The organism is Luteimonas sp. 3794 (assembly GCF_031456825.1).
Classification (GTDB): Bacteria; Pseudomonadota; Gammaproteobacteria; order Xanthomonadales; family Xanthomonadaceae; genus Luteimonas.
Map to the genome: position 1 here is coordinate 57672 of NZ_JAVDVJ010000006.1, position 57671 is coordinate 115342.

Sequence of the window (57671 nt, forward strand, 5' to 3'; positions counted from 1 at the left end):
TACGGTGGAATCGGGCTCGGCAGCCTGTTGTTGCCCGGCGGTATCGGCCGCGCGATCGCGGCGGAAGAGTTGACCAGTACGCTCGATCCGGCGCTCAAGAAGCGGCTCGCCGATGTCGCCCTGCAAGCGTCGCGCGATGGCGGTGGCAGCTATTGCGATGTGCGCATAGGCCGTTATCTGCGCCAGTACGTGATGACCCGCGAGACGCGGGTGGAAAACGTGGTCAACGAGGAATCGACCGGCGTCGGCATCCGCGTGATCGCCAACGGTGCCTGGGGCTTCGCGGCCACGCGTGCGCTCGATCCCGACGGGATTGCCGAGGCCACACGGCAGGCGCTGGCGATCGCGAAAGCCAATGCACGCATCCAGACCGAGCCAGTGCAACTGGCCCCGGTGCGCGGCGTCGGCGACGTGTCATGGGCCACACCGGTGCGCCGCAACGGCATGGCGGTGCCGCTGGAGGAGAAGGTCTCGCTGCTGATGGAGGTCAATGCGGCGGCGACTGCGGAAGGCGCGGACTTCGTGAGTTCGCGGCTGTTCCTGGTCAACGAGCAGAAGTACTTCGCCAGCACCGACGGCTCCTACATCGACCAGGACGTGCACCGGATCTGGGCGCCGTTCACCGTCACCGCCGTCGACAAGGCCAGCGGCAAGTTCCGCACCCGCGATGGCCTGTCGGCGCCGATGGGTCTGTGCTATGAATACCTGTCGCCCGATCCCGCGCAGCGCTTCGAACTGCCGGGCGGCGTGACCGCCTACGGGCAGGCCTACGACATGCGCGCAGATGCCGCGGCCGCGGCGCGGCAAGCACGCGAGAAGCTCTCGGCGCCTTCGGTGCGGCCGGGCCGCTACGACCTCGTGCTCGATCCGTCGAACCTGTTTTTGACCATTCACGAGAACGTTGGCCATCCGCTGGAACTCGACCGCGTGCTCGGCTACGAGGCCAACTACGCCGGCACCAGCTTCGCCACGCTCGACAAGCGCGACGAGGGCTATCGCTGGGGCAGCGACATCGTCAACTTCTTTGCCGACAAGACCCAGCCGGGCAGCCTCGGCGCGGTTGGTTACGACGACGAGGGCGTGCAGTGCAAGCGCTGGGATCTGGTCAAGGACGGCATCCTGGTCGACTACCAGACCACGCGCGACCAGGCGCACATCCTCGGCAAGACCGAGTCGGATGGTTGCAGCTACGCGGATGCGTGGTCGAGCGTGCAGTTCCAGCGCATGCCCAACGTCTCGCTGGCGCCGGGTAAGGCGCCGCTGACCGTGCGCGAGATGATCGGCAACGTGGAGCGCGGCCTGTACATCCACGGCCGCGGCTCGTACTCGATCGACCAGCAGCGCTACAACGCGCAGTTCGGCGGGCAGCTGTATTACGAAATCAAGAACGGCGAGATCGCCGGCATGGTCGAGGACGCCGCTTACCAGATCCGCACGCCGGAGTTCTGGAACGCGTGCTCGGCGATCTGCGATGAACGCGACTTCCGTCTCGGCGGCTCGTTCTTCGACGGCAAGGGCCAGCCGAGCCAGGTCTCGGCGGTGTCGCATGGCTCGGCCACCACGCGCTTCGACGGCATCAACATCATCAATACGGCGCGGAATATTTGAGGCGTGCAACGCGCTTCGTAGGATGGGTAGAGCGGAGCGAAACCCATGCTGCTAGCAGAAGTCCGCATTGATGCGGTCGTCTGCCCTCACCCCAACCCCTCTCCCCGAGGGAGAGGGGCTCAGTCCGTGCGTGGGTTAGGCTTTTCGTTACTTCCACGACGCGCTGAGCGCATCGCATGAGCCGGCACCTCTCCCTCCGGGAGAGGTCGATGCGCGCCGCGCGTCGGGTGAGGGCCGGCAGTGAGGCAGTGCAACGCCTCTGCGCGGACCTAAAGCGTCCATTTCCAACGCATCGGCCGCGCACACCCACCCGGCGACCCGCGTCACACGCGCCTGTGCCGAAAGTCACTGGACGCTGCGCACGCATCGCGTCAAGAATCGGGGTGGCCCCGCAGGACGCGAAGCCGCCTTCAACCCCGTCCGTGGCGAGTGCCGCTGCGGACCCGTTTACCGGAGAGCTCCCTTGCATAGACGCGACTTCCTCGCCCTCGCTGGTGTCGGCGCGGGCGGCCTGATGCTGCCTGCCGTCTTCGGCCGGGTCATCGCCGCCGAGCAGCTGGTGTCCACGCTCGACATCGGTTTCAAGAAGCGGCTCGCCGATGCCGGCCTCAATGCCGCGACGTCCGCAGGCGCCACGTACTGCGATGTCCGCGTCGGCCGCTACCTGCGCCAGTTCGTGATGACGCGCGAGGACAAGGTGCAGAACGTCGTCAGCACCGAGTCGATCGGCGTCGGCGTGCGCGTGATCGCGGGCGGGGCCTGGGGCTTCGCGGCGACCAACACACTGACCGAGCAGGGCGTGGCCGAGGCTGCGCGCCAGGCGACGGCGATCGCGACGGCGAACGCGAAGGTACAGACCGCGCCCGTGCAGCTGGCGCCGGTCAAGGGCGTCGGCGAAGCCTCGTGGCGCACGCCGATCACCAAGAACGGCATGGAAGTGCCGGTGGCCGAGAAGGTGGAACTGCTGCTCGGCGTCAACGCCGCGGCGATGGGCGCGGGCGCGAGCTTCGTGAACTCCACGCTGTTTCTGGTCAACGAGCAGAAGTACTTCGCCAGCACCGACGGGTCCTACATCGACCAGGACGTGCACCGCATCTGGGCGCCGATGACGGTCACCGCGATCGACAAGGCCAGCGGCAAGTTCCGCACCCGCAGCGGGCTGTCCTCGCCGATGGGCATGGGCTACGAATATCTGGACGGCGCGGCGTCGGGCAAGATCGTCTCGCCCAATGGCGTGACCAACTACAGCAAGTCCTACGACATGCGCGAGGACGCGATCGCCGCGGCCCGCCAGGCGCAGGAGAAGCTCAAGGCGCCGTCGGTCAAGCCCGGTCGCTACGACCTGGTGCTCGACCCCTCGCACACCTGGCTCACGATCCACGAGGCGATCGGCCATCCGCTCGAACTCGACCGCGTGCTCGGTTACGAGGCCAACTACGCCGGCACCAGCTTCGCCACGCTCGACAAACGCGAGCAGCGCTTCCAGTACGGCAGCGACATCGTCACCGTGTTCGCCGACAAGACCCAGGAAGGCAGCCTCGGCGCCGTGGGCTATGACGACGAAGGCGTGGCGACCAAGCGCTGGAACATGATCACCGACGGCAAGCTGGTCGATTACCAGGCGATCCGCGACCAGGCCCACATCCTCGGCAAGACCGAATCCGACGGTTGCTGCTATGCCGATTCGTGGTCGAGCGTGCAGTTCCAGCGCATGCCCAACGTCTCGCTGGCGCCGGGCAAGGCCCGCTTGAGCGTCGCGGACATGATCAAGGATGTCGAGAACGGCATCTACATCATCGGCGACGGCTCGTTCTCGATCGACCAGCAGCGCTACAACGCCCAATTCGGCGGTCAGCTGTTCTACGAGATCAAGGACGGTGCGATCACCGGCATGGTCGAGGATGTGGCCTACCAGATCCGCACGCCGGAATTCTGGAACGCCTGCACCGCGATCTGCGACGAGAGCGACTACCGCCTCGGCGGTTCGTTCTTCGACGGCAAGGGCCAGCCGAGCCAGGTCTCGGCGGTCTCGCACGGTTCGTCCACCGCCCGCTTCGACGGCATCAACGTGATCAACACCGCGCGTTCGCTCGGCTAAGGAGACTCCAACATGACCATCTTCACCGAAGCCCAGGCGCGCGAGATCCTCGAAAAGACCGTCGCCCTGTCCACCGCCGACGAATGCACGGCCACGCTGGCCGGCTCCGTCGACGGCAACATCCGCTTCGCGCTCAACAACGTGTCGACCAGCGGCATCGTAAGCAATGCCGAACTCGCGGTGCAGGTCGCGTTCGGCAAACGCGTCGGCACCGCCAGCATCAATGCCTTCGACGAGGCCGCGCTGCGCAGCGTGGTCAAGCGCGCCGAGGACCTCGCGCGTCTTGCGCCGGAGAACCCCGAATTTCTGCCGGCGATCGGCAAGCAGGAGTACCGACCCAGCCCGACCTTCAGCGAATCGACGGCGGCGATCACGCCGGAATTCCGCGCCCAGGTCGCGGCCGGTTCGATCACCCCGTGCCGCGCCGAGAACCTCATCGCGGCGGGCTTCCTCGACGACGGCAAGAACTTCGTCGCCTTCGCCAACAGCAACGGCAACTTCGGTTACCAGCAGGCGACGAACTTCAACTACACCTGCACCGTGCGCACCGAAGACGGCCGCGGCTCGGGCTGGGTGGGGCGCAACCTCAAGGATGCCAGCGCGTTCAATGCCGAGCGCGACGTGCGCGTGGCGATGCGCAAGGCCAGCGATTCGGCCGAGGCCAAGGCGCTGGAGCCGGGCAAGTACACGGTGATCCTGGAGCCGGCGGCTGCCGCGGGCCTGATCAGTTTCATGATGCGGTTCTTCGACGCGCGCACTGCCGACGAAGGTCGCAGCTTCCTGTCCAAGCGCGGCGGCGGCAACAAGCTCGGCGAGCAGGTCTACGACCCGCGCGTGAACATCGTCGCCGACCCGTGGCACCCGGAAGCGGCGGTGATGCCGTGGGACGGCGAGGGTCTGCCGCGCGAGAAGATGCCGATCATCGAGAACGGCAAGATCGCCAACCTCGACTACTCGCGCTTCTGGGCGCAGCAGCAGGGCAAGCGCGCGGTCGGTCGCCCGGGCAACCTGCTGATGTCGGGCGGCGAGGGCACGACCGCCGATCTGATCCGCGGCACCGATCGCGGCATCCTGGTCACGCGCACCTGGTACATCCGCATGGTCGATCCGCAGACCGTGCTGCTGACCGGCTTGACCCGCGACGGCACGTTCTACATCGAGAACGGCGAGATCAAGCACCCGGTCAAGAATTTCCGCTTCAACGAGTCGCCGGTGATCATGCTCAACAACATCGACGAGCTGGGCCGTCCGGTGCGCGTGGGCGGCGACGAGTCGTCGATGGTGATGATGTTGCCGCCGATGCGGCTCAGGGATTTCACGTTCACGTCGTTGTCGGATGCGGTCTGAGGCATTCGGTTCGCGGTTATCCACGCGTCGCGGTGAGCCTCTGCTCGCCGTGACGGCTTCACGATCGTCTGCAGACCCGAAGGGCGTCGCCCATGGATGGGCGGCGTTTTCCGACCGAGGCAGGATGCCGAGTCGGAAAATCCCGGTGCACGCGACGCCGCGGGCTGCGGACTTGTCGGGGAAGCGCTTTTCTTTGGTTCCGTTTCTTTTACTCGCATCTTCGATGCTCGCCCCTTCGGGGCCGGCTTCGCCGTTCGCACTGCGTGCGTTGGCGCTTACCAAAAGAAATGAACTCGGCCGCTTCAGCGGACGAAAGCGTTTGATCTACGCCTGCGCGTTCGACTTCGGCAAGAGAAGCAACGTCAAACGCTTCCACTCGCCTTGCGGCGAGCGGGTTCATTTCTTTTGCTGGCCCAAAAGAAACGGAACTAAAGAAAAGGGCCAGCCCCGACGAAGCTCACTCGGCGAGTCACTCGTTTCGGGATTTTTCGACTCGCCATCCCTGGCTCGGTCGAAAAACGCCGCACGTCCATGTGCGGCGCCCTCCGGGTCTGCGCTCTGCATTGACCATTTATTGCAAAGCCAGAGCCAGAGCCAGAGCCAGAGCCGAAGCCTCGCTGGGTGCGCGCCGTACGGGCGGTATTGCGCAATTGCAGAGACGTGCGCGCAATGAACCGCCGCCAATCCCTGCAATTGCTGCTCGCCAGCGCCGCGACGCTCGCGCTGCCTCGTGTCGCAGCCCAGTCGGCCCGCTACGATTTCTGGTTCACGCGGCTGCGCTACGAATCAGGCAACTGGGATGTGGACCAGCGGATGCCGTCGAACGTCATCACGTCGCTGATCGACTACACCAGCCTGCGGGTCGATCCGGAGGAGCGGGTCATCGCGCTGTCGGATCCCAAGATGCTGGCATCGCCATTCTGCTATCTCGCCGGCCACAAGCTGGTCGAGTTCAGTCCCGCTGAGCGGCGTAATTTCGAGCGCTACGTGCGCGGTGGCGGGTTCGTGTTCGTCGATGACTGCAACCACGACATCGACGGACTGTTCGCCAAATCGTTCGAGGCGCAGATGGCCGCGATTTTCGGCGCTTCTGCGTTGCGGAAGCTGCCGAACAATCATGCGCTCTACCGCAGTTTCTTCCAGTTCCCCGATGGCCCGCCCGCAACGAGCTTCGAGCTCAACGGCTGGGGCGACGATCTGGTGCACGACTACCTCAAGGGCATCACGATCGATGGGCGCCTGGCCGTGCTCTACAGCAACAAGGATTACGGCTGCGAATGGGACTACGACTGGCGCAACAAGCGCTTTCTGGCCGAGGACAATACGAAGTTCGCGGTCAACATCGTCATGTATGCGTTGAGCGCATGACCACCAGCCTGCCCGTAGGCGCGCGCTCGCGCGCGATGGTGCTCTACCGGGACAGCCTGATCGCGCGCGAGCGCGCTCCTACAGGAACTTCTGCATGATCCACACCGCCCCCACCGAAGCCGACCTGCAATCCCGCCTCGCCGAACTGGACGCATTGCGCGCTGCAATCGGGCGCGCGGTCGTCGGCCAGGCCGATGTCGTCGAACAACTGCTGGTCGCGCTGCTCGCGGGCGGTCACGTGTTGCTCGAAGGCGTGCCGGGCCTCGGCAAGACCTTGCTGGTGCGCACGCTGGGGCAGGCGCTCGATCTCGGCTTCCGGCGCGTGCAGTTCACGCCCGACCTGATGCCGAGCGATCTGCTCGGCACCGAACTGCTCGAGGAAGATCACGGCACCGGTAAGCGCCACTTCCGCTTCCAGGAAGGGCCGGTATTCACCCAGTTGCTGCTCGCCGACGAACTCAACCGAACACCGCCCAAAACCCAGGCCGCCTTGCTGGAGGCGATGGCCGAGCACACCGTCAGCCATGCCGGCGTGACCCGCGCGTTGCCGAAGCCGTTCTTCGTGCTGGCGACGCAGAACCCGATCGAACAGGCCGGCACCTATCCCCTGCCCGAAGCGCAGCTCGATCGCTTCCTGCTGCACGTCGCGCTCGGCTATCCCGATGCCGACGAGGAGCAGGCGATTCTCGCGCGCACCACCGGCACGGCCGAAGCCGAGGTCCCGCGGGTGATGGGCGCCGAGGCGGTGCTCGCGCTGCAGGCGCTGGTGCGTCAGGTACACGTCAGCGAGGACCTGCTGGCGTGGATCACCGCGCTGGTGCGTGCGACGCGGCCGGGCGAGGGCGCGCCGGAAGTGGTGCGCGAGTACGTGCGCTGGGGCGCGGGTCCGCGCGCCGGGCAGTCGCTGGTGCTCGCGGCGAAGGCGCGTGCGCTGCTGCAGGGCCGGCTCGCGGCGACGCGCGAGGATGTTGCGGCGTTGCTGGCGCCGGTGCTGCGCCATCGTCTGGTGCTGTCGTTCGCGGCTGAAGCCGCGCAGATCGATGCCGACGCGGTGATCGCCGGCCTGCTGCGCGCGCTGCCTGCACCGGAGCGCTGATCGACCCGATGGCCGCCGAAATCTCCGCTGCGGTGCCGGCGACGGGCGACGCCTCCGCCGATGCCTTGACGCCTGCGCTGCGCGGCCTGCTCGCGACGCTGCGGCTACGTCCGCGCCGCGCGCTCGGCCGCCAGGGGCTGGGGCATCACGCCAGCCGCAACCGCGGCAGCGGCCAGGAGTTCGCGCAGTACCGCGCTTACGAGTCCGGCGACGAACCGCGGCAGATCGACTGGAAGCTCTACGCACGCAGCGACCGCTTCTTCGTCCGCGAGGCCGAGCGCGAGAGCCCCGTGCTCGCCTGGCTGTTACTCGATACCACCGCCTCGATGGCGCAGGCCGATGAGTCCAGGCCGCAGTTCTCCCGCTTCGATGCGGCGCGGCAGCTCGCGGTCTGCGTGTTCGAAATCGCCCAGCGCCAGGGCGACGCCTGCGGACTGGTGCTGTGTGGCGGCGCCGGGCTGTCACTGGTGACGCCCGGCAGCGGACCGCGTCAGCGCGACCGCCTGCGTCATGCGCTGGCGACTGCCACGGCCATCGGCGAATGGCCGAAAGCGGAAGTGCTCGCGCCGGCCTGGGGGCGTATTGCACGCGGCGATCTGGTCATCGCGCTTGGTGACTGTTTCGACGAGGCGGCGGTCGCCCAGCTGGTGCGTCTGGCGCATGCAGGCCGCGAGGTCGTCGCCCTGCAGGTGCTGACGGCGGACGAGCGCGATTTCCCGTTCGCCGACGGCCGTCGCTTCGTCGAACCCGAAGCCGGCGAGTCCCTGCTCGGTGATGGTCCCGCGCTGCGCGCCGATTACCTCGCGCGCTTGGCAGCGGCGCAGCGCACGTTGTCAGCGAGGTTTGCGGCTGCCGGTATCCGCCATGCGACGCATGTGATCGACCAGTCGCCGGGGCAGGCGCTGCAGCAACTGTTCGGCGACCGCGCACGATGAGTTTCGGCCTGCTTGCCCCCGTCGCGCTCGCGGCGCTCGCTGCCTGGCTGTTGCCGCTGCTGCTGCATCTGGCGCGGCGCGATGCGACCCGGCCCACGCCGTTCGCTGCGCTGCGCTGGTTGCGCGAGAAACCCAGGCCGCGCCGACGCCTGCGCTTCGACGACTGGCCGCTGCTGCTGGTGCGGCTGTTGCTGCTTGCCTTGGTCGCGCTGTGGCTGGCCTGGCCGGTCCTGCACGGGGCGACGGCGCCGGCCCGCTGGACCGTCGTTGTGCCTGGCGTCGTCGACGATGCGATTACGGTGGTTGCGGGGGACGAGGCGCCGCCGCGTTGGCTCGCGCCCGGCTTTCCGACGATCGATGGGCCCAGTGCACCCGCGCTCGGCACGGCAAGCGTCTCCAGCCTGCTGCGCGAACTCGACATGACGCTGCCGATGGGCACCACGCTGGCCGTGATCGCGCCCGAGGTGATCGATGGTGCCGATGGCGGGCCGGTGGCGCTGTCGCGTGCGGTCGACTGGCGGATCGCGCCGTCGCGTGTCGAGGATGCCGCGTCCGGTCCGGCGCCAGCGCCGCGGATCGACGTACTGGGCATCGAGGCGGACGATCCCGCGCTGCGCGTCCTGCGCGCCGTCGCACGCGCGTGGCGACCCGACGATGCGGATGCGTTTGCGGTCGTCGGACCAGAGGCGACGCCGCGCGCCGACGCGCTTGTGGCCTGGTGGCACGAGGGTGCACCCGACGCCGACCTGCAGCAGCACGTAGCCGGCGGCGTGCTGCTGCTCGGCCCTGCCGCCGCGCGCGATCCGAATGCGGAGTGGCAGCCCATCTGGCGCGACGCGGATGGCGAGGTACTGGCGGAACGTGCCGCCTGCGCTGCCGCGACCTGCATCCGCCTGACCCGGGCGCTCGATCCGGCGCATCTGCCCGCCGTGCTGGATCCCGAGTTTCCGTCACGACTGCGCGCGCTGGTCCGGCCGTCGCCTGCGCCCGGACGCATTACCGCAGAGGCCTTCAAGCCGACGACGGGCGTCGCTGCCTATCCGCCGACACCACGCGATCTGCGACCGTGGTGGGCATTGCTGGTTGCGCTGGTGTTCGCGCTGGAGCGCTGGATGGCGGCATCGCCGCGACGGAATCGCGCGGCATGAACGTGACCGCACAGCTGCAGCAGCACGTCGTGCGCGTGCGAACGCGAGCACGCGCCATCGTCCTGTTGCTCGCCACGCCGCTTGCCGCCGGCCTCGCGCTGCTTGCGTGGCGGATCGCGGGACTGGCGCCGGCGGTCGCCCTCGCTGTGCTCGCGTGTGGATGCGCAGTGCTCATCGCCATGCGCCGCGCGCGCGGCTTCGATCACAGCTGGCTGGCGCGCGCGCTGGATGCAGGACGCGTGGACATGGACGACAGCGCAGCGCTGCTGTTCGCGCCGCCTACGACGTTGCCGCCATTGCAGCAGTTGCAGCGCGAACGCCTGCAGGCGCGCATCCAGGCCGATCCGTCGATGCCGGCGCCGACGCCCTGGCCGGCGCGTGCACTTGCGGCTGCATGGGTCGGCGGTGCGCTGCTCGTCGCCGCGGCGTTGTGGTGGCCGGAATCCGCGCCGCGCACGGCGGCGTCGGCGACGACGCGCGCATCCGGCGCCGCCGTCGACGCGACGCCCGTACTGCAGTCGCAGACACTGGAGATCACCGCGCCGGCTTATACCGGCCAGGCGCCACGCACGCAGGCCGAACTCGATGCGCAGGCGCCGGCCGGTGCGACCCTGCGCTGGACCCTGCGCTTCGCGCCGCAGCCGCGCGAGCTTGCCTTGCAGTTGCACGATGGCCGCGAGATCGCGTTCGTGCGCGAGGACGAGGCCTGGGTGGCCACGCTGCCCCTGGAACAGTCTTGGCTGTACCGCATCGCCGTCGATGGCGACACCGACCGCGTGCTTGCGCGCGCCCAGCCGTGGCGGCTGGACGCCGTGCCCGATCGACCACCGGAGATCCGTGTGCGCACGCCGGAGGCGACCCTGTCGACCTACGCGCGCGGCCAGCGCAGCTGGCCGCTGGTCTTCGAGGCCAGCGACGACCACGGCGTCGCCGCCGATGCGCGGCTGCGCATCACCGTCACCCGCGGCAGCGGCGAGGGCATCACCTTCGAGGACCGTGTGCTGACCTTGCGCGGGCGCGGCGACGCGCGGCTGACGACGTTCGCGACGACGCTTGATCCGGTCGCGCTCGGCATCGAGGAGGGCGGCGATCTCGTCGCCCAGCTTGAGGTGCGCGACACCCGCGCGCCGACGCCGCAGACCGCGCGCAGCGCCAGCCTGATCCTGCGCTGGCCACCGCCGGCGCCGGTCGATGCGGATGGCCTCGAAGGCCTGGCCCGCGACGTGTTGCCGGCGTATTTCCGCAGCCAGCGGCAGATCATCATCGATGCCGAAGCGCTGCTGGCCGAGCGTTCGCGCATCGAGCCGTCGGCTTTCGAGGCGCGCTCGGACGCGCTCGGCGTCGACCAGCGCATCCTGCGTCTGCGCTACGGCCAGTTCCTCGGCGAGGAATCGGAAGGCGGCGCGCGGCCACCGCCGACCGCGGACGCCGAGCCGTCGCCACCGCCGCGCAAGCCGTTGCCGATCGACGATTTCGGCCAGTCGGATGTCCCGGCTGCGGGTCATGCAGACGGCGAAAACCATGATGACCACGATCACGACGCGCCGGGCCACGACCCCGATCACGCACCCGGCGCGCATCACGACCATGACCACGATCACGGCCCGCAGGACGCCACCACCTTCGGTCGCGCCGAGGATGTGCTCTCGACCTTCGGTCATACCCACGATCTGCCCGAGGCCGCGACGCTGCTCGACCCCGCGACCCGTGAGGTGCTGCGCGCGGCGCTGGGCGAGATGTGGCAGTCGGAACTGCAACTGCGCCAGCACGCACCGCGCGCGGCGCTGCCGTATGCGAACCGCGCGCTTGAGCTGATCAAGCAGGTGCAGCAGGCCGACCGTATCTATCTGGCGCGGGTCGGCAGCCGCCTGCCACCGGTCGATTTCAGCCGGCGCCTCGGCGGCGAGCGCGCAGGCATCGCACCGCGTCTTGCGTCCGCGGCCGAGGCAGGCGATACCGATGTGCCTGCTGTCGCCTGGAGCGCACTGGCCTGGAACGACACGGCCGATCTCGCCGCACTGGTCGCCTGGGCGCAGGATCATCCGCGCCAGGTCGACGATCCGCTGGCGTTGCTGTCCGCGGTCGACGCCCTGCAACGCGATCCTGCCTGCGGTGCTTGTCGGCAGGCGCTGCGCGGCCAGTTGTGGCGGGTCTTGCAGCGGCCGCTGGCTGCGCCGGCCCGGCGACTTGCGATCGACCCGATCGGCGCGCGCTATCTCGACGCCCTGCAGGAGGACGCGCCATGACGCCCGAACACGGGCTCGGCGCCGTGCTGGTCGCGGCGGCGCTGCTGTCGATCGCCCGGCTGGCGGCCGCGCACCTGCGCGCGCCGCGTGGTCAGCGGCCGGCCGCATGGCGCACCCTCGCGCTGGCCGTGCTGACCGCGGCTTCGGCACTTCTGCTCTACCGGATGCTGCTGCCGCCCATGTCCGCTGGGCCCGACACCCTGGTGGTGCTGACCGCCGATGCGGACGGGCTGCCGGTGCCGGTATCGCAGCAGGTGATCGCACTGCCGGAAGCTGATCGGGTGCCGCTCGGCGCGACGCGGATGCCGGACCTCGCGACGGCCTTGCGCCGGCATCCGGACGTCCGTGCCCTGGTCGTCATCGGCGCCGGCCTGCAGCCGCGCGACCGCGACGCGGTCGGCGGTCGCGCACTGGTCTTCGTGCCGGCGGCGCTGCCGCCCGGGCTCGCCGAACTCCAGCCACCGGCACAGATCGCGCCGGGTGCACGCTTCACCGTCCGCGGTCGCGTGACAGGTTTCGAGGAGGCTCAGGTGGCCTTGTTCGACCCGGCCGGCCGCATCGTCGATACCGGCGCGGTCGACGACGCGGGCCGCTTCCAGCTCACGGGCACTGCGCGCGGCGCCGGCGCCACGCTGTTTGAAGTCGCGATCCAGGACGTGGACGACAGCGCCTTTAGCCGCGTGACGGTGCCGGTCGTCGTCGACGAGGCCGCGCCCGTCCGTGTGCTGCTGCTCGCGGGCGCACCCAACCCGGATGTCCGCGCACTGCGCCGCTGGTCCGAGGATGCCGGCAGCACGCTGCGCTGGCGCATCGCCTTCGGTGGTGGGGCGACGGCAGGCGATGCGCCGGCGCTCGATGCAGCGAGCCTGGCCGAACAGGATCTGGTGCTGCTCGAGGCCCGCGCCTGGGAGGGCCTCGGCGCGAGCGCACGCGCTGCGCTGCTGGCCGCCGTGCGCGACGGGCTCGGCATGCTGGTGCATGCGCCCGAGTCGCCATCGAATGCGCTGCGTGGCTGGCTGCGCAGCGCGGGCCTCGCGGTCGAGACCGGGCGCGGGCGCGAGTGGCGCGTCGACGCCGGCCCCGATGATCTCGCCCGTCTGCGCGCCTGGTCCGGGCCGGGCAGCGACGATGCGCCCTTCGATCCGCAGCTGGCCGGCGAAGCGCCGCCGTCGCTGGGCTATCTGCCGCTGACGGGCGGCCTGCCGTCGGCGGGACCGGGGGCGGGCGACATGATGCGCTGGCAGGCGCTGGGGCAGGGGCGCCTGGGCATCGTCACGCTGGCCGACAGCTGGCAACTGCCACTGGCCGGCCGCGCCGATCTGCACAGCGAGCTGTGGAGTACGTGGGCCGGCACGCTGGCGCGTCCGGGCGCAGCGGACGTGGCCGGATTCCGCGGCGAGGCGCGGGTCGGCGAACGTGTCGCGCTGTGTGGGCTGGACGCGGGCACGCGCGTCCTGACGCCTGACGGCCAGGCGATCGCGCCGCTGCCTGATCCGGCGGCGAACGGCTGCGCCGGCCTGTGGCCACGTGTATCGGGCTGGCACCGTATCGAGGATGGCGGCGCGCTGTTCGTGCGCGGCGCCGAGGAAGCGCCCGGCCTGCGGATGACTGCCCTGCAGGGCGCGACCCGGCAGCTGGCGCGCGATGGCGCTGAGACGCGCGCGCCTGCGCCGCCGGCGATCCGGCCGATCGTCTGGTTCCTCGCGTGGCTGCTGGTCACCGCGATGCTGTGGGCGCTGCATCGCACGCGGCGCGGACGCGGGCCGCAGGCTGCCGGTGTCTAGCATTCTGCGGCGGCATTTCACGCCTCTGTTCACGACACCGTGAATAGGGAGTGGGTCACCCTGTGCGGCCCGCCGGTCCTCGGCCCGTCTCCGGATCATGTCCCTTGCGAGTCCGCGTCCTGCTGTCCCTGAGTCTCCTGCTCGCCGCCTGCAGCGAAGAACCCGAGGCGCAGTCGCCGCCACGGCCGGTCATCGTCCAGCCGATCGAAAGCGCATCCGACGCGCGCGCATTGCGCTACCCCGGGCGCGTCGAAGCCGCCGAAGGCACCGAGCTCGCATTCCAGGCCGACGGCCGCATCACCCGCTTCCTGGTCAGCGACGGCGAGCGCGTCGAACGTGGCCAGGTGCTGGCCGAACTCGACGACACCGACTATCGCCTGCAACTGCGCGAGGCTGAAGTAGCGCTGCGTACCCTGGAGGCGGATGTCACCCGTCGCCGCGGCCTGCGCGACGAAGGCATCCTCGCCCCGGCCGCGGTCGAACAGGCCGAGGCGCAACTGGCGAGCGCCCGCGCAAACCGCGATGCGGCTGCGCGACAGGTCGGCTTTACCCGTCTGCGGGCGCCCTACGAGGGCGTCGTCGTCCGCCGGCTGGCGGCGACCGGCGTCGTGGTGCCGGCCGGCGAGCCGGTGGTGCGGATGCAGGACGCCGACCTCATCGAGGTCATCGTCGATATTCCCGAACGCGACGCCGCGCGATTGCCGTTCGGCCCCGAACTCGTCGCCCGTGGCCGTGTGCTCGCGCTGGATGATCTGCAGCCGATGACGCTCGTGTACCGCGAACACGCCACCGCGCCCGACGCGCAGTCGCGCGCCTATCGCCTCGCGCTGCGCGGCACGCCGCCGCCGGGCGTCAATGTGCTGCCGGGCATGGCGGTGCAGGTCGCGATCGATGATCCCGCGCCATCGACGCTCGCGGCGGGCCAGCACCGGGTACCGGCCAGTGCCGTGCTGAGTACGCCCGATGGGCAGGCGGTGGTGTGGACCGTCGACGACGACGGCGCGGCGCAGCCGGTGCCGGTGCGCGTGCACGCGATCGAGGGCACGCATGCGCGTATCGAAGGGGAGCTGCCGCCATCGGCGCAGGTGGTCGTCGCCGGCGCGCGCCTGCTCCAGGCCGGCCAGGTCGTCGAACCGCGCACTCGGCGCTGACGCGGCATGGATATCGCGCGTTATGCCATCCGCAATCCGGTCAATGTCTGGCTGCTGATCCTCGCCTGCCTGCTCGGCGGCGTGTTCGCCTACTTCAATCTCGAACGGCTGGAAGACCCGGAGTTCACGATCAAGGAAGCGGTCGTGACCACGATCTATCCCGGCGCCAGCGCCGAGCAGGTCGAGCTGGAAGTCAGCGACGTGCTCGAAAGCGCGGTGCAGCAGCTAAACCAGCTCAAGCAGGTCCGCACGACCTCGCGCCCTGGCTACTCCGAACTGCGCGTGGAAATCCTGGAGCGCTATTCCAGCGAGGAGATCCCGCAGATCTGGGACGAGCTGCGCCGCAAGATCAACGACACCGCGGCCAGCCTGCCGCCCGGTGCGCAGGCGCCGGTGGTCAACGACGATTTCGGTGATGTCTTTGGTCTGTACTACGCGATGACCGGCGACGGCCTCACCCGCACCGAGCTGCACGAGGCGGCCAAGACGCTGCGCCGCGGCCTGCTGCCGGTGGAGGGCGTGGGCAAGGTGGAGATCGCCGGTGCGATCGAGGAACGCTTCGTCGTCGAGATTCCGCAGGCGCGGCTGGCCGCGCTGCGGATCGCGCCCGAGGAAATCGCCGGTGCACTGGCGGATGCGGAAACCGAGCTGCATGCGGGTGGCCTGCGCAGCGAAGATCTGTACCTGCGCGTCGCGCCGGGTGGCGCCTTCGATTCGCTGGAGGCGCTGCGCACGCTGCCGGTGGGGCGCGGCGATGCGCGGGTCACGCTCGGCGACATCGCCCAGATCCGCCGCGAGTTCGCCGAGCGCCCGGCGCAGATCATCCGCCACGATGGCCGCGAGGCGCTGACGATCGGCGTCGCCGGCCTGCCGTCGGTGAACATCGTCGACGTGGGTAAAGCTGTCGACGCGGCGCTGGCGCAGCTCGAACCGACCTTGCCGCTCGGCGTCGAGCTGCATCCGATCTACCAGCAGGCCGATGTCGTCGATGAAGCAGTCACCAGCTTCGCAATCAACGTGGCGATGTCGCTGGCGATCGTGATCGGCGTGCTGTGCCTGGTGATGGGCTGGCGCGCCGGCGTGATCATCGGCAGCGTGTTGCTGCTGACCGTCGGCGGCACGCTGCTGGCGATGTACCTGCTGGGTCTGCAGCTCGAGCGCGTGTCGCTGGCCGCGCTGGTGATCGCGATGGGCATGCTGGTCGACAACGCCGTGGTGATCTGCGACGGCATGCAGGTGCGGCTGCGCCAGGGACGCTCGGCGATGCGCGCGGCCCGCGAGTCGGTGCGTTTGACCCAATGGTCGCTGCTCGGCGCAACGATCATCGGCATTCTCGCCTTCGCCGGCATCGGCCTGTCCCAGGACACCACCGGCGAATTCCTGTTCTCGCTGTTCTCGGTGATCCTGATCTCGCTGCTGCTCAGCTGGGTGCTGGCGATCACCGTCGTGCCGCTGCTGGGGTACTGGTGGCTGGCATCGAAGGACGCGCGCGAGCGCGACGACGAGGACACCGGGGACGACGCGGGCGACACTCCCTATCAAGGCAGGTTCTACGACCGCTTCCGCGGCCTGCTCGACGGCCGGCTCGGCCGGGCAGGCCTCACGGTGACCCTGGCGACGGTGCTGACCATCGGCTGCGTGATCGGTTTCGGCTTCCTGCCGCAATCGTTCTTTCCACCGGCATCCACGCCGATGGCCTTCGTCGACATCAATACGCGCCAGGGCAGCGACATCCGCGCGACCGACGCCGCGGTGCGCGAGGTCGAGGATTACCTCGCCGAAGAGTTCCCGGACGTGCGCAGCCGGGTCTCGTTCGTGGGGCAGGGTGCGTCGCGCTTCATGCTGACCTACGCCCCGGCGATGCCCGACAGTGCGTTCGCGCAAGTCATCCTGCTGGTCGACGATGCCGACGTGCTCGAGGACATGCTCACGCGCCTCAACCGCGAGGCCGGCGGGCGCTTTCCGGAGTTGCGTGTGCATGCGGCGCGGCTGATGTTCGGCGGTGCGTCCGAGGCGCGCGTCGAAGCGCGTTTCAGCGGGCCCTCCGGCGACACCCTGCGCGAGATCGCGGCGCGCGCCGAGGCGATCTTCCGCGAATCGCCGATGCTCGAGAACGTGCACCACGACTGGGGCGAGCGCGAACTGGTGCTGCGGCCGCGGCTGGACCTGCAGCGCATGGCCGAGGCCGGCCTCGGCCGCCAGGACATCGCCCAGGCGTTGACGATGGCCACCGAAGGCGTGCCGCTCGCGGTGGTGCGCGAGGGCGATGCCCAGCGCCAGGTGCTGCTGCGCGCGCCGGACGACGAGCGCCCCGCACCGGAAGGCCTGCTCGACCGCCTGGCCTGGAGTGCGGGCGCGAGTGCCTACGTGCCGATCGGCCAGGTGGCCGATCGCGTCGACGTGGTCCAGGAGGACGCCGCGATCCAGCGCCGAGACCGCGTGCGCACGATCGCGGTGCAGGCCGAGCCGGTGGTCGGGGTGGAGGCGAGCGACGCCCACGCCGGGATCCGCGAAGCGATCGAGACGATGCCGCTGCCGCCCGGCTACACGCTGACCTGGGGCGGGGAGTTCGAAAGCTCCGGCGATGCGCAGACCGCATTGATGCGGACGCTGCTGCTGCCGTATCTGGGCATGATCCTGGTGACCGTGCTGCTGTTCGCGCGCGTGCGCCAGCCGGTGGTGATCTGGCTGGTGGTGCCGATGTCGATCTGCGGCGTGACGATCGGGCTCGCGATCTCCGGCCAGCCGTTCGGCTTCGTCGCGCTGCTCGGGCTGTTGAGCCTGACCGGTCTGCTGCTGAAAAACGCGATCGTGCTGGTCGAGGAGATCGACCGGCAGATCGCGGAAGGCGGCAACGGCCGTGCTGCGATCGTCGAAGCGACGACGAGCCGTCTGGTGCCGGTGACGATGGCGGCCGGCACCACGGTGCTGGGCATGGTGCCGCTGTTGTTCGACGATCTGTTCGCCTCGCTCGCGGTGACCATCATGGGCGGCCTGGCGTTCGCCACGGTGCTGACCCTGGTCGTCGTGCCGTGCCTGTATCTGCTGATCTTCAAGGTGCCGCGCGACGACGATCGCAAGGCCGCGGAGGGGCACGCATGACGTTCTCCAGAATCGCCGCGCTCGCCGCCGCGCTCGCGCTCGCCGCGTGCAGCACGCCGCCGGTGCGCGAGCGGCCGCCGTTGCCGGCGGCCTACTACACGCCCGCAGGCGACGCCGCGCGGCCGGCGGATCCGGTGGCGCTCGCCGACTGGTGGCAGCAGTTCGACGATCCGCTGCTGGCCGAACTCGTCGAGACCGCGCTGGTCCGCAACCTCGACCAGCAGGCCGCGCTGGCCGAGCTGCGCATCGCGCGCGCGCAGCTGCGCCAGTCGCGCGCGGCGCTGCTGCCGCGGCTCGATCTGGGCGGACAGGCCAGCCGCCAGATCATCAATACCGACGCGCTGGCCGACACGCCGCTCGCTGACGAATTCGATGTCGGCGGCGACGTCAACTTCGACACCTGGCAACTGGCGCTGCAGGCCGAGTGGGAAGTGGACCTGTTCGGCGCGAACCGGTTGCGCCGCGAAGGCGCCAGTCGCCAGGTGCAGTCGGCCGAAGCGCAGCTGGTCGCGGTGCGGCTCGCGGTCGCGTCCAATCTCGCACAGGGATACGTGCAGGCGCGCGCCTTGCTCGCCCAGCGCGCACTGCTCGACGAGGGCGTACGCATCGCGCGCGAGGCCGAACGCGTCGCGGACGGGCGTTTCCGGCTCGGTGAGGTCACGCGTCTGGATATCGAAGCCGCAGGCGCCCAGCGCGCTGGACTGGAAGCGCAGCGTGGCGACATCGACGCAGGACTTGCCGAGGCTGCGTTCGCGCTCGACACGCTGATCGACCGGCCGCCCGGCACCGTGCTGCAGCGCCTCGGAAATGCGGGGCGCCTGCCCATGGCCGACACGGACATTCCGCGCGGCCAGCCGCTGGACCTGCTGCGCCGGCGACCTGACGTCATCGCCGCCGTGGCAGGTCTGGATGCTGCCGAGCTCGCGGCACTGGCCAGCCGCCGCGACCTGTTCCCGAAGCTCGGCATCAGCGCCGCACTCGGGCGCAGCGGTCTGGGCATCGGCGATCTGTCGGGCGCGTCGGACCTGCGTTCGATCGCGGCTCAGCTCGGCTTTCCGTGGCTGGATTTCGGCGCCAGTCGCGCAGCGATCGATCTCGCCGACGCGCAGGCCGATGCCGGCTTCGTCCAGGTGCGCCAGGCCTTGGCGACCGCGCTGCAGGACGTGGAAACCGCCACCGCCCAACTCGCCGCACGCCGCGCGCAACGTGCGGCGCGCGCGGAAGCGCTGGCGCGGGCGCAGCGCACCCAGGCCATGGCGCGGCGTACCTATGACGTGGGTCTGGCGAACCTTGCCGACCTGCTCGATGCCGAGCGCGCGCTGCTCGATGCGCGTCAGCAGTCGCTCGACACCGACCGCGCATTCGCGCTCGCGCAGATCGCGCTCTATACCGCGCTCGGCGGTGGCTGGTCGGTGCCGCGCGATGCAGTGCCTGGTGACGCCGTGCGCTCGACCGTGGACGCGGTGCCGGACCGGGTCCGCGAAGCATCCACGCCGCGCGACGACTGAGCCCGGGCGTTACGTCCGGACTTGGTAGCCGCTTCGAGATTCCGACCGGACGCGTGGCCTTGTGATCTGCAGCGCAGGCAACGAACAGGGCTGACGCTGCCGCCGCGGATCGCTTAGGCTCCCCGCACAAAACGGAGGAGCAACGATGGCGCATACGGGGCGCTGCCACTGCGGCAGCCTGGCGAACGAACTGGATGGCGACATCGCCAAGACCTGCGACTGCAATTGTTCGCAGTGCCCTCGGCGCGGCGGCGATGGAGCGCGCCTGTGACGCGCGTGCGCCTGCATATGGTCGGCGCGATCGTGCTTGCGGGTGCGCTGGCGACGGCTTGCTCGGACCCCAGCGCTTCTGCAAACGGCATGGTCCATAGCGCCCGGGGTGGTGCGCAGACCGACAACGCCGATGGCGCCCTGCTGGCCTACGAACACAGCGTCGGTGTGCAGCTGGACGGTGCGATGATCGTGCCGCGGTTGCAGGCGATCCAGGCCGCGTGCAGCGAAGCGCGCTTCGGGACGTGCGTATTGATCGAAGCGCAGCAGTCGGCCGGCGAGCGCCCGTCGGCGCGCGCGGTGCTGCGCATGGCGCCGGCGGGCATCGAACCGATGATCGCGCTGGCGGGTGAGGGCGGCGAGGCCGGCGAGCGCAGTACGCGCGCCGAGGATCTGGCAGTCGTCGTGCGCGACAACACCACCGAGCAGGACCGGCTGACCAAGGAGATGGCGCGGCTGCAGGCGTTCGAAGCCCGGCCGGATCTGTCGGTGGCCGACATGATCGCGTTGTCGGAGCGCATCGCCGCGACCGAGGCGCAGATTGAAGCGGCGCGTCGCGATGGTGCGCAGCATCGTCGGCGCATCGAGACACAGTTGTTGACCGTGGAGTTGCGTGCGCGCAATGGTGAGCAGGGTCGCAGCGAGATCGGCGCAGCCTTCCGTGAATTCGGTAGCACGCTCGCCACCGGCACTGCATGGACGATCCGCGTGAGCGCATTCCTGTTGCCTTTGGCAATCGTGTGTATCGCGCTTTTCGCACTGCTGCGCGCGTGGTGGCGGCGTCGTCGACGCGGCTGATGGTCTTGAATGCGCGTCGGTTGCCCGGCGCGGTGGGGTCCTGCAGACTCGGGACGCCGCAGTTCATGCCGGCATTCCGGGCGCGCAGCGCAACTGCGGACACCGCGCCGGTTCCCGACGCAGGCCTCGCCTGCGTCATCCACGCAAGGAGGACGCCATGGTCACCCGTCGCGATGCCCTGAAACTCTCACTCGGTGCCGGCCTGTCGCTGGCATTGCCCGGCACGCTGTTTGCTGCCACGCCTGCGCCGATGCTGACCCGCCCGATACCGTCGAGCGGGCAGCGTATTCCCGTCGTCGGTCTCGGCAGTTCGGCCACGTTCTCGGCGACCGCGCGCGACGATGCGTCCGCGCTCAATGCAGTGCTGCGCACCTTGATCGACGAGGGCGGCGCCGTGTTCGATACCGCGCCCAGCTATGGCGCGTCGGAAGAAGTCGCCGGCAAGGCGGTGCAGGATCTCGGCATTGCTGATCGCGTGTTCTGGGCGACCAAGGTCAATGTGGCCGGCCGCGAGGCGGATGCGAAGGCCGATCCAGCTTCGGCGCGCGCGCAGATCGAAGCCTCGTTCTCGCGTCTGGGACGCGACACGATCGATCTGATCCAGGTCCACAACCTGGGTGACATTACGACGCAACTGGGCATTCTCAAGGAACTGAAAGCCGAGAAGCGCGTGCGCTACATCGGCGTCACCTCGACCAGCAAGCCGGCGTATCCGAAGCTGATCGAGACGATGCGCAACGAGCCGCTGGATTTCATCGGCGTCGACTACGCCGTCGACAACCGCGATGTCGAAGAGACGATCCTGCCGCTGGCTGCCGAGCGTGGCATCGGCGTGCTGGTCTACGCGCCGTTCGGGCGCACGCGGCTGTGGCAGCGCGTCGGCGAGCGGGCGTTGCCCGACTGGGCTGCCGAGTTCGATGCGGCGACGTGGGGCCAGTTCTTCCTCAAGTTCGTGCTGTCGCATCCGGCGGTCACATGCGCGACGCCGGCAACGAGCCGGGCGTCGAACCTGATCGACAATCTCGGCGCGGGCCGTGGTCGCCTGCCGGATCGCGCGCAGCGCGAACGCATGGTCAAGCTGATCGAAGACTTGCCGGCGGCGAGCTGAATCCAGCGAGCCCGCCGCCGCGACCGGCGTGCGGGCTCAGCCCTCTTCTTCGGTCTCGAACTCGACGACGGCGTCGAGATCGAACGCCAGCGCTTCGATCGCTTCGCGCACCTTGCGCTCCGTCGAAGGATTGCCGACCTCGACCTCGATCTCGTGCATCTTCGGTCCGGCGACATCGCTGAGACCGGCGGAGCTGGAGTCGGCATCGTCCATGTGCGGCATCAGGTCATCGATCTCCTCGACGTGCTCGATGCCCTCCACGCTCGACAGAAGATTGATCACCGCGCGGGCGGTATCGTCGCTGCCGGTGAGGCGGATGCGGAGCATGGGCATGTCGTTTCCTTGTGGGACGGGGATGGCGTGCAGGCTAGGCAGCGATACGGAAAGCCGACGTGACGACACGCCCTGAAATGCGTGATGCGTGCATCCGCGGCATGAATGCGGCGTCGCCCGTGTGGCGCCTCGCATGTCTCGATGTGACCGAGCGGACACGCACGCGATGCCTGCTGCGCTCATTGGCCCGGGGGGGCGCCGGACCACGCACCTCAACCAGGGCGCAGTCGCTCGAAGGTCAGGATGGCCTCGTCGTGGTAGCGCGTCACGCCGGTTTCGACATAGCCAAGCCTGCGGGCCAGCCGCCGCGAGGGCGCGTTGTCCGGATTGATGATGCAGACGCTGCGCCCGCCGAAGGGCTGTGCGTCGAACCAGGCGTGCATCGCCTGAGTGGCTTCGGTGGCGATGCCGCGGCCGTGGGCTTCTTTGGCGAACAGCCAGGCGCCTTCGGGCGATGCGGAGAACGCATCGCCAAGCCCGCGGCGGAAATCCGCGAACCCCACGCTGCCGATATTGCGGCCGGTCTCACGCTCGATCACCGCGAAGATGCCGAAGCCGAACGCGGTCCAGTGGCCGATGTAGCGCAGCAGCCGGTTCCACACGTCCTCGTCGCTGGGCACGGTCGAGGTGATGTGCCGCATCACCTCGGGGTCGCGGATCATCGCCCCCAGCGCGTCGAAGTCCTCGATCGCGTGCGGGCGCAGCAGTAGTCGTTCGGTGTCGATCCGCATCGTGCTCAGCCGGCTGGCGGGGTGCGCACCGGCACGCTGATGTTGCACAGGTCGATGTGGCCGGCCGGCTGCACGTACCAGTCGTCGCGGCGGTTGCGGCGTGATTCCACCACGGCGTCGAACAGCGGCGTATCGGTGCGCAGCACCTGCAGTGGCGTGCGCTCGGCCGCAGGCACTTCGGAGGCGAGGCGGATGCGACGGATCGGGGTGCGCTGCCTGGGATCTTCGTAGAAGCCCAGCGGCCCGGTGCCGCGCGGCAGCACGCTCAGCAGTTCCATGCCCTGCAGCACGCGGCCGACCGTGGTGATGTTGCGGTCGAGCTGGCGCGGCGACTGGCCGATGACGACGTAGAGCTCGGTGCCGTTGCTTGAATCGGGCGCCATGTCGCGGCCGGCGCCCAGCGTGCCGTAGCAGTGCGCGAGCCACGCGCGGCCGTTGCCGCTGCGGTCGTCGCGCGCGGCGGGGAAGCCGTCGGCGAACCCCACCTGCGCCGCCCAGCCATCGGGGTCGGGCAATGCGTGGAAGGCGAGGCCGGCGGACGCGCGATCGAATTCCGCCGGCAGGCGCGCCCGCGCGCTGCCGATCGGGCGGCCCGGAACACCTTCTTCGGTGATGTCGCCGAACTGCACGACGAAGTTGTCCTGCGAGCGGTACAGGGTGAGCCCGTTCCAGAAGCCGCCGCGGGCGAGGGTGCGGATGTTGGCGACGTGTTCGGGCGCGAACACCGGCGCCAGTTCGATCACCACGCGGCCACCGTCGAGGTCCATGTACAGCAGGTTGGCCGGGTCCGGCGTGCGCCAGTCCGCAGGCGTGGACGTATCGAGTAATTCCTGCGTGGAACGGGTCTCGACGATTGTCGGCGCGCCGGACGTGGCGCAACCCGCCAGCGCGAGCACGCAGGCGGCGAGGGTGGCGGACAAGGCATGGCGCGACAGCTGGCGCATGGATGGGATTCCCCGGAAAGACAGACCCGATTGTGGCCGAGTCGATGGTCTGCGTGACTACCGGCACATCCACTATAGCGAAGTCCGCACTAGTATTTGGCTCAACCTAGCGGAGGTGGCCCATGGCCGACGCCCCTGATGACAGCGAGCTGCAGCTGCGCAAGTTCCAGAAGGAACTGAGCGCGGGCACGGTCTCGCTGGCGTTGCTGGCGGTGCTGGGCAGCGCGGCCGAGCCGATGTACGGCTATCAGATCGCCAAGCGCCTCGAATCGCTCGACGGCGTGCTCAGCGGCAAGCAGAGCGCGCTGTACCCGGTGCTGCGCAACCTCAGTGCCGCCGGCCAGCTCGATAGCCATGTCGAACCGTCCATCGCCGGACCGCCGCGCCGTTATTACCGCATCACCGAGGCAGGGCGGATCACCCTGCAGCAGTGGACCGCCGCCTGGCGGGCCACACGGGATTCCGTCGACGCCGTCCTGGAGGGGATACGCGAATGAATATGCACCGCCCACCGCAAAGCATCCCCGAGTACCTGGAACAGTTGCGCGTCGCGCTCACCGGCGCGGATCCCGCACTCGTGCAGGACGCGCTCTACGACGCCGAGGAATACCTGCGCTCGGAACTCGCCGAACAGGCGGGACGCTCGGAGGCAGAAGTCATCGCATCGGTCGCATCGAGCTACGGCGCGCCGGACGAAGTGGCCGACATCTACCGCGACACCGAGGTCAAGGTGCAGACCGCGCTGCGACCACCGGCGCCGAGGCCGCGCACGTCGCTGATTGGGCGCTTCTTCGGCGTCGCCGCCGATCCGCGTACCTACGCCTCGCTGTTCTATATGGTGCTGTCGCTGGCGACCGGTATCTTCTACTTCACCTGGGTGGTGACCGGGCTGTCGGTGTCGCTGAGCCTGGTCGTCGTGCTGATCGGCATTCCGCTGCTGATCCTGTTCTTCGGCTCGGTGCGGCTGCTGTCGCTGGTCGAAGGGCGGCTGGTCGAAGTGATGCTCGGCGAGCGCATGCCACGTCGGCCGCTGTATTCGGCGCGGGGACGCAACTGGCTGCAGCGCATCGGCGACATGTTCACCGACGCACGCACCTGGAGCACGTTGCTCTACCTGCTGCTGATGCTGCCGCTGGGCATCGTCTACTTCACGATCAATGTGACCCTGCTGTCGCTGTCGCTGAGCATGATTGCCGCGCCGCTGGCCATGTTTCCGGGGCTGCATCTCAACGTCTGGATGTTCGGTGTCGATATCCCGCAACAAGCCCCATTCCTGCTGCCTTTGGTGTCGATGAGTGGCGTGTTGCTGCTGTTCGCCAGCCTGCATCTGTTCCGCGCGGTCGGCCGAATGCATGGCGGGATCGCCAAGCATCTACTGGTGAAGACGGCCCAATACTCGTGAGGTGCGGCAGGCGGGTGCGCGCGGGGCTGTGGGTCTCCCTGACGCTGGCGTGCGGGCTCGCAACGGCCTCGGACCTCCGCTTCGATTTCCCTGCCGTCGCCAGCGCAGATGAGGCCGGAATCGAGAGGGCAGTGGCGGTGCTCTCGGCGCGCGTGCTGTCCGCCGGGGCCGCGGGACAGTTGGACGTGCCAGTGGCCGGTCTGGCGCAGTTGCGCATCGCGGCGCGGCAGGATCGCGAGGCGGTCGACGCTGTCCGCGAGGTGATGGACGACGCGGCTGCAAAGGGGGATGACGAACGTGCGCGGCGTTGGGTGCCCTATCTGATCTATGTGCAGTCTCGTGTAGACCGGAAGGACCGGTTCGACCAGGCCTATGCCGCAGCGTTTGAAGACTATTTCGCGGGACTCGACGATCTGGAGGCGAACCGGACGCAGTCCTGGTTCGGCGGTGATCTGGCGCGCGCGAAAGCCGATCTCCTGGCTGCTGCCTCAAGGCTGGGAAACGCAGGGCCCCTCGCGCTGGATGACGCCCTCGGGCTTGCGCGTCGGCAGGCCTTCGTGGATGTGCTCGCCGCGGCGTCAAGAACCTCGGCGTTGATCACGGCCGACGAGAACGCGCGCTACATCGTCGACGAAGACGTGCTGATCCGCACGCCGGACGGCGTCACGTTGTCCGCGGTGGTCGCGCGGAGCCGCAAGGCGGCCTCGCCATTGCCCGCAGCGATGCAATTCACGATCTACACCGTACCGACCGCCAGTCGCGCAACCGCATTGCAGGCGGCGGCGCGCGGCTATGCGGGCGTGGTCGTGGACGCGCGCGGAAAGCGGTTGAGCACAGACGCGATCCGGCCGTACGAAACCGAGGTCGATGATGCATCGGCAGCCGTCGACTGGATCGCGCGCCAGTCCTGGAACGACGGCCGCGTGGCCATGTACGGCGGCAGTTATTCCGGGTTCGCAGCCTGGGCGGCGACCAAGCGCATGCCGTCGGCGTTGAAGACCATCGTGCCGTATGCGGCCGCAATTCCGGGCTTCGGGCTGCCGATGGAGAACAACGTCTTTCTGAGCGCAAACTATGCGTGGCCGTTCTACGTGGCCGGCAACCGTCTGCTGGATGACGCGATCTATTCCGATCGCGAACGCTGGCAACGCCTGCCCGAAGCCTGGTATGCCAGCGGTCGTCCGTATCGCGAGATTGACCGGGTCGACGGCACGCCGAATCCCTCGCTGCAACGCTGGCTCTCGCATCCGGCTTACGACAGCTACTGGCAGGCAATGGTGCCCTACGGCGGCGACTTTGCTCGCATCGACATTCCGGTGCTGACGATCACCGGCTACTACGACGACGGCCAGATCTCCGCATTGCAGTACTTCAAGGAACACCTGCGGCACCGTCCGGACGCGGCGCACTATCTGCTGATCGGCCCCTACGATCATTTCGGCGCGCAGGCGCCTTTCAAGCCGCGCAACGTAGGCGGTTACGACATCGATCCGGTCGCGCAGTTCGACACACAGGAGATCACCTTCCAGTGGCTGGACCATGTGCTGCACGGCGGGCCGCGTCCGGCGTTGCTGCGCGACAGGGTCAATTACCAGCTGATGGGTGCCGACGCTTGGCACCACGCTTCGTCGCTGGAGGATGCTGCAGAGGCGACGACACTCCATCTGTCTGGTAACGCCTGCGGGCTGTACCACTGCCTCGCGCCCTCGGCGACGCCGACGGCGCCACTGGTGCAGACCGTCGACTTCGCCGACCGCACGACGGAGGGACACGGCTACTACCCGAATCCCGTTGTGCGCGACGGCATCGAAGTGGACAGCGGGTTCGCGTTCGTCAGCGCCCCGTTCGAGCCGCCGACATCGGTGGTCGGCACGTTCGCGGGCGAGTTGAAGGTGCGCATCAACAAGCGCGATTTCGACTTCAGTGTCTCGCTCTACGAGCTGATGCCCGACGGGAAGGTCATGCAGCTGTCGTACTACGTAGGCCGGGCGAGCTATGCCCATGATCCGGCCCGCCGTGAACTGTTGACGCCCGGCGAATGGACCACCGTGCCGTTCGAGCGCACACGCATGACTGGCCGCAAGATGCTGGCAGGCAGCCGGCTGTTGGTGGTAGTGGACGTGCTGAAGGATGCGCGCCATCAGGTCAACATGGGCACGGGTTGGGATGTCAGCGACGAATCCGTCGCCGATGCGAAAGAGCCGCTGGTGATCGAATGGCATCCGGACAGCTCGATCCAAGTGCCGCTGCGGCGCGAGTGACGCCACTCAATCGCGACACGGCGAGCAGGTCGCGAATACAAAGGGCGCGTTCTCTGACGCGCCCTTGTCGTATCGGCAGATAGCGCGGACTCAGCCGGCAGGGGTCTTGCGCTTCGTCGCCCGCTTGCGCGCGGTCTTCGCCGCGGGCTTCGCTTTCGCCGGGCGCGCGCCTTCCGCATGCGATGCGATGAACGCCCGCACCTGCGGATACACCTGGGTACGCCAGCGCCGGCCGCTGAAGATGCCGTAATGGCCGGCGCCCTCGACCGTGAGATGCGCGCGGTCGGCTTCGGAGACGCCGGTGCACAGCGTGTGCGCGGCGCGGGTCTGGCCTTCGCCCGAGATGTCGTCGAGCTCGCCCTCGATCGTGAGCAGCGCGGTGCCGGTGATCTTCGACGGATCCACGCGCTCGCCCGAGACGACCCATTCGCCGCGCGGCAGCAGATGCTGCTGGAACACCACGCGGATCGTGTCGAGGTAGTACTCGGCCGGCATGTCGAGCACGGCGTTGTACTCGTCGTAAAAACGGCGGTGCGACTGCGCGTCGTCGTCGTCGCCCTTGACCAGATCGCGATAGAAATCCCAGTGCGATTCGAGGTGGCGCTCGGGATTCATCGCCATGAAGCCCATGTGCTGCAGGAAGCCCGGATACACCAGACGACCGCGGCCGGGGTAGTTCATCGGCACCGGATGGATCACGTTCTGTTCGAACCATTCGTGCGGCTTTTCGGTCGCGAGGTTGTTGACCGCGGTCGGCGATTCCCGGGTGTCGATCGGGCCGCCCATCATCACCAGCGAACGCGGCGTGGCTTCGCCACGCGCCGCCATCAGCGATACCGCCGCGAGCACCGGCACGGTCGGCTGGCACACGCTGACCACATGCAGCGACTCGGCGCCGATGTGGCGGATGAAGTCCTCGATGTAGGCGATGTAGTCGTCGAGCGAGAACCCACCGGCCTCCGCCGGCACCATGCGCGCGTCGATCCAGTCGGTCACGTAGACCTTGTGGTCGCGCAGCAGCGTGCGCACGGTGTCGCGCAGCAGGGTCGAATGGTGGCCCGACAGCGGTGCGACGACGAGGACCGTCGGCTGGGCCTTGATGACCTCGAGATGCGCCGGGTCATCGGTGTAGCGCTTGAAGCGCAGCAGCTTGCAGAACGGCTTGACCAGCGCGTCGAGCTGCACGACCGGATAGGTGCGCTCGTTGTCGTCGTTGTCGACGGCGTGGATGTCGAACGCCGGCTTCTCGTAGTCCTTGCCGATGCGGTACAGCAGCTCGTTGGCAGCGGAGAGCTGCTCGGAGCCGGGCAGGTTGGACAGCCAGGTGCTGTCGGCGCCGAACACTCGCGCATTGGCATCGGCCAGCAGCGTCCACGGCTTCATCCAGGCGCGGCCCATTTCGTGCAGTTGGTAGAACAGCATCGGCATTCCAGTCAGGTGGTTGCTGCATCGCAGCATATCGTATCGGCCGCGGCGGCCCGAACTGGAGACGCCCGCCGGTTCAGGCCCGCGAAGGCGCGGCGTCAGCCGGTTTCGAGCGTCGTGGCGTGATCGGCCAGCTGCGGCGAGAGCCAGCAGTGCGAGCCGAGTGCGCGGAAGCCGGCGGCAGCGAAGCGTTCACGGTAGAAGCGCGCGGGGCGCTGCTTGAAGCCGTCCTCGTCGCCCTCGGCGCAGTCCTCGCGCGTGAAGCATTCGAGGAACGCGACACCGCCGGTGAGTTCGGCCAGGCCGGGCAGGCCGCGGTCCAGTTCGCGGGTCTCGAGGTAGTGCAGCACATCGCTGCAGATCAGCAGGTCGACGGGCGGGCACGGGCGCAGCATCTCGAAATCTGCGAAGCGCGCGTGGTGCAGATTGCGCGCGCGACCGAAGCGCGACACCGCGTACTCGCTGGCATCGAAGCCGAGGTACTGCGCCTTCGGGCGCAGCTTGAGCAGCGGCGCGCGCCAGACACCTTCGCCGGCGCCGATGTCGAGCACCGTGCGCAGCGGACGTTCGAGATGGTATTCGGCCGTTGCGACCGCGAGTGCGACCTTGCGCGACAGGCGTGCGGGTCCGCCGATGTCGCCGGCGCGATACCAGCGGTCGAAATAGGCGCGGTCGTATTGCTTGGACATCGAGGGGCCGGAGCTGTGCGGGGACGCGCATTCTAGGTGGTGTCGTCGGCTGCGACACAGCGTCGCGGGCCATGCCCCGCATGCGAAACCGAAGCGCGGGCGTGCGATCCTTGCCCCTCAGTCGAGGGAGCCAACGCGATGCAAGCCTATCTGTGGGTCAAGACTTTCCACCTCGTCTTCGTGATGGCATGGGTCGCCGCCGCGTTCTATCTGCCGCGCATTCTCATCAACCTCGTCGAGGCCGGCGAGACCGTCGACGTGCGCGCGCGCCTGGTGCTGATGGGCCGCCGCCTGTACCGCTTCGGTCACGTGATGCTTGGCTTGGCGCTGGGGCTGGGTGTGGTGCTGTGGATGGGCTACACGTTCATCACCGATTTTCCGACGATGGCACCGATGGGCAGCGGCGCAGGCTGGCTGCACGCGAAGCTGGGGCTGGTGCTGCTGCTGATCGTGCATTACGTGATGGCCGGACGCTGGCTCAAGGGCGTCGACAAGGGCCGCTCGCTGCCGTCGACAAAAGCGTTGCGTTGGTTCAACGAGATTCCGGTGCTGCTGCTGGTCGGCGTGGTGTGGCTGGTATTGGCCAAGCCGTTCTGAGTGCAGCGCTGGCGGCGCCGACGACTCAGCTACTGCCGACGCCGGCGTGGAAGCCGGCAACGAACTCGGGGATCGCGCCGCACGCGAGCAGCACAAGTGCTGCGCCCAGCAAAAGATTCCGGTTGTTGCGGCGATAGCCGATGACCAGCAAGGTCAGGCCGACAACGAGCAATCCAATCTGCAGTGCATCCATGCGCGCATCCCGCGGTACGTGACGACCGAGGCGGGCGCGGCCCGCCGAGGTCAAGTCGCGGAAGTGTCGGCGCTATCTGCCGGTGGTTCAAGGTCTCCCTCTGTTCGGACCTGGGGGTCAGAGGGGAACGGGGAACGCCTGGTCATCCAATGAGCTTGATCATCATCCCGGCGAAAGCCGGGATCCAGTGACTCTGGCTGTCACCTTGGAAGCGGACGTTTTTCTGTTGCGCCGGCTTTCGCGCGAACGACATTCGCGGCGGATTCTGCGTCTCAAGGCGCTGGATCCCGGCTTTCGCCGGGATGACGCGGTCGTCTTGTTGCTTGATGACCCTCGGCCCAAACCTGCTTGGATTCCAACAGGAAGCGCTAGCGCTTTGGCCACTCATTCCGGGATGAGGAGGGGAGCTTGGGAGCCACGGGCGCCCGTTCCGGCGAATGCCTCGAGGCAACGCGATTGCCAAAGCGCGGAGGGGGCTGGCGTCAGAGAAAGCGCGAGCCGAGTGGGAGTCGAAACCTCCCGATCCGATCGCGCTGCAATCCAAAATAATGTCCCCACCCAACCCTCCCCCGCAGGCGGGGGAGGGCGCACTATCCTCACTCGTGCGGCGTCACCGATGCATCGATGCGGGCGAAGCTCCGGTCGCCGAAGCCGCCATTTGTGCTGCCATCGGAGATCGAGAACAGCCGTTCGGACAGGCCGTAGTCGCTATTGCCCAGGTTCCGGCCCAGCGACAGTGCGAAATCCCAGGCGGCCGGCGTGGGATAGCTGCCGTCGGTGTTCATGTAGCCGAGCAGGTTGCCCAGGCTCATGTGCGCGCCGTTGTCGACGGCGGCCGCGGTCTGCCCGGCAAGTGCGTTCATCTGGGTTTCGCTGAAGCCCAGCGTCACCGTCTGGCCTTCGGCGACAGGCGCGCCGTCGAGGCCACCGCTCAGCGCAGCGTTGAGCAACTGCACGTTGTTGGCGTCGACCTGGACGTCGAAGCTGTAGACGCGGGCGTCGGCAATCTCGTTGCCGGCCGCATCCCAGCGCTGGCTGATGTTCATCGGCACGTTGCCCGAATACTGCAGATCGACGCTGCGCTCGATGCTGCCGTCGGCGTGCGTGGTCACCACCATGTTGCCGGTGTTCTTTGCGCCGTCCAGCGACAGGTTCACCGGGCCCAACTTGGCGCTGAGATTGGTCTGTGAGCTGTAGTCGAGGCGTTCGACGGTGGCGACGTTGGCCACGCCGCCGCCGTTCGCATCGGGCAGGGTGCCGGTGGCAAGGAAATCGTTGTAGGCGGCCTGGCCGGCCTCGTTCGACAGGTCGAATTCGGCGGTGCGCAGCGTCGCGCCCGACAGACTGTCGTTGCGGCCGAGCATGATGTTGCCGATGCCGAATTCCACACCGACACCGTTGTAGGCCTTCACGGCCTCGGTCGGCCCGGCGGTCACCCGCACGGTGTCTTCGCCGGTGCGTGCGACGACCGTGCTGACGCCGGTCTCGTCGGTCACCTTGGTCTGCGTGGCGATGTTGCGGAACGTCGCCTTGAACTCGTTGGTGGTGTAGTCCGAACCGTTCATCGTGACCGTCGCGCCGACCGGCATCGACTGCGGGTCGAACGGGTTGACCGACAATGGATCCACGCCGGCGTCGGCCGGCATCGCCACCTGGTAGGACGCGCGGATGCCGTCGGTGCGGCCCAGTTCGAGACCGGCCTGGGGTGTGCTCACGCCGCCCTTGAGGAACACCGACACATCGCTCGAGGCCTTGTACGTGGTCACGCCATTGGCGGTGTTGACGCTGCCGCTGATCGACGCGTTCGCGCCGCCGCCGAAGCTCACGCCGTAGCCGTTCGCGCTCTTGACCGATTCATTGAACGCCACGCCGCCAGACGCGGTGACCGAGCCGGCATCCGGATTGACGCTGACGTTGCCGCTGGTCGATGTCGTCGACTGGTGCACAGTGCCGGCGTCGCTGGTGTAGGTGGTGCGCGCATCGCTACGCGTGCTCTGGTTGGCGCTGATGCCGCCGGTGTTGGAGATCGACACGCCCTGGCTGCTGCTGTCGGTGACACGCGAGGGAATCACCAGCGCGTCATCGGGGTAGACCATGTCCGGATTCGAGATCTGCGGATTGGCCTTCAGAAGATCCTGGGTGGAGACGCCGTACTGGTTCGCGATCTGGACCAGGCTCTCGGCCGGCTGCACGGTGTGGCGCAGCGGTTCGGCGGTCGGGGCTGGGGGAAGATGCGACGTTGAATGCGACGTGGTCGGATTGATGCTCATGCGCGCGTTCTGCAGGGGGAAGTGATAGGCGCAGAATATCGGGACGTGCTTTTCGAGGCAGCTGGGGTTATCCCCAGGTCGCACGCTGCCGACGCCTGTGATGGGCGTTGGCGGGCGATCGCCGCCGGCGGAGGGCACCCTTTGTTGTGCGCAGACCCAGACGAGCGAATGGCTTGGCGCGTCGGATCGATACGCCGCGTCAATCTGCGGACAGCGTGTCCGGGCAGGCATGTGGCGTCACGCCAGGGTCGCGGTCGGCCATCACCCGGTTGCGGCCGGCGTGCTTGGCCCGGTACATGGCGTCGTCCGCGCGCCGCAGCAGCGCCACCGCTTGTTCATCGTCCGCCTGCAGCGTGGTGACGCCGATGCTGGCGGTGAGCTGCAGCTCGGGCACGCCCAGCGTGGCCGCGGTCTCGGCGATCCGGTGCCGCATGGCGTCGAGCCGCTCGCGTGCGTGCTGCGCGTCGACCCCAGGCAGCAGTACCAGGAACTCCTCGCCGCCCATGCGCACCACGTCGTCGCGCCGCCGCACGCCGGTCGCCAGCGCCTCGGCTACCGCCACCAGCACGCGATCGCCGACGTCGTGGCCGTGGGTGTCATTGATGCGCTTGAACAGATCGATGTCGACGAAGCCCAGCGACAGCGGTATTGCCGTACGTCGTGCCTCGGCGAAGCAGCGGTCCAGCTGCGCGAGGCCGGCGCGACGGTTGGGCAGGCCGGTCAGGGAATCGGTGTCCGCCAGCTGGCGCATCGCATCGCGCTGGGCGCGCAGTTGCCCGTAGCGGTTGGTCAGCGTGTAGGCCATCACGATCAGGAACCAGGTGGCGACCAGCTGGATGAGCTCGACCCGGTACTCGACCACGATCCGGCTGGTGGCGATCGGCGGGATGAAGAGGATGATCACCGGCGCGGCCGCGGCGATCAGCGCGAAGGCGCGGCGATCGCCGCGCCGGATCGACAACACCGCAATCAGGGTCAGCGTCACCGTCAGCAATAGCGACGCGTGGTCGAGGATCCACCACGCCGCCCCGAGCGCGGCGTACGGCAGCAGCGGCACCACCAGCCCGGCGATGACGAACCCGCGCACGCTCCAGTGCGCGCCGTGACGCAGCGCCGGCCACAGGCCGACCACGCCCGACTGGCTCCACAGGCCGTACTGCAGCGCGGCGAAGGCGAAGGCCGTGAATGCGACCTGCCACCGGGTTTCGTGGTCACCCACCGGAAGCCAGGGGACCGGGTAGCCGCTCAACCCGTTCAGCGTGGCCTGCCACAGCAACAGCACCAGGCACATCGCGACGTGCGCCAGGAAGGTGCGGTCGCGCGCGCCGATGTAGCCCATGAGCGCCGAGAAGGCCAGCGCCAGCGCGATCGCCAGACACGCCGTGCGCACCACCAGGCGCAGCGTGTCCTCCTGCTGGACGGGGCTGGGGCCACCGATGCGGATGGTCGGGATCCACTGCGGCTGCACGGGAGCACGCCATGCCACGCGCACCGGATCATCGGTGCCTGCGGGCGGCACGACGACCAGGCCCACGCCGGCGCGGAAGCGCGAATCGCGGGTACGTGCGTCGTGCATCCGACCACAGACCACGCGGTCGCCCAGCCCGACCATGACCTCGCCGGCGAACACGTTGAAGACACTGATGGCCTGCGGCGCACCCGGCCAGCCGCCGGCCGGCGCCGGGATTTCGACAGTCTGCACGCCGGCCAGGGCCTCGGGATCGCAGGCTCGCATCGGCGTGCCGTCGTGGGTGGCGGTGCCGCCGAGCAGGAACCGCGGCGCCTGTGCGGACCGGTCGTCCGCCGCGGCGGCGGACACGGCCACGAGCAGCAGCCCTGCCAGCAGGCAGCGCCACGCTCTACGAGGTGTCCAGAGTCGAATCATCACTGCGCCCGGTGGGTGCGGGCACCTGACGCCCGCGCGTTGGGCAATGCAAGAAGCGTACCGGGGCCCCGACACGCCGACGGGTGGCGCCGTTTCATGTCGATCAGCCCGCAGGCTTCACCCGGTGCACGTCGTGTGTCGCCATGCCGATCTCGCGGTCGGGCAGGTCGAACCACTGCGGATGCTGCAGGGTGCGGTCCATGTCGTGCAGCCCGGTGTCCCAGTGCTCGCGTAGCGAGATGCGCCCGAAGGCGTAATCCTTGTTCTGCTGCTCATGGGACTTGGTCTGGTAGATCAGATGGATGACGTTGAACACGCGGTCGTCGAGATAGGGCGCCAGCGCCGATTCCAGGTGCGGCGGCAGCTTGCGGTCGGGCAGGTGCGCGATCAGCTCCTTCAGTGACGTGCGCAGTTTCTGCGCCGTCTCGACCATCTGGGTGCCGTGCCGGGTGCGGCTGGAGAAGCGGATGTCCTTGGCCCGTTCCAGCACGTCGAGCAGCGAGCGCGGCCGCGGGCCGCGGGCGCTCCACAGGTCGACCTGGAACACCAGCGTGTCCTCATGCGGATGGCAGTCGAGGATGTACTCGAGCGGTGTGTTCGACACGATGCCGCCGTCCCAGTACGGCTCGCCATCGATTTCGACCGCGGGAAACGCGGGCGGCAACGCACCGGAGGCGAGGATGTGCTCGACCCGGATCGTTTCCCGCGCGCTGTCGAAATAGCGGAAATTGCCGCGCATGACATTGGTCGCGCCGACCGTCAGGCGCACCGCGTGGTCATGGTTGATGCGGTCGAAATCGACGAAGCGCAGCAGCGTCTCGCGCAACGGCGCGGTGTCGTAGAAGCTGGTCGCGGCGTCGCTGCCATCGCCAGGCACCAGCAGCGGCGAGACCGTCCGTGCCTCGAAGAAGCCGCGCTGGCCCTGCAGCATCGCGCCCATCGCGCTCATGCCGCGGGCCCACGACAGCAGCGCGGGATGTTCCGGCAGGCTGGCGACCATGGTGCGGATCGCCAGTGCGGGCAGCGAGACCGGCCCCGCGGGCTCGGTGATGACGTTCCAGAACGCCTGCAGTTGCGCAATGCGGTTCTCGGGGGCATTGCCGGCGAGGATCGCCGCGTTAATGGCCCCGATCGAGATGCCCGCGAACCAGTTCGGGGCGATGCCTTCGGCGTGCAGACGCTCGTAGACGCCACACTGGTAGGCGCCGAGCGCACCGCCACCCTGCAGCACCAGCGCGACCATGGGATAGCGCGCGACCCGCTCGCGCACGGCGGCCTCGGTGCGGGTCTGGCTCACTGCATGTACCAGCCGTGGCTGACCACCAGGCTCTGGCCGGTGAGCGCATTGGTCTCGAACGCGGCGAGCATCAGCGCGACATTGGCCACGTCGTCGACGGTGGTGAATTCGCCGTCGACGGTGTCCTTGAGCATCACGTTCTGGATCACCTCGTCCTCACTGATGCCCAGCTCCTTCGCCTGCTCGGGAATCTGCTTGTCGACCAGCGGCGTGCGCACGAAGCCCGGGCAGATCACATTGGCGCGAACGCCGTAGGCCGCGGCTTCTTTCGCGACCGTGCGGGCGAGTCCCAGCAGGCCGTGCTTGGCGGTGACGTAGGGCGCCTTGAGCTTGGACGCCGTGTGCGAATGCACCGAACCCATATAGATGATCGCGCCGCCGGTCTTGCGGGTTTCCATGTCGCGCAGGCATTCGCGCGTGGTCAGGAAGGCGCCGTCGAGATGGATGGCGAGCATCTTCTTCCAGTCGGCGTAGCTGAAATCGGTGATCTTGTTGACGATCTGGATGCCGGCGTTCGACACCAGTACGTCGACCTGGCCGTAGTGCGCGACCGCCTTGGCGATACCGTCGACAACCTGGGCCTCGTCGGTCACGTCCATGGCCACGGCCAGTGCATCGCCGCCGGCGTTGCGGATCTCGGTCGCGGTCGCTTCGGCAGCGTCGAGCTTGAGATCGGCGATGACGACCTTGCCGCCCGCCTGGGCGTAGACCTCGGCGATGCGCTTGCCGATGCCGCTGGCCGCGCCGGTGACCACGCAGACCTTGCCGTCGAGTCGATTCATGGATGCCGCTCCGCTTCGGATGGGGATGCGGCCAGCTTAGCCCGGCGATGCGACAGGGCGCGTCGTACTTTCGGGCGATGCACCATCCGCGTTGCGGGAGGCGGACGCAGGTATGGCCGGTGTAGGAGCGCCCTTGGGCGCGATCGGGCTTTGCCGAGCAAGCCCATCGCGCGCGAGCGCGCTCCTACCCGTTCGCGGCTGCGGATCAGCTGCAGCGCGATCGAGGCGCTGTCTGCGTTGCGGGGCGGGACGCGGATATGGCCCCTGTAGGAGCGCCCTGGGGCGCGATGTGGCTCTGGTCGGAAAGCCCATCGCGCGCAAGCGCGCTCCTACAGATGTGTGCGGCGGCCTCAGTCGGCGGCGCGCGCTGGTGCATCGACCGGCGTCATCACCGGCAGGTCCACCGGTACGCCGTCGGCGTTGCAGTGGCCGGTGGCGCATAGCTGCGCACGCAGCGCGGGCGTGGCCTGCACGAGGATGTGGTAGATCGCGTTCTGCTCCATCGTGCCGCGCACCGCGTCGCTGCCCGGGCCGCGCGCCCAGATGCCGACGTCGTCGCCGCCGTGCGATTCGCTGCCCAGCGGCACCAGGGCTTCCTGCATGAAGTCCGGATGCTCGGTGTCGACCTCGCGCAGGTCCGGGCGGCCGATCGCCGGCTCGAAGCTGCTGGGCTTGTGGTAGTGGATCTTGGTGCCCGCCGGTTGCTGGTTGCTGGCACCGGTATGGCCGGGGCCATTGGCGTAGACCAGGGTGGTGTAGGGCAGGCCGGTCGCGTCGAGCGCGTACTCGGCCGGGTTGCCTTCCTCACCGGAGCGACCGCGTACCTTGCCCAGGATCGGATTGCCGCGCGCCGGATAGCCCACGAAACTCAGCGTGTGCGAATGGTCGGCGGTGACGAGGATCAAGGTGTCGTCGGCGGACGTCATCTCGGCGGCGGCCTGCACCGCGCGCGACATCGCCACGGTCTCGTCGAGCGCACGGAAGGCGTTGCCCTCGTGACTGGCGTGGTCGATGCGGCCACCTTCGACCAGCAGCACATAGCCCTTGCCGTCGCGGGCCAGACGCTCGATCGCGAAGCGGGTCATCTCTGCCAGATCCGGTTCGCCGGATTCGCTCTGGTCGCGGTCGTGCTCGTACTGCATGTGGTCGGGCTCGAACAGGCCGAACACCGCCTCGGCGTCTTTCGCCGCGCGCAGCTGCGCGGTGTTCCAGACGAAGGCGCCGCCGGGATTGGCCGCCCGCCATTCGGCAGTAAGGTCGCGGCCGTCGAGGCGCTGGCCGACCTTGTCGTCGTACTCGGGATCGCGCTCACTGGCCGGCATGAACATGCCGCGTCCGCCGCCCATCAACACACGCGGGCCTTTGCCGGGGGCGAAGTCGAGGATCTGCTGGGCGATGTCGCGACAGCCTGCAGCGCGGGCTTCTTCGGGCAGGTCGGCGTCGCTTTCCCAGTTGCGGTCCGGCGCGTGGGCGTAGGTCGCGGCCGGGGTGGCGTGGGTGAGGCGGGTGGTGGTCACGATGCCCGTGTCGAGGCCCGCATCGTTCGCCAGCCGCAGCCAGGACTGCAGATGGCGGCCGCGGCTGCCGGCACAGTCGAGACGGTTGCCGGCCGAGACGCCGATCGCGCCCATATGCGATTTCACGCCAGTGGCGATGGCGGTCATCGTGCCGGCCGAGTCGGGGGTCTGCGAGTCGGTGTTGTAGGTCTTGCTGAGCGCGGTAGCCGGGAAATGCTCCCAGCTCAGCTGGTGTTCCTCGCCGCTGCCGCCGTTGCGCTGGCCCTCGAGGATGCGCGCGGCGGCGACCGTGGTCAGGCTCATGCCGTCGCCGAGGAAGACGATGACGTTCTTCGCCTGGCCGTCCATCGCCCCATTGCCGGCTGCGCGCGCGGCTCCGCTGCGGTACCACCAGGGCGCGGTTTCGGCGACGCGGCTGGCGGCGGGTGGAACATCGATGGGGCGGATCCGGGTGGCGCCGGCCGGATCGGTGGAGGCGCACGCGGCGCAGAGCAGGGTCAGGGCGCAGGCGAAGCCGATGGGGAGAACACGCATGGGGCAGGGGATTCCGGAAAAAACGCCGGGCAATTATGCCCGCCGCGCATTGCAGCCCGAAGGCGGGATGCGCGCGGGACGAGGACATTTCCGCGGAACGCGATCAGTGATATCGACCCCATCGTTCTGCTTGTGGGACGCTGGCGTCCCGGTGCCGGCATCGCCAGCATGGAAGCGCTCACGTATCGTCGCCTGTTGAAGTCGCGGACACTCTTCGAATGAAAGCTCTGGCCTGGTGGTTGCGCATTCCGTTCTGGCAACGCGTGCTCGGCGCGTTCGTGCTCGGCGCGCTGGTCGGGTGGCTGCTGGGCCCGGCGGCGGGCACTTGGCTGCAGCCGCTGGGCACGTTGTACGTCAACCTGATCCGCATGATCGCGGTGCCGCTGGTGTTCTTCGCGGTGATGAATGCTGTGGCCGCCCTGCACGGGCAGCAATCGATCGCCGCGCTCGGCGGTCGCACATTCGGCTGGTTCGCCGCGACTGCGGTGCTCGCGGTCGGCATCGGCTTTGCGGTCGCCTACACCTTCAATCCGGGGCTCAGCGTCGAGGCGGGTTCGCTAACCGCGGCCGCCGACTACACGCCGCGCGAGGTGCCGACGCCGGTCGAAGTGCTGCTCAACGTGGTGCCGACCAATCCGTTCGCGGCGCTGTCGAACGGCAACATCCTGCAGGTGATCTTCTTCGCCGGGCTGGTCGGCTTCGCGCTGGTGAAGCTGGGCGAACGCGTCGCGGCATTGCGCACGCTGGTCGGCCAGGCCAGCGACGCGATGATCCAGGTCACGCGCTTCGTGCTGGAGCTCACGCCGATCGGCACCTTCGGCCTGATCGCCGCGCTCGTGGGCACCTACGGCTTCGAGCGGCTGCTGCCGCTGGGCAATTTCGTCATCGCGCTCTACGTCGCCTGCGCGGTGCACATCCTATTCGTCTACGGTGGTCTGCTGCTGGCCCACGGGCTCAATCCGCTGAAGTTCTTCCGCGGCGCCGCGCCCGGCATGCAGGTCGCGTTCGTCAGTTCGTCGAGCCTGGCGTCGATGCCGGTCGCGCTGCGCAGCGTGACCCACAACCTCGGCGTCAACCGCGATTACGCCGCGTTCGCCGTGCCGCTGGGCGCGACGATCAAGATGGACGGCTGCGGCGCGATCTATCCGACGCTCGCGGCGGTGTTCATCGCCCAGTACTTCGGGATCGAACTGAGTTTCGCCCAGTACGCGGCGATCCTGCTGGCCTCGGTGCTCGGCAGCTTTGGCACCGCCGGCGTGCCGGGCACGGCCGTGGTCATGGCGACCGTGGTGCTCTCGGCGGCCGGCCTGCCCCTTGAAGGTCTCGGCCTGTTGCTGGCGATCGACCGCATCCTCGACATGATGCGCACGATGACCAATGTCACCGGGCAGATGCTGGTGCCGGTGCTGGTCGCGCGCGAGACCGGGCTGCTGGACCGCGAGATCTACGAATCGGCGCGCAGCAATGTCGGGCTCGAGGATGTCGACAGCGAGACTGAAGCGCAAAAATAGCGGATCGCGTCGGATTCAACGGCCGCTCTTCCCCGTGGCGCGCTGAGCGCCTCATCGCAGGTGTCGACTTATTCCGGATCCCGCTGCGTCGCAGAGTGGGAGCGCGCACGTGGTGAGGAACGGACGCATGCTGATTCCAGTGCGCAGACGGAGCGACGATCTGCCGCGTGCGTCGTGCCTGCATCCGCCTCAGACGGCCGCGTCGGCACCGCGCGCACCGCGCCGGTTGAGCCAGGCGGCGAATGCGGCCGCGGTGAAGAACATCAGCAGGCTGTAGACCGCGGCCGGCGCCGACATCGTTGCGTTGCCGAGCACGCTGAGCGCGATGAAGATCGCCAACGTGCCGTTGTGGATCCCGATCTCCATCGCAATCGCGATCGCCTGCCGGCGCGGCAGTTTCAGCGCACGCGGCGCTGCGTAGCCCGTGCCCATGCTGACGAGATTGAACAGCAGACAGGCGATGCCGACCGCGGCGAAGTACGCGAGCAGCGTGTCCCAGGTACTGGCGACGGCAGCGACGATCAGCAAGGCGAGCACGACTACTGAAAGCAACCGGATCGGTTTCTCCATGCGCGACGCGAAGCCGGTCGCGAACGCGCGCACCAGCATGCCGATGCTGACCGGCAGCAGGATGATCAGCGCGACCTCGACGATCTTGCGCGTCGGTGGCGGCACGTACTGGCCGGCGCCGAGGAAGAATTCCAGCGACAGGTCGAGGATGATCGGCAGCGTGAGCAGGCACAGCACGCTGTTGACCGCGGTCAGGGTAATGTTGAGCGCCACGTCGCCGCGCGCGATGTGGCTGTAGATGTTCGCGGTCGCGCCGCCCGGCGATGCAGCCAGCAGCATCAGGCCGACCGCGAGTTCGGGCGGTAGCCGGAACAGCAGCGCGAGCCCGAGCGCCGCCCAGGGCAGCACGCCGATCTGCAGGGCAAGACCGATCAGCACGGCGCGCGGATAGCGCGCAACACGGCGGAAATCCTCGAGCGTCAGGCCGAGGCCGAGCCCGAACATGATCACGCCCAGCGCGAGCGGCAACAGCAGTGTGGTCAGCAACGATGCCTGCATGAGACGTCCTGTCGTTAGGCGGGCGCGTCGGCGCGCCTGCGCCGCAGCGCGAGCCGGCCACCGCACCACGCGAGGGGGATCGGACCGATCACGCCGAGCAGCGTCATCCAGAGCGGATGCGGCAGCATCCAGGCATTGCCGATCACGCCGAGCGTGATCAGCACGCCGACCGTGATCGCGGCGCTCATCGGGTGTACGCGCGCGAGTCGCGCCGCGACCCAGCCGCCACAGACCGCGGCGAGCAGCCAGCCGGACAGCACCCAGACCAGCTTGCCGGTCGGCGCATTCGCGACGATCTCGGCAAGGTCCGCGTCAGTAGCGAGTTGCCCGGCCGGCAGCGGAAACATCCACGAGCCGATGAACTCGAGTCCGAGCATCACCATCAGGGCAACGACCATGCCGAGCATCACCGAAAACATCGTGCGGATCATGGCGCCTCCCCAGCGCGAACCGGCGTGCAGCATCGCGCGGCGGGTGGAGGAGGGCAAGCGGCGCGCGGCATCGCGAGGTGGGTCGGGAGCGCAGGGGCTTCTACGACAGGCGTCGCGTGTCGTCTCGGACGCGGGAACACGCGATCGTCAGAACGAAGTCGCTGGATCCCGGCGTTCGCCGGAATGACGGAGGACAGACGTCGTCGTCAGGCGGATGTCGTCGTCCCGGCGAACGCCGGGACCCAGCGGCTTGCGCGGCGAAACAGTCGCGCGCGACCTGCGCAGGCCACGCACGCCAGTGCGCCAGGGCCGTCCTACCTGGGCACCCCGGCGCCAGGTCGATGGCGCTGTGGGCGTGAGACCAGGGCCCCGACTCTCCGGACGATGCCTTGCAGTCGCGACTTGCCGGCGCCCGTCTTACGACTCAACCCCTGCCGGCGCCGTTTCAATCGGCGCAGCGTCGGCGCGTCCACGCTGCGACGCGATCCACGCATCGATCTTCGCCTCCAGCAACGGCAACGGCAGCGCCCCGTCCTTCAGCACTTCGGCATGGAACTCGCGGATGTCGAAATCCTCGCCCAGCGCCGCCTCGCTGCGCTTGCGCAGTTCCTGGATCTTGAGCTCGCCGATCTTGTAGGCCAGCGCCTGGCCGGGCCATGCGATGTAGCGCTCGGCCTCGGCGACCGCATCCGGCTCGCTGACCGACGAGTTCTCGAACATGTAGTCGAGTACCTGCTGGCGTGTCCAGCCCTTGCTGTGCAGGCCGGTGTCGACGACCAGTCGCACCGCGCGCCACAGCTCACCCTGCAAGCGCCCGAAGTAGTCGTAGGGATCGGTGTAGAGGCCGAGTTCCTTGCCCAGGCTCTCGGCGTACAAGCCCCAGCCTTCGATGTAGGCGGTCTCGCCGCCGAAGCGCCGGAACGCGGGCAGATCCGTCAGCTCCTGCTGCAGCGCCAGCTGGAAGTGGTGGCCGGGAATCGCCTCGTGCAGGAACAGGTCTTCAGCGTCCCAGCGCTTGCGGGTCGGCAGATCGAAGGTGTTGACGTAGAAGATGCCCGGGCGGCTGCCGTCCTCGCTGGGACTCATGTACTCGCCGCCCGCGGCCGACGCGGCGCGGAAGGCCTCGATCGGGCGGATCTCGAAACCGGCCTTGGGCGTCAGTGAGAACAGTTCGGGCACCTTTGCCTCGATCTTCTGTTCAATGGCGCGGTAGTGCGACAGCAGCTGTGCCTCGGAACGGAACTCGAAGCGGCGGTCGGTCTGCATGAAGCGGAAGAAGTCCTGCAGCGATCCCTCGAACTTCGTTTCCGCCATGACGCCGCGGATCTGCTCGTGGATGCGGGCCACCTCGTCCAGGCCGATCTGGTGGATCGCCTCGGGCGTCAGGTCGGACGTGGTCTGCTGTTTTGCGGAAAACGCATACCAGGCCATGCCGTCGGGCAGGGCGTCGAGCCCGACGCTGTCACGCGCGTGCGGCAGGTAGTCGTTGGCGATGAAGTCGCGCTGGCGCTGGATCGCTGGATTGAGCTGCTCGGTGATCAGGGTGCGGAATTCGGCGGTCAGGCGCGCGCGGTCGGCCTCGGCGATATCGTCCGGGAATCGTTCGACCGGGCCCCAGAACGGGCTCTTCTCCACGTCATCGACGAGGATCGCGTCGAACTGCGGCAGCACCTTTTCCATCACCACGCGCGGCTGCACCACATTGGCTTCGATGCCGGCCTGCATGTTGGCGATTTCGGTGTCCAGCAGCACGGGAACGCGCGCGGCGCGACGCAACCAGGCCTCGTAATCGGCGACGGTCGCAAACGGCTGCGCATTCGTGCCCGAGCCGAGCAGCACCGAATAGCTGACGATGCTGCCCATCTGGTTGACCGGCATCATCCAGTCCGGAAAACGGTCGCCGTCGAGGGCGTTACGACGCTCGTCGACGAAGATGCGGTAGCTCAGCAGGTCCTGGCCCTGCAGACCGTCAATGCCGACCGCCTCGACCGCCTGGAGCCAGCGCTCGTTGAAGCTGCGCACCTGCTCGCGATACTCGGCGCTGCCAAAATCCGGCAACTGGTCGTTGTAGCGCGTGTCGCCCTGGAAGGTCGCCTGCACCGGGTTGAGCTTGAGCAGTTCTTCCCAGTAATCGGCATACAGCGTGGTCAGCCGCGCAGCGCGCGCCGCAGCATCCTCGACCGGCACGTCGGCGATGGTGGCGGCAGACGCCTGCGCGGGCGCATCGCGGTTGCAGCCGGCGAGTCCGCCGCCGGCGGCGATAGCGACGGCGATGGCGAGGACGAGCGGCTGCTTCATGTCGGGCTCCAATGGAAATCGGTCGATGCTGTCGAAAGCGGTACGCGGCCGGCAAGGGCCGAAGGTCACGTGCTCAGGGCACTGGCGTGCCGGGTGCCGGTTGGGGGTCGAACGGGATCGTCTCGGGCGCGACTGCACCGCCGGAGATGATGAAACTCATCGCCTGATCGACGGTCCAGTCGGTCGGCGTGATCTTCTCCAGCGGCACGATTTCCAGATAGCCCGACGTCGGGTTGGGCGTGGTCGGCACGTACACCGCGGCGAGTTCCCGGCCGGTGCCCTGTTCGCGGATCACGCGGGTCACGAAACCGACCGACTTCATGCCCGGGTGCGGAAAGTCGATCAGCACCACGCGCTGGGTGCCGTCGGGTTTGGTCTGCAGGATGTCGAGCAGTTTGCGCGCGCTGGAATAGATCACGTTCGCCAACGGGATACGGCGTACCAGCGCGTCCACCCACGACAGCATGCGCTGGCCCACGACGCGGCGCGTCAGCCAGCCGACACCCAGGATCAGCACGATCGTGGCGAGCAGGGCGATCGTCGCCTGCACGGCGCCGGCACTGGCCCAGCCGAGCGCATTGGGAAACCCCGCGGCGATCCTGTGCGACAGCGGCGCGACCCATGGCGTGCTGATGTCGGAGAGCAGCACGAACACGAACTTGACGACGATCCAGGTCAGCCAGATCGGCAGCAGGGTCAGCAGGCCGGTGAGGAACAGACGCTGCAGGCGTCCGCCCAGGGTGGGGGCACTCATTGGAATCCGCGGGTGGGTGGGAGCCCGACATGATGCCCCCGGCGGCTGTGCTGCGGAAACAGTGTGCCGGCCGGGCGACAGCGGGCGTTGCGGCGCAGGCGCTGCGTCAGGGCAGGTGCGCGAGCCGGAAACCGACGTCGTCGTAGCCGCGGCGCGGGTCGAGCGCGCGGCTGGCGAGCGCGTCGCGCTGGCTTGGGCCAGCGGCGATCCGGTCCTTGCAGGCGGCCGCGCAATCGCTGCGCCATTCGGCCGGGCCGCTGGCCGGCGTCGCGACACTGGCGCCCTGCGCTGTCGAGGCCACAACGATGCTCCGACCTTCGCGTTCGCTGCGCCAGCGCGCATATTCCACCGCGTCGTGCCAGGACACGCAGACGACCGGGTCGGACGGCGATTGCTCGAAACCCGGGTCTTCCCAGTCCTTCGACGAGAGTGCCCGCAGGACCGAACCACGCGCGCGGCACGAGGCCGACTTGTGGCCGGTGGCGGCGACGAAGGCGCCGTAGTCCGCGCGGCTGACCGGCGTGTTCGAGATCGCATAGACGCCGTCGCTGCTGCGGATCACGCGTGCACCGCCGGCGACGCGGGCGGCCAGCGCGGCGACATCGGGAATGGTCATGGCCTGGCGGCGCAGGCGCGCGGTCGCGGCGGCATCGAGGCCCAGGGCGTCGGCCGATGCCAGGCTTGCGACCGCTTCGGCGCGGTCGACATTGGCGACCGCCTCGCCGATGCGGATTTCGAGCGCCGCGTCGACCCGCGTACGCAGTCGGCGCATCGATTCGCCGTCGCCCTGTCCGGTCGCCGTCGCGTGCTGGCGCGCGGCGGCCAGCAGGCTGGCGGCGGCCTCGTGGTCACCCTTGGCGATCAAGGCAGTGGCACGCGCCCCGGCGGCGTCGAACGCGCGGCCCGACAGCGGCGCAAACCGCAGATGTTCGCGATCGGCCTGCCAGGCGCGAGTCAATGATTCGAACACGTTCGCACTTGCCGGCGCTGCCAGTTGGCCGGCGCGCAACTGGCGCTCGGCATCGCCCAGATGGCGATCCGACGCCGAAACCGGCGCGGCCTGCGGCGCAGACGGCTCGGTCGCCGTTCCGGCAGTAGCCGGTGTGCGGGCCGCGTCATGGGCCAGGCCTTCTGCATCGACCGGCGCGGGCGCTTGCCCGGCGACGCGGGCCAGGCCAGGCGCAGCAGGTCCATCAATGTCGGGGGCGGCCGAGGTGCGTAGCAAAAACCCGATTCCGGCCGCAACCACCAGCACCACCGGCACCCATAGCGTCGGCGACATCTGCCGCGCGCCATGCAGCAGCCGGCGCGCGCCGTCGCCGAGGCGCCGCAACGTGGCCGCGACCACCGGCTCCCGCTTGCCATCCCGCTGCGGCACCTGCGCCAGCGCCTGCAGCATCTGGTTGGCATCGGCAAACCGGCGGCCGGGCGATTTGGCCAGGGCGCGGTCGATGAACCGCTGCCAGTGGCGCAGCGCGGGCGGCAGGCGCGGAATCGGGTTCTGGGTATGGGCGATCGCCATCGACAGCGCGTCTTCGCCCTGGTACGGCAGGCTGCCGTTGAGCATCTCCCAGGCCAGCACGCCGACGCTGTAGAGATCAGCGCGGAAATCGACCTGCTGGCCGCGCGCTTGCTCGGGCGCCATGTAGGCGGTGCTGCCGACGGCGAGGCCAACCATGGTCACGCGCGTGCCGTAGCCGCGGCGCAGGGCGATGCCGAAATCCGCCAGCAACGGACGGTCGGCCTCGTCGAACAGCACGTTCTCGGCCTTGACGTCGCGATGGATCACGCCGCGCGCGTGCGCGTAGGCCAGCGCCGACAACAGCGCGCGCAGGACCTCGCGCACGCGGGCGTGGTCGCCAGTGAGGTCGCGGTTGCCCAGATGGCCGTGCGGCAGATAGGGCATCGCGTACCACGGCAGACCGTCATCGGTGCGGCCGACCTCGTGGATGCCGACGATGTTGGGGTGCTCGAGCCGGGCGATCGTGCGCGCTTCGTTCTCGAAGCGGCGGCGGCTTACCTCGTCGGCCAGCGCCTCGGGCAGCATGACCTTGATCGCCACGTCGCGCCCCAAAGACAGCTGCGTGCCGAGATAGACCGTCGCCATGCCGCCGTGGCCGACAACGCGCACCAGGCGGTAGCCGGCGATCTCCGGAAAGACCGTTGAATCAGGCCCGGTTGGTGTGTGCGGCATGCTTCCCCCTTGCGTCGCACAGCATACCGAGGACGCGCTGGAAAACGATGTGATGCGTTGCAGGTTGCCATGCCTCCATGGCACACGGTGTCGCGCGGCAGATCTGCTCGCGAGGCGCTGCGGTCAGGCCGCGCGTGCGTGCCCGGCCGCGACGAGCGCCATCGCCACCGATTCGGCGGCCTTGATGCCGTCCACACCGGCCGACAGGATGCCGCCGGCATACCCTGCACCCTCGCCGGCGGGGAACAGCCCGCGCGTGTTCAAGCTCTGGCCGTCGTCGTGGCGGGTGATGCGCAGCGGTGAGGACGTGCGGGTTTCGACGCCGGTCAGCAGCGCATCATGCATTGCGAATCCGCGCAGTTTGCGGTCGAACGCCGGCAGGGCTTCGCGGATCGCGGCGATCGCGTAGTCCGGCAATGCGTTCGACAGATCGCCCAGGCGCACGCCCGGCGTATACGACGGCACCACGCTGCCGAAGGCGTTCGATGCCCGTCCTGCCAGCAGGTCGCCGACCAGTTGCCCCGGTGCCTCGTACTCGCCGCCACCGAGCACGTAGGCGTTCGACTCCCAGTGCCGTTGCAGGGCGATACCGGCCAGCGGTCCGCCTTCGGGCGCATAGGGCAGGAAGTCCTCCGGCGTGATGCCGACGACGATCGCCGCGTTCGCGTTGCGCTCGTTGCGCGAGTACTGGCTCATGCCGTTGGTGACCACGCGGCCGGGTTCGCTGGCCGCGGCCACCACGGTGCCGCCCGGGCACATGCAGAAGCTGTAGACCGAGCGGCCGTTGCGCGCGTGGTGCACCAGCTTGTAGTCGGCGGCGCCGAGCAGCGCATGGCCGGCCTGCGGGCCGAAGCGCGCGGCATCGACCAGCGATTGCGGATGCTCGATGCGGAAGCCGATCGAGAACGGCTTCGCTTCCAGAAACACCCCGCGCGCGTGCAGCATCGCGAAGGTGTCGCGCGCACTGTGGCCGAGCGCCATGACCACGTGGTCGCTGCGGATCTCCTCGCCATCTGCGAGTGTCACGCCGCGCACGTGCCGCACGCCGTCGGCATCGGATTCGACCAGCAGATCGTCGACGCGGCTGGAGAAGCGGATCTCGCCGCCCAGCGACTCGATCGTCGCGCGCATGTGCTCGACCATCGACACCAGCCGGAACGTGCCGATGTGCGGCTTGCTCACGAAGAGAATTTCCTCCGGCGCACCTGCCGCGACGAACTCGGTCAGCACCTTGCGGCCGTGATGGCGCTTGTCGGAGATCTGGCTGTAGAGCTTGCCGTCGGAGAACGTGCCGGCGCCGCCTTCGCCGAACTGCACATTCGACTCGGGATTGAGCACCTTCTTCCGCCACAGGCCGAAGGTATCCACGGTGCGCTCGCGCACCGCCTTGCCGCGCTCCAGCACGATCGGCCGGAACCCCATCTGCGCGAGCACGAGCGCTGCGAACAGGCCGCAGGGCCCCGTGCCGATCACCAGCGGACGCAGCGGCAGGGCATCACTGGTGCGTGCGACGAAGCGGTACGAGGTGTCCGGAGACGGGCCGACCTTGCCGCTGCTACCGGCCACGGCGCCTTCGGCCTGGTCGTCCGCCGCGGCGGCTTCGGGATCGAGTTCCAGCCGCTGCAGGATGTCGGCCTCGCGCGAGGTTTCCACGTCGACCGAATAGATCAGCACGATCGCCCCGCGCCGGCGCGCGTCGTAGCTGCGCTTGGCGACGGAGAAGCCGGTGAGTTCGTCGGCGTGGATGCCCAGGCGCGCGACGATCGCCTCGGGCAGGGCGGCATCGTCGTGGTCGAGCGGCAGTTTGAGATCGGTGAGTCGGAGCATCGGCATTCAGGGCGGTGGCGGGCGGGCGTGGGTCAGCGGCGTTGCGCATCGCACGCGTGCACTCGGATGCGTCGATGCGTTCGGCGCAGGGTCTGGCGCGGCGGACAGGATACCTGTCGATCCTCCGGACACGGCACCGGTCTACCCGTCGAGCAGTCGCAGACAGGCCGGCCGAGCTGGCAAACTGCCGGTCCGCAGGACGCGGGGCAGGGGAGTCGGGAATGCGCTGGTTGAAGCGGTTGGGTGTGGGGCTGCTGGTCGTGGTGCTGGTGCTGGCGGCGCTGTGGACATGGTCGCGGCTGCGTGGACCGACGCCGGAGCAGCGCGCGGCGCTGGCGCTGATGGAGGCGTCGAACACGTTTGAAGGGCGCAATGCCTTCGATGCGATCTGGGTGTTGCCGTATGACGTGCCCGAGGCGGAGATCACCGCGGTCGCGGATGCGGACATGCAGGCGCTGACCGAGGCGCTGCGCGCACCTGATGGTCCGCTGGTATTCACTAGCGCTGCCAAGCGTTACCCGGACCTCACGCCTGTCAATGGCGCGGTCGCGCCCTGCGGCTTCGGCGGCGCGGACTGTCTGGCCAGGGTGTCGGCCGCATTCGACGACTACGCAGCGCTGGTGCAGGCGAATGCTCGATTGATCGAGCGTGTCGAGGCACTCTCGGCCTATGACCACCACGCGACGCGACAACCAGCCGATCACCGGGCTCCGCTGCCGGCGTTCACGCTGCTGGGGTGGCCCATCACTGCATATGCAGTCCAGTTTGTAAGCGGCGAGCAGGTGCCTGCGGTCGAGGCGACCTGCCGCGACCTGGCGGCCTGGCGTCGCGTCGGAACGCACAGCGACACGCTCATCATGAGGATGTTGAGTGTTTCGCTTGTCACGGACGGATACGGCGCGCTGCTGGCCCGGATGCTCGCCGTGATGCCGCGCGATACGCCGCTGCCGTCCAGTTGCGAGGCAGCCCTTGCTCCGCCCTCAGCGGTGGATGCATCGATCTGTCCCGCGATGCGGGGCGAATTCGCGTGGAGCATGGGTGTGAGCGACACGCTACCCGAGATGCAGAAGCACAATGCATGGCGTTGGCTGGTGCTCGACCGGGATGGATTCCGTGCGCTGATGGCAGAGCAGATGGTTCCGCCCTGCCTCGATCAAGGCGCCGCACTGGCTGCGGATCAACAGCTCAGTGCGATGTCCGTGATGCCGCCTGCATGGCGCCGCCTTGAATGTGTCGCCAACATCTCCGGCTGCATCCTCGGTGATATCGCTCGGCCCGCGTACGCCGGGTACGCGTGGCGTGCCCAGGACCAGAACGCCCGCCTGCAACTCCTCGCCACACTCGCCTGGCTGCGTGACCAGCCCGACGACGGCACACTCGCCGAGCGTCTGGCACGCAGCCCCGCGGCGCTGCGCAGTCCCGCGCGCGACATCACGGTCACCGCGGACGGGCAATCGCTGGAAATCGCGCAGTACGACACCAGGCGCGGTGAGACGTGGTCATTGCCGCTTCCGGCCTATCTGGTCGAATCGACCACAGACCCGAACTGACCGCTGCGCCGCTTGCGGCGCACGTAGACCTGTTTGCGCACGCGGGCGACCAGCTCGCCCGAGGCGTCGAGTACGTCGGTCGTGAACCAGCGCAGATGCTTGCTGCCGTCTGCGGTGTCGGCGCGGATCGCTTCCACCGTGGCGTCGTCCAGATCGAAGGTCGCGTGAACGGTGCCGCGGCCCGGACGGATGAACTCGATCTCACCGGCCTTGTCCCAGACCACGTGGTCGTTGCCGAGCGCGCGCAGGGTCATGATCATCCAGAACGGATCGGTCATCGCGAACAGGCTACCGCCGAAGTGCGTGCCGACGTAGTTGCGGTTGAACCAGCGTTGACGCAGTTCGACGCGCGCATGCCGGAAACTCTCGTCGATGCGGGTCACTCTTATGCCCGCGAACAGGAACGGCGGCCACAGATTCATCAGCAAGCGGAAACGGCGCGGGGTCATGGGCGGGCGATCGGCGAGGGGACGCCGATCTTGCCATACGCTGCTGTACGGAAGCGCCCGAAGGCGTCAGGTCAGAACAGCAGCGACGCCATCTTGCGGCGGTAGCGGCCGACGAGGGCGGCGTCTTCGATGATGCGGAATGCGTCGATCAGCGCCTTGCGCGGCAGGCCGTCCTGGAAATCGCGGTCGCGCGCGAGGATTTCTATGAACTGCTCCAGGCCCGCCTCGGCATCGCCGGACACGATATGACGGACGCCGAGCTGGTGGCGCGCGGTGAGGTTGGCGGGATCGGCGGCGATGGCTGCCTGCAGCGCGTCGGCCGACGGCGCATCGGCGAGCAGCGTGGCGAAATCCAGCCGGGCGCGCGCCTTGATCGTGCGGTCGTCGGTGGCCAGGTTCGCCGGCAGCCCGTCGAGCAGACCTTCGGCCGCCTTCGAATCGCCTGTCTGCAGCAGGGCCAAGGCGAGGTCGAGACGCAGTTCGGCCTTGTCCGGCTCGGCAGCCACTGCGTCGCGCAGGCGCGCGACTTCGGCGTCCGGATCCAGCGGCGCGGGCTCAGCCGCTTCGACAGCGCCGCCCTCAGCCGGCTCGATGCCATGCTTCTTCAGGAACTCGCGGATCTCGCCTTCGGGCAGCGCGCCGGGGAAGCCGTCGACCGGCTGGCCGCCGACCAGCAGAAACACCGTCGGCACCGAACGGATCTGGAACGCGGCCGCGATCTGCTGTTCCTTGTCGACATCGACCTTGGCCAGCACGAACGCGCCGTTGTACTCGGCCGCGAGCTTCTCCAGCACCGGACCGAGCGACTTGCACGGCCCGCACCATTCGGCCCAGAAATCGATCAGCACCGGGGTCTGCAACGACGCCTGCAACACCTCGGTTTCGAAGGTCGCGGTGGTCGCGTCGAAGACGTGGGGAAGGGCTGCGGGAGCGGGGGCGTTGCCGTCGAGGAGCATGCGGAAGTCCGTTGAAGAGGGAATGCGCCGGGCGCGATCCCGAAGGATGGCGACGGATGCGCAGGATACAACCATGTCAAAAATAGTTGACATGGTCCATCCAGAATGTAAATTCTTTTTTACCTGGAGTCTGATGGAGGGACAGCATGTCGATGCATGGAGAGCTCGCAGCTCCGAGCGGGCAACCGCGGAGCGATAGGCCGTCGGTCTGGTCGGTGATCTGGCCAGCACCAGTGTTCACCGGTTTCGGCCTGCTGTTCGTGTCGAAGGACCCCGCCTTGCGTGGGCTCACGCTTGGACCGGTGCTGCTCTTGCTGGTCGGCATCGCAGGCCTGGCGTGGCGCAGCGCTCGGTTCTCTGGGGAAGGGGCCGGCCCGTCGCCCGGTGAAACCGAAGCGTGGAACGCGGCCCAGCTCTTGTTGGCGGCGGTGATCTTCCTGCAGATGATCGCCGCGGGACGGCTGGGCGAGGGCTGGATCACCTGGTGCCTGCTTTTTGGCTACGCCAGCCTGGTGCTCTTGGGGCCGGAGATCCGCGCACGCCGGCTGGGGGCGCAGGCGCGCCACCGCGGCGTGGTCGAGGACGAGCGCGACGCGACGATCCAGGCGGCGGCCACGCGCTGGTCGAAGCGCACACTGGAGACATCGATCGTCGCGGGTGCCGCTGTGTATGCGCTCTACGCCAGCCGCATGGGCGACGTGCCCGATGCACGTGCCACGGTCGCGGCGGTGTTCGCCGTAATGTTCGTCGCCAATGCGATCGGCCAGTGGCGCGCGGCCATGCTGTACTGGCGCGATCGTCGATGAACCGCGTCCGATGACCGGCACGCCCATCACCAACGAGATCCGCCGCCTGCGCTTCGATCACGGTGAGATGACCCAGCAGGCGCTGGCGGATGCCTGCCAGGTCACGCGGCAGACGATCATCGCGCTGGAAGCGGGGCGTTATGCGCCGTCGCTGGAGCTGGCGTTCCGGATCGCACGGACGTTCGGCGTCGGGGTCGAGGACGTCTTCCGGTGGTCGGCGTGAGTGGCGTGCGGCTGCGCCCGCTGGTCGTCGGCGCGCATGCCTGCACCTTGCTGGCGCTGCTGGTATTCGCGGTGATGACCGGTGTGCCTGCAGGCGCGCCGCTGGCCTGGTCAGGCGCGCGCGGCATGCCGCTGGCGTGGCTGTTCAACTTGCTGGCATGGATCGGCCCGGGGCTCGTCGTCGCATTCGCTGCGCGACGGATGCGCGCAGCCCTGCCGGATGCGCGCCTCGGCGCCGGCATCGCGCTGCGTCTGATGCTGCTGGCCGCGCTGGCTTTCGCGGCGCAAGGCGTGCTGACGCTGGATCCGAACGAACTCGACAGCGGCGCCAGCCGTTGGCACGCCACGGCGTGGATGGTCTGGAACCTGGCGTTCTGCGCGGGCGCGCTGATGGCCGGCTGCTCGCTGCGCGCGGTGCGCTGGCCGTCGTTGGTCATCTGCGCGCTCTGCCTGCTGGCGCCTGTGCTGCTCGGGCCCATCCTGGGCCCGCGCGTGGTGCTGGCCGCGTGGATGGCGTGGACGCTGTTGCTGGCATGGCGCGTGCCGCCCGCGCGCTGATGTCCGGAGGTCCTGTGTAGGCGCGCGCTTGCGCGCGATGTGCGGCGCCTGTGGAGCCCCATCGCGCGCGAGCGCGCTCCTACAGGGAGACCCCTGCGCTGGCTCAATCGTCCGCGCTGCCGTGGCCGTCCGGCGTTCGATGCACACGGCCTGCCGCCATGACGAAATCGACGCCCATCACCGCATTGATATCGGCGACCGGATCGCCCGGCATCGCGATGATGTCTGCGCGCTTTCCGGGTTCGATGACGCCCTGGTCGTCGACGCCGAGCACGGTCGCCGCGTGCAGCGTCGCCGACTGCAGCGCGTACGCCGCCGGAATGCCGGCCTCGACCATGTAGAGGAATTCGCGTGCATTGTCGCCATGCGGGCCGACGCCCTGGTCGGTGCCGAATGCGATCGGCACGCCGGCCCGATACGCGCGCGCGGCGGTGTCCTGGATCTGCGCGCCGATCGTCGCCGCCTTCGGACGCACGACTTCGGGAAAATAACCCGGCTCCTTGGCCTTGTCAGCGACGAAGCGGCCGGCGTAGATCGTCGGCACGTACCAGGTGCCGCGCTGCTTCATCAGCCGCATGACCTCGTCGTCCATGTGCGTGCCGTGCTCGATGCTGGTCACGCCGGCGAGCACCGCGCGCTTCATGCCTTCGGTGCCGTGCGCGTGCGCGGCGACGCGGTAGCCGTAGTCCTTCGCGGTGTCGACGATCGCCTGCACTTCGTCGACGGTGAACTGCGGTGCATCACCACTGCGCGCGTAGCTCAGCACGCCACCGGTGGCGGTGATCTTGATGACGTCGCTGCCTTCCTTGTAGCGCTGGCGCACGGCCTGGCGCGCATCGTCGACGGAATTGATCACGCCCTCGGTCGGGCCGGGCGGACCCATCAGGTGCGAGAGCATCGAGTTGTAGCCGTTGCTCGGATCGGCATGGCCGCCGGTCGTCGCGATCGATTTGCCGGCGGCGAAGATCCGCGGTCCCGGCACCAGGCCCTGGTTGATGGCATCGCGCAGATGCGGGCTGACTTCACCGCCGAGATCGCGCACCGTGGTGAAGCCGGCCGACAGGGTTTTTTCGGCGTATCCGACCGCGCGGAACGCGTAGTCCACCGGATCGAGACGGAAGCCTTCGGAGTAACTCGCCGGGCTCGACTGCGAGCCGAGGTGCACGTGCAGATCGGTCCAGCCGGGCGAGCACGTCCGGTCGCCGAGCACGATCGAGTCCACGCCGTCCTGCAGTTTGGCGCGGCCCGGAATCACCTCGAGAATCCTGCCGTCTTCGACCAGGATCGTGTGCTCACCCAGCACGCGGCCACTGCGCGCGTCGAACAGACGCTCGCAATGCACGGCTGTCTGCGCCGCGGCGCTCGCACCGGCAGGCAGCAGCAGGGTCGCGGCGAGCAGTGCCAGCGACGGACGGGCAAGGATGCGAACAACGGGGCGAGGGGCCATGCGGAACTCCGGAGCGGCGGCGGTCCCGGATTGAAGCACGCGCACGCGCCGCGCGGGCGCTCAGTCCTTGTAGGACGCGTGCAGCACCCGGTTGCGCCCTTCGGCCTTGGCGCGATACAGCGTGGCGTCGGCCATCTGCAACAGCACTTCCGGGGTCTGGCCGTCGAGCGGAAAAGTTGCGATCCCGATCGACATCGTCACCGGACCGAGCTGCTGGCCCAGATGCTGGACGGTCGCCACTTCGACCGCGCGACGGATCTGCTCGGCGCGCGCGAGCGCGCCGGCGGCGTCGAGTTCCGGCAGCACGACGGTGAATTCCTCGCCGCCATAGCGGCAGGCGATGTCCTCGGCGCGAACGCCGGCCTGGATCTGCCGGCCGACCTGTCCCAGCAGCGCATCCCCGGCGGCGTGGCCGAAGGTGTCGTTGAAACGCTTGAAGTGATCGACATCCAGCATCAGCACCGACAGTGGCAGGCGGCGGCGGTCGCAGCGCTGCAACTCGCGGACGAAACTCTCTTCGAGATAGCGGCGGTTGAACAGGCCGGTCAGCGGGTCGCGCAGCGACTGGGTGCGCAGGGTCTCGCGCAACTGCAGGTTGGCGATCGCCAGGCCCAACTGTTCCGCGAGCTGGCCGAAGAGTTCATCGAGCGCCGACCCCTGGGCCATCGCCTCGGTCGCCCCACTGACATGCAGCAGCCCGATCGATGTGCCCTGCGCGGCGAGCGGCAGACAGAAGGCGGTGACGCCGGGCGGCGGCGCGCCGGGATCAAGGTGCGCGCACGTCACCTGCAGATCTTCCTCGCCCGTCACCACATGGGACTGCCCGCGGCGCAGGGCCCAGCAGTCGCCCGGCAACAGCGAATCGGCGCTGCTGACCAGTCGGTCCCCGAAGCTGGCGACGCTGTCATGGAAGTTCTGCGAAGCGCGGTTGAGATAGATGCGGCCGCTGGCGCCCGGCAGCAGGCGGCGGATGGTCGTGATCGACAGCTGCACGATCTCCTCGAGGGTCTGGCAGCTCTGCAGCAGACCCGAGTAGCGCGCAAGTTCGTGGCGCTGCTTCCACAGCTGTTCCACCTGGACCATGCTCAAGGCCATCTCGTGCGCTGCGCCGCGTGCTTCGAGTTCCAGCCTGCGCGCGCGTCGGTTCTCGCGGGTCACGTTGACCATCAGCGTCACCATCAGCGCGCCCGACAGCAGCATGCCCAGCACGACGATGAAGATCAGCAGGCTCGCATCGCGGTCACTGCGCGCCTTGCGCAGCGCCAGCAGCCGCAGTTCCTCGCGCCGCATCTCCGACGCCACGGCGTCGAAGTCTTTCCATTGTTGCAGGGTGAGCGCCGGGTCGGTGGCCTCGCGCGCGGCTTCGGCGCCCCGGAGTTCCTGCAGGTCGAACAGCCTGCGCAATTCGGCCAGGTGCGCATGGGCCGAGGCGTGCATCTGTGCGGCCCGCGCGTCCTGTTGCGGATCCTCGCGGATCGCCGCGCCCAGGGCCTCATGGGCCACCTCGACCTGATGCGTTGCAATCAGGTACTGGCTGCGGAATTCCGGATGCCCGGTCAGGCGGTAGGCGCGCGCGTTGGCTTCGGTGCTTCGGATTGCGCGCTCGGCGATCTCGAGCCGGTTGATCACCTCGTAGGTGTGTCCGATCCAGGCGTTGCTGCTGCGCAGGCTGGACACGCCCCAGACGCTGGCGATGCCCACGCCCAACAGCAACAGCAGCGCGATCGCGAAGGCGGGCACGCGGTAGGGGGACCACCTGGAACGGGATGCGGGCAAACGGGCGTGCTCGATGGCGCTGGGGCGATTCTGGGCGCGATTCTAGCCCCCGTCACGCCACGCCGGCCTGCGGCGCGCCCTGCAGCGCGGTTCGAATGGCGGCAGCAACGGCGCTGCGGTAGGCTTCCCGACCGTTCCGCAGCAAGCAGCGTCCCGTGTCCAGCGAACCCGTCGTCGTCGATCCCAACGCCTACCAGCCCACTCCGGTGGAATCCGACGCCCAGCGGTTCTGGACCTCGACCCGCGCGTTCGAGGTCACCGAGCGGGCCGACAAGCCGAAGTACTACTGCCTGTCGATGCTGCCGTATCCGTCGGGCGCGCTGCACATGGGCCACGTGCGCAACTACACGCTCAGCGACGTCATCAGTCGCTACCAGCGGATGACGGGCAAGAACGTGCTGCAGCCGATGGGCTGGGACGCGTTCGGCCTGCCGGCCGAGAACGCCGCGATCAAGAACGCGACCGCGCCGGCCAAGTGGACCTACGCCAACATCGACCACATGCGCGGCCAGCTGCAGTCGCTGGGCTATGCGATCGACTGGAGCCGCGAGTTCGCGACCTGCGCGCCGGACTACTACGTCCACGAGCAGCGCATGTTCGTGCGGTTGATGAAGAAGGGCCTGGCCTACCGCCGCAACGCGGTCGTCAACTGGGACCCGGTTGACCAGACCGTGCTCGCCAACGAGCAGGTCATCGACGGTCGCGGCTGGCGCTCGGGCGCGCTGGTGGAGAAGCGCGAGATTCCGCAGTGGTTCCTCAAGATCACCGCGTATGCGCAGGAGCTGCTCGACGGCCTGGACACGCTGGGCGGCTGGCCGGAGTCGGTCAAGACCATGCAGCGCAACTGGATCGGGCGCAGCGAGGGCCTGGAATTCTCGTTCGACGTGGTGGGCAGCGACGACAAGCTCGCTGTCTACACCACGCGCCCCGACACGCTGATGGGCGTGACCTTCGTGTCGGTCGCCGCCGAGCATCCGCTTGCCGTTCGCGCGGCCGAACGCGATCCGGACCTCGCCGAGTTCATCGCCGACCTGCGCCGCGGCGGCGTGTCCGAAGCCGAGCTGGAAACCCAGGTCAAGCGCGGCATGGACACCGGCCTGCGCGCGATCCATCCGGTTACCGGCGAAGAGATCCCGGTCTGGGTCGCCAACTTCGTGCTGATGGGTTACGGCACCGGCGCGGTCATGGCCGTGCCCGGCCACGACCAGCGCGACTGGGAGTTCGCCAAGGCCTACGGCCTGCCGATCAAGATGGTCGTCGTGCCGGACGAGGTCCGCGATGCGCTGCAGGAAATCGGCCGTGACCGCCGCAGCGGCGCCGATCCGATGCGCTCGGCCCTGGGTAGCGGTGCAGCGCTCGATGTGTACGACACGGGCGCCGCCGTGCAGGTCGTGCAG

At 68.6% G+C, this 57671-nt stretch carries 45 protein-coding genes (2 of these 45 cut by a window edge); 24 read left to right on the forward strand and 21 right to left on the reverse strand.

The genetic code is table 11. The features are described 5' to 3' along the window. From J2X52_RS10390 to J2X52_RS10455, 14 genes are all read left to right on the forward strand, one after another. Positions 1–1608: the 3' portion of a TldD/PmbA family protein gene (locus J2X52_RS10390; protein WP_310152606.1), read on the forward strand. It extends 24 nt beyond the left edge of the window; only the last 1608 of its 1632 coding nucleotides appear in the window; its start codon lies beyond the left edge, outside the window; its stop codon occupies positions 1606–1608. A gap of 463 nt (positions 1609–2071) precedes the next feature. After that, the gene (locus J2X52_RS10395; protein ID WP_310152609.1) at positions 2072–3706 is read left to right on the forward strand and encodes a TldD/PmbA family protein; all 1635 of its coding nucleotides are present in this window, start codon (positions 2072–2074) and stop codon (positions 3704–3706) included. Between the two features lie 12 nt (positions 3707–3718). Continuing rightward, a complete protein-coding gene (locus J2X52_RS10400) occupies positions 3719–5053 on the forward strand; it encodes a TldD/PmbA family protein (protein WP_310152611.1) in 1335 nt (444 codons plus the stop codon). A gap of 669 nt (positions 5054–5722) precedes the next feature. Next, entirely contained in the window at positions 5723–6421 is a 699-nt protein-coding gene (locus J2X52_RS10405; RefSeq protein ID WP_310152615.1) for a DUF4159 domain-containing protein, read from the forward strand. Between the two features lie 94 nt (positions 6422–6515). Further along, positions 6516–7517 (forward strand): MoxR family ATPase, encoded by a 1002-nt coding sequence (locus tag J2X52_RS10410; RefSeq protein ID WP_310152618.1) that lies wholly within the window; start codon positions 6516–6518, stop codon positions 7515–7517. Between the two features lie 8 nt (positions 7518–7525). After that, positions 7526–8452 (forward strand): DUF58 domain-containing protein, encoded by a 927-nt coding sequence (locus tag J2X52_RS10415; protein ID WP_310152621.1) that lies wholly within the window; start codon positions 7526–7528, stop codon positions 8450–8452. Continuing rightward, on the forward strand, positions 8449–9600 hold the full coding sequence (locus J2X52_RS10420; RefSeq protein ID WP_310152623.1) for a BatA domain-containing protein: 1152 nt from the start codon (positions 8449–8451) through the stop codon (positions 9598–9600). Before J2X52_RS10415 ends, J2X52_RS10420 begins: the two co-directional genes overlap by 4 nt. Continuing rightward, complete coding sequence (locus tag J2X52_RS10425; RefSeq protein WP_310152626.1) at positions 9597–11846, forward strand: hypothetical protein; 2250 nt, start codon at positions 9597–9599, stop codon at positions 11844–11846. Before J2X52_RS10420 ends, J2X52_RS10425 begins: the two co-directional genes overlap by 4 nt. Further along, positions 11843–13630 (forward strand): carboxypeptidase regulatory-like domain-containing protein, encoded by a 1788-nt coding sequence (locus J2X52_RS10430; RefSeq protein ID WP_310152629.1) that lies wholly within the window; start codon positions 11843–11845, stop codon positions 13628–13630. The genes J2X52_RS10425 and J2X52_RS10430 overlap by 4 nt, the downstream gene beginning before the upstream one ends. 104 nt (positions 13631–13734) lie before the next feature. Beyond that, positions 13735–14781, forward strand: a complete 1047-nt coding sequence (locus J2X52_RS10435; protein ID WP_310152631.1) for an efflux RND transporter periplasmic adaptor subunit — start codon at positions 13735–13737, stop codon at positions 14779–14781. A gap of 6 nt (positions 14782–14787) precedes the next feature. Beyond that, on the forward strand, positions 14788–17883 hold the full coding sequence (locus J2X52_RS10440) for an efflux RND transporter permease subunit (RefSeq protein WP_310152633.1): 3096 nt from the start codon (positions 14788–14790) through the stop codon (positions 17881–17883). After that, the gene (locus tag J2X52_RS10445; protein ID WP_310152635.1) at positions 17880–19391 is read left to right on the forward strand and encodes an efflux transporter outer membrane subunit; all 1512 of its coding nucleotides are present in this window, start codon (positions 17880–17882) and stop codon (positions 19389–19391) included. The genes J2X52_RS10440 and J2X52_RS10445 overlap by 4 nt, the downstream gene beginning before the upstream one ends. Positions 19392–19751: 360 nt before the next feature. Next, positions 19752–20459, forward strand: a complete 708-nt coding sequence (locus tag J2X52_RS10450) for a DUF4349 domain-containing protein (protein WP_310152637.1) — start codon at positions 19752–19754, stop codon at positions 20457–20459. Between the two features lie 157 nt (positions 20460–20616). Beyond that, positions 20617–21567 (forward strand): aldo/keto reductase, encoded by a 951-nt coding sequence (locus J2X52_RS10455; RefSeq protein ID WP_310152639.1) that lies wholly within the window; start codon positions 20617–20619, stop codon positions 21565–21567. Between the two features lie 36 nt (positions 21568–21603). Here the strand turns inward: J2X52_RS10455 and J2X52_RS10460 are convergent, their stop codons facing one another. The 3 genes from J2X52_RS10460 to J2X52_RS10470 form a co-directional block, all read right to left on the reverse strand. Next, positions 21604–21900, reverse strand: coding sequence for a hypothetical protein (locus J2X52_RS10460; RefSeq protein WP_232137791.1), 297 nt, complete (start codon positions 21898–21900; stop codon positions 21604–21606). Between the two features lie 212 nt (positions 21901–22112). Next, positions 22113–22631 carry a GNAT family N-acetyltransferase gene (locus J2X52_RS10465; protein WP_310152642.1) on the reverse strand — a complete coding sequence of 173 codons (519 nt, stop codon included), beginning with the start codon at positions 22629–22631 and terminating at the stop codon, positions 22113–22115. A 5-nt stretch (positions 22632–22636) separates the two neighbouring features. Continuing rightward, positions 22637–23575: a peptidylprolyl isomerase gene (locus J2X52_RS10470; RefSeq protein ID WP_310152645.1), complete on the reverse strand. Its 939-nt coding sequence runs from the start codon at positions 23573–23575 to the stop codon at positions 22637–22639. A gap of 122 nt (positions 23576–23697) precedes the next feature. Here J2X52_RS10470 and J2X52_RS10475 point away from each other — a divergent pair, with 122 nt between their 5' ends. The 3 genes from J2X52_RS10475 (at position 23698) to J2X52_RS10485 (ending at position 27238) form a co-directional block, all read left to right on the forward strand. Further along, complete coding sequence (locus tag J2X52_RS10475) at positions 23698–24072, forward strand: PadR family transcriptional regulator (RefSeq protein WP_310152648.1); 375 nt, start codon at positions 23698–23700, stop codon at positions 24070–24072. Next, a complete protein-coding gene (locus J2X52_RS10480) occupies positions 24069–24977 on the forward strand; it encodes a sensor domain-containing protein (RefSeq protein ID WP_310152650.1) in 909 nt (302 codons plus the stop codon). The genes J2X52_RS10475 and J2X52_RS10480 overlap by 4 nt, the downstream gene beginning before the upstream one ends. Before the next feature lie 131 nt (positions 24978–25108). Then, positions 25109–27238 carry a CocE/NonD family hydrolase gene (locus J2X52_RS10485; RefSeq protein ID WP_310152652.1) on the forward strand — a complete coding sequence of 710 codons (2130 nt, stop codon included), beginning with the start codon at positions 25109–25111 and terminating at the stop codon, positions 27236–27238. Positions 27239–27328: 90 nt separating this feature from the next. Here the strand turns inward: J2X52_RS10485 and phaZ are convergent, their stop codons facing one another. Together phaZ and J2X52_RS10495 are read right to left on the reverse strand one after the other, a co-directional pair. Beyond that, complete coding sequence (phaZ, locus tag J2X52_RS10490) at positions 27329–28666, reverse strand: polyhydroxyalkanoate depolymerase (RefSeq protein ID WP_310152655.1); 1338 nt, start codon at positions 28664–28666, stop codon at positions 27329–27331. 95 nt (positions 28667–28761) lie between these two features. Next, positions 28762–29352, reverse strand: a complete 591-nt coding sequence (locus J2X52_RS10495; RefSeq protein WP_310152658.1) for a class I SAM-dependent methyltransferase — start codon at positions 29350–29352, stop codon at positions 28762–28764. Positions 29353–29490: 138 nt separating this feature from the next. Here J2X52_RS10495 and J2X52_RS10500 point away from each other — a divergent pair, with 138 nt between their 5' ends. Then, positions 29491–29949 carry a CopD family protein gene (locus J2X52_RS10500; protein WP_310152662.1) on the forward strand — a complete coding sequence of 153 codons (459 nt, stop codon included), beginning with the start codon at positions 29491–29493 and terminating at the stop codon, positions 29947–29949. Positions 29950–29974: 25 nt separating this feature from the next. Here the strand turns inward: J2X52_RS10500 and J2X52_RS10505 are convergent, their stop codons facing one another. From J2X52_RS10505 to J2X52_RS10530, 6 genes are all read right to left on the reverse strand, one after another. Continuing rightward, on the reverse strand, positions 29975–30142 hold the full coding sequence (locus J2X52_RS10505; RefSeq protein WP_310152665.1) for a hypothetical protein: 168 nt from the start codon (positions 30140–30142) through the stop codon (positions 29975–29977). Positions 30143–30738: 596 nt separating this feature from the next. Then, complete coding sequence (locus tag J2X52_RS10510; protein WP_310152671.1) at positions 30739–32412, reverse strand: LysM peptidoglycan-binding domain-containing protein; 1674 nt, start codon at positions 32410–32412, stop codon at positions 30739–30741. A 199-nt stretch (positions 32413–32611) separates the two neighbouring features. Beyond that, positions 32612–34237, reverse strand: coding sequence for a GGDEF domain-containing protein (locus J2X52_RS10515; RefSeq protein ID WP_310152674.1), 1626 nt, complete (start codon positions 34235–34237; stop codon positions 32612–32614). Between the two features lie 163 nt (positions 34238–34400). Beyond that, complete coding sequence (locus J2X52_RS10520) at positions 34401–35594, reverse strand: patatin-like phospholipase family protein (protein ID WP_310152676.1); 1194 nt, start codon at positions 35592–35594, stop codon at positions 34401–34403. Then, a complete protein-coding gene (locus tag J2X52_RS10525; RefSeq protein ID WP_310152679.1) occupies positions 35591–36376 on the reverse strand; it encodes a 3-hydroxybutyrate dehydrogenase in 786 nt (261 codons plus the stop codon). The genes J2X52_RS10520 and J2X52_RS10525 overlap by 4 nt, the downstream gene beginning before the upstream one ends. Before the next feature lie 350 nt (positions 36377–36726). Further along, entirely contained in the window at positions 36727–38427 is a 1701-nt protein-coding gene (locus tag J2X52_RS10530) for an alkaline phosphatase (protein WP_310152682.1), read from the reverse strand. Between the two features lie 218 nt (positions 38428–38645). On the opposite strand from J2X52_RS10530, the gene J2X52_RS10535 reads away from it, so the two are divergent. Continuing rightward, the gene (locus J2X52_RS10535) at positions 38646–39938 is read left to right on the forward strand and encodes a dicarboxylate/amino acid:cation symporter (RefSeq protein WP_310152685.1); all 1293 of its coding nucleotides are present in this window, start codon (positions 38646–38648) and stop codon (positions 39936–39938) included. 189 nt (positions 39939–40127) lie between these two features. Here J2X52_RS10535 and J2X52_RS10540 read toward each other — a convergent pair whose 3' ends face one another. From J2X52_RS10540 to J2X52_RS10565, 6 genes are all read right to left on the reverse strand, one after another. Continuing rightward, positions 40128–41006, reverse strand: coding sequence for a bile acid:sodium symporter family protein (locus J2X52_RS10540; protein WP_310152687.1), 879 nt, complete (start codon positions 41004–41006; stop codon positions 40128–40130). A 14-nt stretch (positions 41007–41020) separates the two neighbouring features. Further along, positions 41021–41437, reverse strand: a complete 417-nt coding sequence (locus J2X52_RS10545; RefSeq protein ID WP_310152690.1) for a hypothetical protein — start codon at positions 41435–41437, stop codon at positions 41021–41023. A gap of 417 nt (positions 41438–41854) precedes the next feature. After that, on the reverse strand, positions 41855–43735 hold the full coding sequence (locus J2X52_RS10550; protein WP_310152693.1) for a DUF885 family protein: 1881 nt from the start codon (positions 43733–43735) through the stop codon (positions 41855–41857). 73 nt (positions 43736–43808) lie between these two features. Continuing rightward, positions 43809–44489 carry a DUF502 domain-containing protein gene (locus J2X52_RS10555; protein ID WP_310152696.1) on the reverse strand — a complete coding sequence of 227 codons (681 nt, stop codon included), beginning with the start codon at positions 44487–44489 and terminating at the stop codon, positions 43809–43811. A gap of 106 nt (positions 44490–44595) precedes the next feature. Then, complete coding sequence (locus J2X52_RS10560) at positions 44596–46683, reverse strand: protein kinase (protein ID WP_310152699.1); 2088 nt, start codon at positions 46681–46683, stop codon at positions 44596–44598. A gap of 123 nt (positions 46684–46806) precedes the next feature. Continuing rightward, positions 46807–48510 carry an NAD(P)/FAD-dependent oxidoreductase gene (locus J2X52_RS10565; RefSeq protein ID WP_310152704.1) on the reverse strand — a complete coding sequence of 568 codons (1704 nt, stop codon included), beginning with the start codon at positions 48508–48510 and terminating at the stop codon, positions 46807–46809. Between the two features lie 221 nt (positions 48511–48731). Between J2X52_RS10565 and J2X52_RS10570 the strand changes: the two genes are divergently transcribed. Further along, positions 48732–50060 (forward strand): hypothetical protein, encoded by a 1329-nt coding sequence (locus J2X52_RS10570; RefSeq protein WP_310152708.1) that lies wholly within the window; start codon positions 48732–48734, stop codon positions 50058–50060. Here the strand turns inward: J2X52_RS10570 and J2X52_RS10575 are convergent. Next, complete coding sequence (locus J2X52_RS10575) at positions 50027–50509, reverse strand: DUF4442 domain-containing protein (RefSeq protein WP_310152713.1); 483 nt, start codon at positions 50507–50509, stop codon at positions 50027–50029. The genes J2X52_RS10570 and J2X52_RS10575 overlap by 34 nt on opposite strands. A 71-nt stretch (positions 50510–50580) precedes the next feature. Next, positions 50581–51465, reverse strand: coding sequence for a thioredoxin (gene trxA / locus J2X52_RS10580; RefSeq protein ID WP_310152715.1), 885 nt, complete (start codon positions 51463–51465; stop codon positions 50581–50583). A gap of 215 nt (positions 51466–51680) precedes the next feature. On the opposite strand from trxA, the gene J2X52_RS10585 reads away from it, so the two are divergent. The 3 genes from J2X52_RS10585 to J2X52_RS10595 are packed head-to-tail and all read left to right on the forward strand — an operon-like array spanning position 51681 to position 53051. After that, positions 51681–52271 carry a hypothetical protein gene (locus J2X52_RS10585; RefSeq protein WP_310152718.1) on the forward strand — a complete coding sequence of 197 codons (591 nt, stop codon included), beginning with the start codon at positions 51681–51683 and terminating at the stop codon, positions 52269–52271. A 10-nt stretch (positions 52272–52281) separates the two neighbouring features. Beyond that, a complete protein-coding gene (locus tag J2X52_RS10590; protein ID WP_310152722.1) occupies positions 52282–52494 on the forward strand; it encodes a helix-turn-helix transcriptional regulator in 213 nt (70 codons plus the stop codon). Further along, positions 52482–53051 (forward strand): hypothetical protein, encoded by a 570-nt coding sequence (locus J2X52_RS10595; RefSeq protein WP_310152725.1) that lies wholly within the window; start codon positions 52482–52484, stop codon positions 53049–53051. The genes J2X52_RS10590 and J2X52_RS10595 overlap by 13 nt, the downstream gene beginning before the upstream one ends. A gap of 103 nt (positions 53052–53154) precedes the next feature. Here J2X52_RS10595 and J2X52_RS10600 read toward each other — a convergent pair whose 3' ends face one another. After that, positions 53155–54498: an amidohydrolase family protein gene (locus tag J2X52_RS10600; RefSeq protein ID WP_310152727.1), complete on the reverse strand. Its 1344-nt coding sequence runs from the start codon at positions 54496–54498 to the stop codon at positions 53155–53157. A 60-nt stretch (positions 54499–54558) separates the two neighbouring features. After that, positions 54559–56238 carry a diguanylate cyclase gene (locus J2X52_RS10605; RefSeq protein ID WP_310152730.1) on the reverse strand — a complete coding sequence of 560 codons (1680 nt, stop codon included), beginning with the start codon at positions 56236–56238 and terminating at the stop codon, positions 54559–54561. Positions 56239–56429: 191 nt separating this feature from the next. On the opposite strand from J2X52_RS10605, the gene leuS reads away from it, so the two are divergent. Next, positions 56430–57671 carry the 5' portion of a leucine--tRNA ligase gene (leuS, locus tag J2X52_RS10610; protein WP_310152733.1) on the forward strand. It continues 1515 nt past the right edge of the window, so 1242 of the gene's 2757 nt are visible here — the first part of the coding sequence; its start codon is at positions 56430–56432; its stop codon lies off the right edge, out of view.

Excerpts from the sequence above, each read along its gene's own strand:
- J2X52_RS10415 (WP_310152621.1), top strand. The coding sequence starts at position 7,526 with ATGGCCGCCGAAATCTCCGCTGCGGTGCCGGCGACGGGCGACGCCTCC.
- J2X52_RS10455 (WP_310152639.1), top strand. The coding sequence starts at position 20,617 with ATGGTCACCCGTCGCGATGCCCTGAAACTCTCACTCGGTGCCGGCCTG.
- J2X52_RS10410 (WP_310152618.1), top strand. The coding sequence starts at position 6,516 with ATGATCCACACCGCCCCCACCGAAGCCGACCTGCAATCCCGCCTCGCC.
- J2X52_RS10480 (WP_310152650.1), top strand. The coding sequence starts at position 24,069 with ATGAATATGCACCGCCCACCGCAAAGCATCCCCGAGTACCTGGAACAG.
- J2X52_RS10525 (WP_310152679.1), bottom strand. The coding sequence starts at position 36,376 with ATGAATCGACTCGACGGCAAGGTCTGCGTGGTCACCGGCGCGGCCAGC.
- phaZ (WP_310152655.1), bottom strand. The coding sequence starts at position 28,666 with ATGCCGATGCTGTTCTACCAACTGCACGAAATGGGCCGCGCCTGGATG.
- J2X52_RS10540 (WP_310152687.1), bottom strand. The coding sequence starts at position 41,006 with ATGCAGGCATCGTTGCTGACCACACTGCTGTTGCCGCTCGCGCTGGGC.
- J2X52_RS10535 (WP_310152685.1), top strand. The coding sequence starts at position 38,646 with ATGAAAGCTCTGGCCTGGTGGTTGCGCATTCCGTTCTGGCAACGCGTG.
- J2X52_RS10510 (WP_310152671.1), bottom strand. The coding sequence starts at position 32,412 with ATGAGCATCAATCCGACCACGTCGCATTCAACGTCGCATCTTCCCCCA.
- J2X52_RS10445 (WP_310152635.1), top strand. The coding sequence starts at position 17,880 with ATGACGTTCTCCAGAATCGCCGCGCTCGCCGCCGCGCTCGCGCTCGCC.
- J2X52_RS10440 (WP_310152633.1), top strand. The coding sequence starts at position 14,788 with ATGGATATCGCGCGTTATGCCATCCGCAATCCGGTCAATGTCTGGCTG.
- J2X52_RS10460 (WP_232137791.1), bottom strand. The coding sequence starts at position 21,900 with ATGCCCATGCTCCGCATCCGCCTCACCGGCAGCGACGATACCGCCCGC.
- J2X52_RS10600 (WP_310152727.1), bottom strand. The coding sequence starts at position 54,498 with ATGGCCCCTCGCCCCGTTGTTCGCATCCTTGCCCGTCCGTCGCTGGCA.
- J2X52_RS10590 (WP_310152722.1), top strand. The coding sequence starts at position 52,282 with ATGACCGGCACGCCCATCACCAACGAGATCCGCCGCCTGCGCTTCGAT.
- J2X52_RS10500 (WP_310152662.1), top strand. The coding sequence starts at position 29,491 with ATGCAAGCCTATCTGTGGGTCAAGACTTTCCACCTCGTCTTCGTGATG.
- J2X52_RS10530 (WP_310152682.1), bottom strand. The coding sequence starts at position 38,427 with ATGCGTGTTCTCCCCATCGGCTTCGCCTGCGCCCTGACCCTGCTCTGC.
- J2X52_RS10470 (WP_310152645.1), bottom strand. The coding sequence starts at position 23,575 with ATGCGCCAGCTGTCGCGCCATGCCTTGTCCGCCACCCTCGCCGCCTGC.
- J2X52_RS10405 (WP_310152615.1), top strand. The coding sequence starts at position 5,723 with ATGAACCGCCGCCAATCCCTGCAATTGCTGCTCGCCAGCGCCGCGACG.
- J2X52_RS10565 (WP_310152704.1), bottom strand. The coding sequence starts at position 48,510 with ATGCTCCGACTCACCGATCTCAAACTGCCGCTCGACCACGACGATGCC.
- J2X52_RS10420 (WP_310152623.1), top strand. The coding sequence starts at position 8,449 with ATGAGTTTCGGCCTGCTTGCCCCCGTCGCGCTCGCGGCGCTCGCTGCC.
- J2X52_RS10475 (WP_310152648.1), top strand. The coding sequence starts at position 23,698 with ATGGCCGACGCCCCTGATGACAGCGAGCTGCAGCTGCGCAAGTTCCAG.
- J2X52_RS10545 (WP_310152690.1), bottom strand. The coding sequence starts at position 41,437 with ATGATCCGCACGATGTTTTCGGTGATGCTCGGCATGGTCGTTGCCCTG.
- J2X52_RS10560 (WP_310152699.1), bottom strand. The coding sequence starts at position 46,683 with ATGCCGCACACACCAACCGGGCCTGATTCAACGGTCTTTCCGGAGATC.
- trxA (WP_310152715.1), bottom strand. The coding sequence starts at position 51,465 with ATGCTCCTCGACGGCAACGCCCCCGCTCCCGCAGCCCTTCCCCACGTC.
- J2X52_RS10425 (WP_310152626.1), top strand. The coding sequence starts at position 9,597 with ATGAACGTGACCGCACAGCTGCAGCAGCACGTCGTGCGCGTGCGAACG.
- J2X52_RS10555 (WP_310152696.1), bottom strand. The coding sequence starts at position 44,489 with ATGAGTGCCCCCACCCTGGGCGGACGCCTGCAGCGTCTGTTCCTCACC.
- J2X52_RS10570 (WP_310152708.1), top strand. The coding sequence starts at position 48,732 with ATGCGCTGGTTGAAGCGGTTGGGTGTGGGGCTGCTGGTCGTGGTGCTG.
- J2X52_RS10575 (WP_310152713.1), bottom strand. The coding sequence starts at position 50,509 with ATGACCCCGCGCCGTTTCCGCTTGCTGATGAATCTGTGGCCGCCGTTC.
- J2X52_RS10430 (WP_310152629.1), top strand. The coding sequence starts at position 11,843 with ATGACGCCCGAACACGGGCTCGGCGCCGTGCTGGTCGCGGCGGCGCTG.
- J2X52_RS10495 (WP_310152658.1), bottom strand. The coding sequence starts at position 29,352 with ATGTCCAAGCAATACGACCGCGCCTATTTCGACCGCTGGTATCGCGCC.
- J2X52_RS10400 (WP_310152611.1), top strand. The coding sequence starts at position 3,719 with ATGACCATCTTCACCGAAGCCCAGGCGCGCGAGATCCTCGAAAAGACC.
- J2X52_RS10505 (WP_310152665.1), bottom strand. The coding sequence starts at position 30,142 with ATGGATGCACTGCAGATTGGATTGCTCGTTGTCGGCCTGACCTTGCTG.
- J2X52_RS10465 (WP_310152642.1), bottom strand. The coding sequence starts at position 22,631 with ATGCGGATCGACACCGAACGACTACTGCTGCGCCCGCACGCGATCGAG.
- J2X52_RS10450 (WP_310152637.1), top strand. The coding sequence starts at position 19,752 with ATGGTCCATAGCGCCCGGGGTGGTGCGCAGACCGACAACGCCGATGGC.
- J2X52_RS10550 (WP_310152693.1), bottom strand. The coding sequence starts at position 43,735 with ATGAAGCAGCCGCTCGTCCTCGCCATCGCCGTCGCTATCGCCGCCGGC.